Annotated in this window: 38 protein-coding genes, 1 tRNA gene and 2 rRNA genes (2 of these 41 running past the window's edge); 16 read left to right on the forward strand and 25 right to left on the reverse strand. The window is 66.1% G+C overall.

From position 1 onward, the window contains the following. From ShzoTeo12_RS13350 to ShzoTeo12_RS13390, 9 genes are all read right to left on the reverse strand, one after another. On the reverse strand, positions 1 to 690 hold the 5' portion of the coding sequence (locus ShzoTeo12_RS13350; protein ID WP_318910041.1) for a zinc-binding dehydrogenase. It extends 306 nt beyond the left edge of the window; the window shows 690 of its 996 coding nt (coding positions 1-690); it begins with the start codon at positions 688 to 690; its stop codon lies off the left edge, out of view. 1 nt (position 691) lies between these two features. Further along, on the reverse strand, positions 692 to 2,362 hold the full coding sequence (locus ShzoTeo12_RS13355) for a GMC family oxidoreductase (protein WP_318910042.1): 1,671 nt from the start codon (positions 2,360 to 2,362) through the stop codon (positions 692 to 694). Continuing rightward, positions 2,359 to 3,453, reverse strand: coding sequence for an ABC transporter ATP-binding protein (locus ShzoTeo12_RS13360; protein WP_318910043.1), 1,095 nt, complete (start codon positions 3,451 to 3,453; stop codon positions 2,359 to 2,361). The genes ShzoTeo12_RS13355 and ShzoTeo12_RS13360 overlap by 4 nt, the downstream gene beginning before the upstream one ends. Before the next feature lie 3 nt (positions 3,454 to 3,456). After that, positions 3,457 to 4,563 (reverse strand): ABC transporter ATP-binding protein, encoded by a 1,107-nt coding sequence (locus ShzoTeo12_RS13365; RefSeq protein ID WP_119256446.1) that lies wholly within the window; start codon positions 4,561 to 4,563, stop codon positions 3,457 to 3,459. Continuing rightward, complete coding sequence (locus ShzoTeo12_RS13370) at positions 4,563 to 4,805, reverse strand: hypothetical protein (RefSeq protein ID WP_318910044.1); 243 nt, start codon at positions 4,803 to 4,805, stop codon at positions 4,563 to 4,565. The genes ShzoTeo12_RS13365 and ShzoTeo12_RS13370 overlap by 1 nt, the downstream gene beginning before the upstream one ends. 4 nt (positions 4,806 to 4,809) lie before the next feature. Further along, complete coding sequence (locus tag ShzoTeo12_RS13375; protein ID WP_119256444.1) at positions 4,810 to 5,670, reverse strand: carbohydrate ABC transporter permease; 861 nt, start codon at positions 5,668 to 5,670, stop codon at positions 4,810 to 4,812. A 10-nt stretch (positions 5,671 to 5,680) separates the two neighbouring features. Beyond that, on the reverse strand, positions 5,681 to 6,622 hold the full coding sequence (locus ShzoTeo12_RS13380; RefSeq protein ID WP_318910045.1) for a sugar ABC transporter permease: 942 nt from the start codon (positions 6,620 to 6,622) through the stop codon (positions 5,681 to 5,683). A 105-nt stretch (positions 6,623 to 6,727) separates the two neighbouring features. Then, positions 6,728 to 8,083 (reverse strand): ABC transporter substrate-binding protein, encoded by a 1,356-nt coding sequence (locus ShzoTeo12_RS13385; protein WP_318910046.1) that lies wholly within the window; start codon positions 8,081 to 8,083, stop codon positions 6,728 to 6,730. A 52-nt stretch (positions 8,084 to 8,135) separates the two neighbouring features. Continuing rightward, positions 8,136 to 9,215 (reverse strand): Ldh family oxidoreductase, encoded by a 1,080-nt coding sequence (locus ShzoTeo12_RS13390; RefSeq protein ID WP_318910047.1) that lies wholly within the window; start codon positions 9,213 to 9,215, stop codon positions 8,136 to 8,138. Between the two features lie 120 nt (positions 9,216 to 9,335). Here ShzoTeo12_RS13390 and ShzoTeo12_RS13395 point away from each other — a divergent pair, with 120 nt between their 5' ends. From ShzoTeo12_RS13395 to ShzoTeo12_RS13465, 15 genes are all read left to right on the forward strand, one after another. Further along, positions 9,336 to 10,046 carry a GntR family transcriptional regulator gene (locus ShzoTeo12_RS13395; RefSeq protein WP_318910048.1) on the forward strand — a complete coding sequence of 237 codons (711 nt, stop codon included), beginning with the start codon at positions 9,336 to 9,338 and terminating at the stop codon, positions 10,044 to 10,046. Between the two features lie 237 nt (positions 10,047 to 10,283). Next, positions 10,284 to 11,054: an SDR family NAD(P)-dependent oxidoreductase gene (locus ShzoTeo12_RS13400; RefSeq protein WP_318910049.1), complete on the forward strand. Its 771-nt coding sequence runs from the start codon at positions 10,284 to 10,286 to the stop codon at positions 11,052 to 11,054. A gap of 31 nt (positions 11,055 to 11,085) precedes the next feature. Beyond that, positions 11,086 to 12,180, forward strand: coding sequence for a glycerol dehydrogenase (locus ShzoTeo12_RS13405; RefSeq protein ID WP_318910050.1), 1,095 nt, complete (start codon positions 11,086 to 11,088; stop codon positions 12,178 to 12,180). Between the two features lie 13 nt (positions 12,181 to 12,193). Continuing rightward, a complete protein-coding gene (locus tag ShzoTeo12_RS13410; protein WP_318910051.1) occupies positions 12,194 to 12,922 on the forward strand; it encodes an SDR family oxidoreductase in 729 nt (242 codons plus the stop codon). Between the two features lies 1 nt (position 12,923). After that, a complete protein-coding gene (locus tag ShzoTeo12_RS13415) occupies positions 12,924 to 13,688 on the forward strand; it encodes a GolD/DthD family dehydrogenase (protein ID WP_318910052.1) in 765 nt (254 codons plus the stop codon). An 83-nt stretch (positions 13,689 to 13,771) separates the two neighbouring features. Next, entirely contained in the window at positions 13,772 to 14,413 is a 642-nt protein-coding gene (locus ShzoTeo12_RS13420; protein ID WP_318912455.1) for a glucose-6-phosphate isomerase, read from the forward strand. After that, a complete protein-coding gene (eda, locus tag ShzoTeo12_RS13425) occupies positions 14,410 to 15,063 on the forward strand; it encodes a bifunctional 4-hydroxy-2-oxoglutarate aldolase/2-dehydro-3-deoxy-phosphogluconate aldolase (protein WP_318910053.1) in 654 nt (217 codons plus the stop codon). Before ShzoTeo12_RS13420 ends, eda begins: the two co-directional genes overlap by 4 nt. Beyond that, positions 15,060 to 16,013, forward strand: coding sequence for a shikimate dehydrogenase (locus tag ShzoTeo12_RS13430; RefSeq protein WP_318910054.1), 954 nt, complete (start codon positions 15,060 to 15,062; stop codon positions 16,011 to 16,013). Before eda ends, ShzoTeo12_RS13430 begins: the two co-directional genes overlap by 4 nt. Before the next feature lie 4 nt (positions 16,014 to 16,017). After that, positions 16,018 to 16,953, forward strand: a complete 936-nt coding sequence (locus ShzoTeo12_RS13435; RefSeq protein WP_318910055.1) for a phosphoglycerate dehydrogenase — start codon at positions 16,018 to 16,020, stop codon at positions 16,951 to 16,953. Beyond that, complete coding sequence (locus tag ShzoTeo12_RS13440) at positions 16,950 to 17,810, forward strand: MBL fold metallo-hydrolase (protein WP_318910056.1); 861 nt, start codon at positions 16,950 to 16,952, stop codon at positions 17,808 to 17,810. The genes ShzoTeo12_RS13435 and ShzoTeo12_RS13440 overlap by 4 nt, the downstream gene beginning before the upstream one ends. Positions 17,811 to 17,824: 14 nt before the next feature. After that, complete coding sequence (locus ShzoTeo12_RS13445) at positions 17,825 to 18,715, forward strand: SIS domain-containing protein (protein WP_119256431.1); 891 nt, start codon at positions 17,825 to 17,827, stop codon at positions 18,713 to 18,715. A gap of 2 nt (positions 18,716 to 18,717) precedes the next feature. After that, positions 18,718 to 19,461, forward strand: coding sequence for a deoxyribose-phosphate aldolase (gene deoC, locus ShzoTeo12_RS13450; protein WP_318910057.1), 744 nt, complete (start codon positions 18,718 to 18,720; stop codon positions 19,459 to 19,461). Positions 19,462 to 19,465: 4 nt separating this feature from the next. Continuing rightward, a complete protein-coding gene (locus ShzoTeo12_RS13455) occupies positions 19,466 to 21,013 on the forward strand; it encodes an FGGY-family carbohydrate kinase (protein ID WP_318910058.1) in 1,548 nt (515 codons plus the stop codon). Continuing rightward, on the forward strand, positions 21,010 to 22,539 hold the full coding sequence (locus tag ShzoTeo12_RS13460; protein ID WP_318910059.1) for an FGGY-family carbohydrate kinase: 1,530 nt from the start codon (positions 21,010 to 21,012) through the stop codon (positions 22,537 to 22,539). The genes ShzoTeo12_RS13455 and ShzoTeo12_RS13460 overlap by 4 nt, the downstream gene beginning before the upstream one ends. Positions 22,540 to 22,562: 23 nt before the next feature. Continuing rightward, the gene (locus ShzoTeo12_RS13465) at positions 22,563 to 23,321 is read left to right on the forward strand and encodes an SDR family NAD(P)-dependent oxidoreductase (RefSeq protein ID WP_318910060.1); all 759 of its coding nucleotides are present in this window, start codon (positions 22,563 to 22,565) and stop codon (positions 23,319 to 23,321) included. Between the two features lie 72 nt (positions 23,322 to 23,393). Here ShzoTeo12_RS13465 and ShzoTeo12_RS13470 read toward each other — a convergent pair whose 3' ends face one another. The 8 genes from ShzoTeo12_RS13470 to deoC (ShzoTeo12_RS13505) form a co-directional block, all read right to left on the reverse strand. Continuing rightward, positions 23,394 to 24,476, reverse strand: a complete 1,083-nt coding sequence (locus ShzoTeo12_RS13470; protein WP_318910061.1) for a glycerol dehydrogenase — start codon at positions 24,474 to 24,476, stop codon at positions 23,394 to 23,396. Between the two features lie 17 nt (positions 24,477 to 24,493). Continuing rightward, a complete protein-coding gene (locus ShzoTeo12_RS13475; protein WP_318910062.1) occupies positions 24,494 to 25,273 on the reverse strand; it encodes an SDR family NAD(P)-dependent oxidoreductase in 780 nt (259 codons plus the stop codon). Positions 25,274 to 25,290: 17 nt separating this feature from the next. Next, positions 25,291 to 26,283, reverse strand: coding sequence for an ABC transporter permease (locus ShzoTeo12_RS13480; protein ID WP_318910063.1), 993 nt, complete (start codon positions 26,281 to 26,283; stop codon positions 25,291 to 25,293). Beyond that, positions 26,280 to 27,797: a sugar ABC transporter ATP-binding protein gene (locus ShzoTeo12_RS13485; RefSeq protein WP_318910064.1), complete on the reverse strand. Its 1,518-nt coding sequence runs from the start codon at positions 27,795 to 27,797 to the stop codon at positions 26,280 to 26,282. The genes ShzoTeo12_RS13480 and ShzoTeo12_RS13485 overlap by 4 nt, the downstream gene beginning before the upstream one ends. 52 nt (positions 27,798 to 27,849) lie before the next feature. Continuing rightward, complete coding sequence (locus ShzoTeo12_RS13490) at positions 27,850 to 28,815, reverse strand: substrate-binding domain-containing protein (protein WP_318910065.1); 966 nt, start codon at positions 28,813 to 28,815, stop codon at positions 27,850 to 27,852. Between the two features lie 64 nt (positions 28,816 to 28,879). Then, entirely contained in the window at positions 28,880 to 29,650 is a 771-nt protein-coding gene (locus ShzoTeo12_RS13495) for an SDR family NAD(P)-dependent oxidoreductase (protein ID WP_318910066.1), read from the reverse strand. 205 nt (positions 29,651 to 29,855) lie between these two features. Continuing rightward, positions 29,856 to 32,231: an aldehyde dehydrogenase family protein gene (locus ShzoTeo12_RS13500; RefSeq protein ID WP_318910067.1), complete on the reverse strand. Its 2,376-nt coding sequence runs from the start codon at positions 32,229 to 32,231 to the stop codon at positions 29,856 to 29,858. Positions 32,232 to 32,350: 119 nt separating this feature from the next. Then, positions 32,351 to 33,268 (reverse strand): deoxyribose-phosphate aldolase, encoded by a 918-nt coding sequence (gene deoC / locus ShzoTeo12_RS13505; RefSeq protein WP_318912456.1) that lies wholly within the window; start codon positions 33,266 to 33,268, stop codon positions 32,351 to 32,353. A 311-nt stretch (positions 33,269 to 33,579) separates the two neighbouring features. Between deoC (ShzoTeo12_RS13505) and ShzoTeo12_RS13510 the strand changes: the two genes are divergently transcribed. Further along, the gene (locus ShzoTeo12_RS13510) at positions 33,580 to 34,314 is read left to right on the forward strand and encodes a GntR family transcriptional regulator (protein WP_318910068.1); all 735 of its coding nucleotides are present in this window, start codon (positions 33,580 to 33,582) and stop codon (positions 34,312 to 34,314) included. A gap of 6 nt (positions 34,315 to 34,320) precedes the next feature. On the opposite strand, the gene ShzoTeo12_RS13515 is transcribed toward ShzoTeo12_RS13510, so the two are convergent. The 8 genes from ShzoTeo12_RS13515 to ShzoTeo12_RS13550 form a co-directional block, all read right to left on the reverse strand. Next, positions 34,321 to 35,754 carry a xylulokinase gene (locus tag ShzoTeo12_RS13515; protein ID WP_318910069.1) on the reverse strand — a complete coding sequence of 478 codons (1,434 nt, stop codon included), beginning with the start codon at positions 35,752 to 35,754 and terminating at the stop codon, positions 34,321 to 34,323. A gap of 70 nt (positions 35,755 to 35,824) precedes the next feature. Then, complete coding sequence (gene tkt / locus ShzoTeo12_RS13520; RefSeq protein ID WP_318910070.1) at positions 35,825 to 37,819, reverse strand: transketolase; 1,995 nt, start codon at positions 37,817 to 37,819, stop codon at positions 35,825 to 35,827. Between the two features lie 168 nt (positions 37,820 to 37,987). After that, positions 37,988 to 38,770: an ATP-binding cassette domain-containing protein gene (locus ShzoTeo12_RS13525; RefSeq protein ID WP_318910071.1), complete on the reverse strand. Its 783-nt coding sequence runs from the start codon at positions 38,768 to 38,770 to the stop codon at positions 37,988 to 37,990. Next, positions 38,767 to 39,810: an ABC transporter permease gene (locus tag ShzoTeo12_RS13530; RefSeq protein WP_318910072.1), complete on the reverse strand. Its 1,044-nt coding sequence runs from the start codon at positions 39,808 to 39,810 to the stop codon at positions 38,767 to 38,769. The genes ShzoTeo12_RS13525 and ShzoTeo12_RS13530 overlap by 4 nt, the downstream gene beginning before the upstream one ends. A 61-nt stretch (positions 39,811 to 39,871) precedes the next feature. Next, positions 39,872 to 40,897: a substrate-binding domain-containing protein gene (locus ShzoTeo12_RS13535; RefSeq protein WP_119256413.1), complete on the reverse strand. Its 1,026-nt coding sequence runs from the start codon at positions 40,895 to 40,897 to the stop codon at positions 39,872 to 39,874. 512 nt (positions 40,898 to 41,409) lie between these two features. Next, positions 41,410 to 41,486 (reverse strand) — tRNA-Met (locus ShzoTeo12_RS13540). 94 nt (positions 41,487 to 41,580) lie between these two features. Next, positions 41,581 to 41,695, reverse strand: a 5S ribosomal RNA gene (rrf, locus tag ShzoTeo12_RS13545). A 120-nt stretch (positions 41,696 to 41,815) separates the two neighbouring features. Beyond that, positions 41,816 to 44,430: ribosomal RNA gene (locus ShzoTeo12_RS13550) — 23S ribosomal RNA — on the reverse strand (it continues 182 nt past the right edge of the window).

Below are 44,430 nucleotides of genomic sequence, written 5' to 3' on the forward strand. Positions count from 1 at the left end.
GAAGGCGAGCGACTTGCGCGCATCGCCGGGATTGACCACCTCCAGCATGACATCGACGCCATAGCCGCCCTCCGTCTCGCCCCGCACCTTCTGCACGAGATTCGGGTCGCGATAGTCGAGGACCACGTCGGCACCGAAGGTGCGCACGGCATCGAAATGCTCCGGCCGCGTCAGCGCGATGACCTTCGCCCCGGCCTGATGGGCAAGCTGGGTGGCAAAGCCGCCGACGCCGCCATTCGCACCCTGCACGAGAATGGTCTGGCCGGCCTCCAGCCGGGCCTTGCGGAACAGCCCCTGATAGGCGGTGTAGCCCGCGCAGGGCACGGCCGCGGCATCGGTGAAGCGCACGCCGGCCGGCAGGCGCGAGGTGGCGTGGGCCGGCGCGAGGCAATATTCGGCAAAGACGCCGGGCTTCCAGAGATTGTTATGCACGACCACCGGCTCGCCGACGGCCCAGCCCTCCACATCCGGCCCGACCGCATCGATAACGCCCGCGGCATCGAGCCCGAGCACATGCGGATAGGTCCATTCCGGCTTGTGATCGATCGCCAGCTTCCAGTCGACCGGATTGACGGAAACCGCGAGGACCCTGAGGCGCAACTGGCCCGGGCCGGGCTCGGGCACCGGCAGGTCGGCCGGCACCACGTCGTCGAGCCGCGCACCGGGTCCCGGAAGAACGATAGCCTTCATGTCATGCCTCCTGAAATGCGTTGGCCGCCGGCCGCCCCATAGCCGGGGCGATGCCGGCAGGCGGACGGCGCGTGCCGCCGGTGATGAACTCCACCGCCTTGTCGGCGACGACCAGCACGGCGGCATTGGTGTTGCCGGAAATGATGGTGGGGACGGCGGAGGCGTCGATGACGCGCAGGCCCGCAACGCCGCGCACCCGCATGTCGGCCCCGAGCACGCCGCCCGCATCGCCCTCGCGGGCCATGCGGCAGGTGCCGACGGGGTGGTAGACGGTCTTGACGAAGCGCTTCGCATGCTCGGCAAGGTCCGCATCCGACACCTTGTCCGGGCCGGGGAAGATCTCGCGGGCGATCATCGCGCGCAGCGGCTCCTGCTGGAGGATCTCGCGGGCGCGGCGTATGCCGCCGATGGAAAGGCGCAGATCCTCGGGATCGGCGAGATAATTCGGATCGACCAGCGGCTGGTCCTTCGGATCGGCGGAGGCAAGCTGCACGGAACCGCGCGAACGGGGCTTTGCGACGCAGGAATTCAGCGTCAGGCCGTGGCTCGCCTGCTGGTCGGTGTGGTCCTTGTCGAGATAGACCGTCGGCACGCAGAATTGCTGGACCTTCGGAATGCCGGAAAGATCGTCCGGATCGAAGAAGGCGCCGGCCTCAACGCCGTTGGACGTCACCGGGCCGGTGCGGTTGAGGAGATATTCGAGGCCGTTGCGCATCTGCTTCCAGCCCCGGTCATGGCCATAATAGCCGTAGGGGCCGTTGCAGAGGGCGACGACCGGCGTTTCCGTGTGGTCCTGAAGATTGGCCCCGACGCCGGCAAGATCGACGCGGACCGGAATGCCATGCGCCTTCAGGTGATCCGCCGGGCCGATGCCGGAGAGCATCAAAAGCTTCGGCGTCGCGATGGCGCCGGCCGCGAGCAGCACCTCACCGTCGCAGCGGGCTTCCGTCACGGCGCGGCCGTCGCCCTCGGAATACCGGACGCCGACCGCACGGCCGTTCTCGATGATGATCGAATGGACGAGGCAGGAGGTCCTGACGTCGAGCCGGCCGGTCTTCATGGCGGGACGCAGGAAGGCGTCCACCGCAGAGCAGCGCCGGCCGTTGCGGGTCGTCACCTGATAGGCCCCGACGCCGCGCTGGCTGCGGCCGTTGAAATCGCCGTTATGCGGCAGGCCGATGCCCTGCGCGGCCAGCACGAAGGCGCGCGACAGTTCGCACATGTGCTCGAGGTCGGACACCTGCCAGGGCCCGCCGACACCGTGATAGTCGTCGTTCAGCCGCGCGTTGTCCTCCATGGCGGTGAAATAGGGCAGCAGCGCATCGTAGGACCATTGATCGTCGCCGATCTCCTCGGCCCAGCCGTCATAGTCGGCCGGCTGGCCCCGCATGTAGACCATGGCGTTGACCGAGGAGCCGCCGCCGAGCACGCGGCCCTGCGGCACGATGGGCGTGCGCCCGCCGAGGCGGGCCTGCGCGACGGATTTGTAGAACCACATGTATTTCTCGACGCCGAGCAGCTTGACGAAGCCGGCCGGCATGCGGATCAGCGGGTTGCGGTCGTCCGGCCCCGCCTCCAGCACCAGCACGCGCGCGCCGTGCTCGCCGGCGAGCTTGCCGGCGGCAAGGCATCCGGCCGTGCCGCCGCCGACGACGATGTGGTCGTAGCTCATGCGACGATGCTCTCCACCTTGCCGGCCTGCGAGCGCGGGAAGAGGAGAAGGTGCTCCGGGTCGATGGAGACCGGCACCGCCTCGCCGCGCTTCGGCGTGACCGAAGGATGGGCGACGAGCGTGAAGCGCGTGTCGCCGACATCGACGAAGATCAGGTTCTGGTCCTGCAATTCCTCCGTGATGAAGACCTTGCCGTCGACGCGCAGCGGGCTGTCGCCGCCGATGGAGAGGAAATGCGGGCGGATGGCGGCAAGGCCGCCGTCACCGATGCCCTGCGCCGCCGCATGGAGACGCTCCGGCAGCGCCAGCTTGCGCCCCTCGAACTCGATCTGCCAGCCGCCATTGCCGGCCACCACGCGGCAATCGAAGAAGTTGATCGGCGGCTCGCCGACGAAGCCGGCGACGAAGGCGTTCCTCGGGCGGGCATAGACCTCGTCCGGCACCGCCATCTGCTGGATCTCGCCGTCGCTCATCACCATGACCCGGTCGGCCAGCGCCAGCGCTTCCTCCTGGTCGTGGGTGACGTAGATCATCGTGTAGTTGAACTTCTGGTGCAGGCTCTTGATGAAGCGGCGCATGCGGTAGCGCTGGCGCGTGTCGAGATGCGAGATCGGCTCGTCGAGCAGGAACACCGCCGGGTTGCGCACCAGCGCCCGCGCAAGGCCGACACGTTGCGCCTGGCCGGAGGAAAGACCCTTCGGCTTGAGGTTCAGCAGCGCCGTCAGCTCCATCTTCTCCGCGATGTCGCGCACCTGCCGGTCGATCTCCTTGTTGTCGACATTGGCCGAGCGCAGCGGGAAGGCGATGTTCTCGTAGATCGAGATCGTCGGATAGAGCGCGTAGGATTCGAAGGACATCGCGACGTTGCGGTCGCGGGCGCGCACGTCGTTGACGCGCTTGCCGTCGAAATAGATCGAGCCTTCGGTGACCGTCTCCAGCCCGGCGATCATGCGCATCGTCGAAGACTTGCCGCAGCCCGAGGGGCCGAGGATGGCGACGAACTCGCCGTCGGCGATCTCGAAGTCGATGCCGTGCACCGCCTGGAAGGCGCCGTAGCGCTTGACGAGTCGTTCAGCTTTGATGGAGGCCATGGGTCAAACTCCTGCCGAGGGCGTCGCATGCGTGACCGCCCGGGCATTCTGGAACAGGTGGACGGCGTCGCGCGGGAAGGCGATGGCGACCGTCTCGCCGACGCCGAGCGCGGTGCCGGCGGGAACGGAGACGGAGACCTGGTCGCCGCCGATGCCGACGAGGGCGATCTTCATGTAGCCGAGGTTCTCGATGACATCGACGCGGCCGCGAAGGGCGTTGGAATCCCCCTCGCCAGCGATCCGCACCTCGTTGGAGCGGAAGCCGACCTGGATCCTGCCGGCCTCGTTGGTGAGGCCCTGCACGGCGTCGGCGGCGAGCGAGGCGACGGGCATGCCGTCCGCCGTCACGAAATCCACCCTGCCGTCATGCGGGCGCGGCTCGACGGAGATGAAGCTCATCGGCGGATCGCCAACGAAGGAGGCGACGAAGGCGTTCGCCGGGCGGTGATAGAGATCGGCCGGCTTGCCGACCTGCTCCAGCCTGCCGGCATTGAGCACGGCGACCCGGTCGCCGAGCGCCAGCGCCTCGCGCGAGGAGGTGGTGGTGAAGACGACGGTGGCCGACAGGTCCTCGGCGAGCGCCTTCAGCTCGGCACGGATCTTGTGGCGCAGCTTGGCGTCGAGATGGCCGACCGGCTCGTCGAGCAGGTAGATATCGGCCGGGCGGATGATGGCGCGGCCGAGCGCCACGCGCTGGCGCTGGCCGCCGGAAAGGAAGCCGGGGCGCCGTTCCAGCAGGTGGCCGATGCCGAGGATGCCGGAAATGCGCTTGACGCGCTCCTCCACCTCGGCCCGGCCGAGGCCGCGCGCCTTGAGGGGAAACGCAAGGTTCTCGCCGACGGAAAGGTGCGAATAGAGCGCGTAGTTCTCGAAGGCCATGGCGGCGTCGCGCTTTTCCGGCGGCACCTTGAGGATCGACACGCCATTGCGCAGCACGTCGCCGCTGGTCGGCTTGGCGATGCCGGCGAGGATGTTGAGCAGCGTGCTCTTGCCGGCGCCGGCCGGGCCGTAGATGACGAGGAATTCCCGGTCGCGCACGGCAAGGTCGATCTTGCGCAGGGCGACCTTGGCGAGGCCGTAGCGCTTGTGGACGGATTTCAGTTCGTACATCAGACGTCCTCCTGCATGAGGGCGGCGACCTCGGCTTCGGCCGCAAGGCGCTCTGCGATGAAGCGGCCGCGGGCGCGGACCACGAAGGCCGCCGACACCGCGAGCGCGACGATGTTCATGAGGATCACCGACATCGACTGGCTGGCGAAATAGGGCTCGATCAGCCCGAGCCAGACGAAGACGACGCCGACATAGATGAGGATGACGCGGAAGCCGGTATCCCAGCCTTGACTGAAGCTCATGATCCTATCCTCTCACGGCGCCGAAGGTGAGGCCGCGCACCATGTAGCGCTGCATGGCCAGAACGAAGATCAGCATGGGCAGGACGCTGATGGTGGCGGCGGCCGCGACCGGCCCCCAGAGAATGCCCTGCAGGGTGAAGAAGGACTCGACGCCCACCGTGACGGTGCTGGCCGCCTTGCGGGTCAGGATGTAGGCGAAGAGGAACTCGTTCCAGCTGAAGATCAGCGTAAAGACGCCGGTGACCGCGATGCCGGGCGCGGCCAGCGGGCAGACGACCTTGGCGAGCACCTTGAGGCGCGTGAGGCCGTCGAGGCGGGCGGAATGTTCCAGCTCGCGCGGGATGTCCTGGAAGAAGGAGACCAGCAGCCAGATGGCGAAGGGCAGGTTGAACACCGTATAGGAGATGATCAGCGCGCCCGGCTGGTCGAGGCCGATGCCGAGGAAGCTGCCGACGCCCGTCTTGCCAACCTCGCGAAAGATCAGGAAGTAGGGCAGGATCACCGCGATCGCCGGGAACATCTTGGTCGACAGGATGAAGAACAGCAGATGCCCGTCGCCGACATTGTAGCGGGCGAAGCTGTAGGCCGCGAGCGAACCGGTGATGACGACGATGATCGTCGAGGCGACGGAGATGAACAGCGTGTTCTTGATGTAGAACAGGAAGTTCTTGTCGTAGATCGCGTGGACGTAGTTATCCAGCGTCGGGGTGAACAGGAAGCGCGGCGGCGAGACCATGACGGCATCGGCCGGCTTGAACGACGTCAGGATCATCCAGGCGATGGGGAAGACGATGAAGCCGAGCACCAGCACGATCAGGCCGTAGCGCAGGACTTCCTTGGGGAAACTCGATTCACGTTGCAGCATGGTTGCCTCCTCAGCCTTCCGATGCGCGGGATGAGAATTGGGTGAGCAGCGGGCGCAGCGCAAAGAGGCTCGCGACCAGCATGGCGTAGAGGAAGAAGATCGCCATGGTGGAGGCGTAGTCCATCCGGAAGAGCTTCAGGCCCGTGCGGTAGAGGTAGAAGGTCATGGTCTCCGTCACCGTGCCCGGCCCGCCGCGCGTCAGCACCGCCACGGCGTCGTAGAGGCGCACGCTGTCGATGGTGCGCAGCACGAGGACGAGGAAGAGAACCGGCTTCAGCATGGGGAAGGTCAGGGTGCGCAGCACGCGGAAGGTGCTGGCGCCATCGAGTTCGGCCGCCTCGAAGGGCTCCTTCGGCAGGGCCTGCAGGCCGGCGAGCGCGATCAGCGCGACGAAGGGCGTCCATTGCCAGACGTCGAACAGGATGACCGACCACAGCGCGATGGTGTAGTCGCCGAGCCAGTTGGGCTCCGGCAGGCCGATGAGGCCGAGGAAATAGTTGATGAGGCCGAACTGGGGGTCGTAGAGATAGCGCCAGAACAGGCCCGTCACCGCCGCCGAGGTCGCGAGCGGCAGGATCATCAGGCTCCGGATGATGCCCTTGCCGACCGTCGCGCCGTGGATCAGGAAGGCGATGGCGATGCCGAGCACCATTTCGAGGGTGACGGCGGTCACCGTGAACTTGAGCGTGACCCAGACCGAGCTCCAGAACGCGCTGTCGTGCAGCACCGTGCGGTAGTTGTCGAGGCCGACGAAATCCCCGATCCGGCCGCGCGTCAGGTCGGCGAAGCGGAAGGACACGTCCAGCGCATAGGCGAGCGGCAGAAGCGCGAAGACAAGGATGACCAGCATCGCAGGCACGACGAGAAGGAGCGAGAACCAGCGGTCGGACATGGCCGCCGGACCGGCGGTTCCCCTTTCCTGCGGCGCCGGCACGGATAGCGACTGCGACATCAAATTCCTCCAGAAGATCGTTTCGCGCGGGGGTGCCGCGCCTTTCGGGTCAATCCGCATGGCGGGCGCGGGCCCGCCATGCGAAGGTCCAGGCGATGGGTCCGATCACTTGCCGATCGGGCAAGGACCGCCGCAAATCTTCTCGACTTCGGCGGCAAGCTGCTCGGCGGCCTGGCGCGCCGAGATCTGGCCGGCCGCGGCCGACTGCAGCGGGATCTGCATCGTGTTGTAGATCTTCGCGCCGAAGGGCGTGTCGAAGAGGTTCGAGCGGAAGCCCTTCATGGAATCGAAGATCTTCAGCAGCGTCGCGAAGTGGCCGGTCTTCGGCCGGCTTTCCGGCGCGGCGAAGGACGGGTCGGACAGGACGCTCATCAGCGTCGAGGTGCCGCCGGCCTTGGCGAATTCCATCTGCGCGTCATGGCCGCCGACATAGGCGACGAAGTCCATCGCCTCCTTCGGATGGGCGGAGGAAGCTGAGACCGCCAGCAGGAAGCCGCCGATATAGGCCTTCTTTTCCGGTGCCTCGGCAACGCCCATCTTCGCACCCGGCACGGAGGTCTCGGTCGTCACGGCATTCGGCCACTGGTCGAGGAAGAAGGAATAGGTCTGGGCGATCTGCCCGTCCTTCATCTGGTTCATCACGCCGTCATAGGTGACGGTGAGGGCGGCCGGCGGTGCATACTTCATGAGGGCGAGATAGTCGTTCATCGCCTTCTCGACGGCATCGACCGGCACCTTGCCCTCGTCCGTCAGCCAGTCGGCGCCCTGCGACCAGAGCACTCCGGACATCTCGTCCTGGATTTCCGGGAAGGGACCGGCCATCAGGCCGACGCCGTAGAAGTCCTTGGCGAGCTTCTCGCCCTTGAGGTTTTCACCGGCCTTGCGGGTGAAGAACTCGGCGATGTCGCGGTGCTGCGCCCAGGTCTCCGGCACGGCGAGGTCGTAGTTGAAGCGCTTCTTGAAGGCTTCCTTCTCCGTCGGGTCGTCGAAGAGGTCCTGGCGATAGATGTAGCCGGCCGTGTAGGTGTAGTAGGGCAGGCCCCAGACGTCGCCCTTGTACTGGGTGGTGAGGGCAGCGAGCGTCGGCGCCACGTCGTCGAGCTGCGCCTTCTTGTCGGCGAAATATTCGGTCATCGGCAGGATGAAGCCGTTTTCCGCGAACTCCGCCTTTTCCGAGGTTTCGAGCGTCACGACGTCATAGGCGCCGGTCTGGCCGACCATCTCGATGACCTGCTTGTTGTAGAGCTGCGAGTTGTCGATGTTGACGACATTGACCTTCACGCAGTGGCCCTTCTCGAAGCCGGCAACGAGGTCGGCCATCGCGTCGGTGTAGAAGCCGGCGATGGTCGACCAGGTGATCGGCACGCGGTCGGCATCGGCGCATTCCTGCGCCATGGCGGCGGGGGCTACCGAAGCCATCAGCGCTGCGGTCACAAGGCCCGTTTTCAGCATGGATTGCATGTCATTCCTCCCAGTTGACGGCCGGCGGCTCCCTGCCCCGGCACGTGTTGCGCTATGCGACTAAATTCCCCTCGGTGTTTCCGGCCGGTACGGCCGGGTCCCGCGGCAGACCAAGGAAGGCCGCGGTATCGGGATCGATCGGGATGCCCGTCCTTTCGCGCTCGGCCTCGACGCGCCATTCGCGGTCGCCCGGCGCCAGCACCTCGGCGCCCTCCTGCGCCGGTGCGGCCCTGAGGGCGGTGAGATAGGCGGCCATGCCGGCGGCGAAGACGTCGCGGCCGCCGAAGCGGTCCGGATCGATGGCAAGAAGGAAGTGGCCCATCCGGCGCGGCGTCGAATAATCGTCGCCGCCGACCATGGGGATGAAGGCGTGGTCGAGCGTCGTGCCCTGCAGGATCGCCGAAAACAGCGTCGCCACCCCGGCAAGCGCCGCGCCCTTGAAGGAGAAGTCGACCCCGCCGAGCGGCAGGAGCGTGCGCCCCTCCGACGGCTCCGTCGTCGGCCGGCCCGCCTCGTCCACCGCCACCCCTTGCGGCAGCGACACGCCGAGCGACTTGAAGAGCAGCAGGCGGTTCAGCGGAATGGAGGAGGTCGCCATGTCGAGCAGCCAAGGCCGGGCCTCGCCGCTCGGCGCGGCGAAGGCCAGCGGATTGGTGCCGTGAAAGGCCTCCCGCCCCTGGAACGGCGCGACGACCTTGTCGGAATTGGTGGTGGCGAAGCCGATCATGCCCGCCTCGGCGGCGACACGCGCATAGGCCCCGGCCGCGCCGAAATGCGAGGAGCGGACGACGCCGACGGCGCCGATGCCGCTTTCGCGGGCAAGCTCGATCGCCGTGTCCATCGCCACATAGGCCGCGTGGTGGCCGAGCGCATCGTCGCCATCCACCACCGCCGTCGCCGCCGCCGTGCGGCGCACCGCGATGTCCGGCGTGCCTTTGACCCGGCCGCCGCGCAGCACCTTGTCATAGTGAACCACCAGCCGCGCCCCGTGGCTGTCTACCCCGATGCGCGAGGCATGCATCATCGCCCGCACCGCCGCGCCGGCGGACGCCGCGCAGGCACCGGCAGCGCGCAACGCGTTTTCGAGTAGCGCTTCGAGCAAATCGGGGGCAACAAGAGTGGGAACAGACATACCGGGCCAACCTTAGGAGATTGCAGGCAACGAGAATTGGCGTATCATATCTAATATCTCAGTGTAAAGAACAGAAGGCTTCGGCTTGCCTGCGCCGAAACCGCATGGGAGAGAGATTTCATGAGCACACTCGACCGCGGCCCCTCGCTGACCGACCAGGCCGCGCAGGAAATCCGCAACCGCATCGTCCGTGGGCAGTTCCAGCTCGGCGAGCCGTTGTCCGAGATCGCGCTCGCCAATGAGCTCGGCGTCTCCAAGACGCCCGTGCGCGAAGCCCTCATGGTGCTCAAGCGCCAGGGGCTGATCGAGGTCCATCCGCAGCGCGGTTCCTTCGTCTTCGACATGGACGCGAGCCAGGTCCGCAAGCTTTCCGAGCTGCGCGAGGTGCTGGAGCTGGCCGCCATCCGCATGGCGCTCGCCGCCGGCCGCAAGGCCCTCGCCCGGCAATGGGCGGATATCATCAGGAAGATGCGCAAGGCCCTCGATGCCGACGATACGGAGCTTTACCGCACCCTCGACGGCGGCTTCCATCGGGCGCTCTTCGAGCTTGCCGACAATGCCTACCTGCTCGAGGCCTACGAGATGATCGCCTTCCGCGTCCAGGCACTGCGCAACCGGCTCTCCCTTGCCCCCTCGCTCAACGTCACCTCGTTCGAGGAGCATGTGCGCCTTGCCGAGCTGGTGGCCGGCGGTGAGGACGACGCCGCGATCGAGCTGATGGGCCGGCATATCGCCGCCACGCGGGAACATTACCTTGCGGCCATCAAGGCGCGGGGAGAGGAAGTGCCGGCCACGGCGCTCAAGGGACGGCGCCGCACGATCCGTCGCTGACCCTCCGTCCATCGCGCAGTCCGGCCGAAACCGGCAGTGACGCAAAGCGCCCATGCGGCATTCCTCCCGTAGTTAAACTACATTTTATCTGGCTATTTCGCATATATCAGCCTCAACTCCGCTGGATATGCGCCAAATTCCATCCCTGAGACGTAGATTTTCCGATTGACACTCGATTGTCAAGGTAACTAAACTACATTTTTAGAAGCGCTGGGGAAGGCGCTGCCGGGAGGAACCATGTACGCTGAGCTTTTCAGACTGGATGGCCGCGCCGCTCTTGTGACCGGCGGCAGCCGTGGCATCGGGCTTGCCTGTGCCGAGGCGCTTGGAGAAGCTGGCGCGCGCGTGGCGATCTCCGCACGCTCCCGCGAAGAGGGTGCGAAAGCCGTCGACTATCTTAAGCAAAAGGGCATTGAGGCGATCTACCTGCCCGCCGACGTTTCCAGCGAAAGCGCGGCACAGGAGGCCGTGCGGCAGGCGGCCGAGGCGCTCGGCGGGCTCGACATCCTCGTCAACAATGCCGGCATCGCGCGCCATTGCGACAGCCTGAAGCTGACGCCGGAAACCTGGAACGAGGTGATCGACACCAACCTGACCGGCCTCTTCTGGTGCTGCCGCGCGGCCATCGGGATGATGGTCGCCAAAGGAAGCGGCTCGATCGTCAATATCGGCTCGATCTCCGGCTTCATCAGCAACCTGCCGCAGAACCAGGTGGCCTACAATGCCAGCAAGGCGGGCGTGCACATGCTCACCAAGTCGCTCGCCGGCGAGTTCGCGGCGAGCAACATCCGCATCAATGCCGTCGCCCCCGGCTATATCGAGACAGCGATGACGCAGGGCGGGCTGGACGATCCCGAATGGTCGAAGATCTGGCTCGGCATGACGCCGATGGCCCGCGCCGGCAAGGCGAGCGAGGTCGCCGCCGCCGTGCTCTTCCTCGCCTCGGACGCCGCCAGCTACGTCACCGGCTCGGTGCTGACCATCGACGGCGGCTACACCATTCACTGACCTGACTATTCGACAGATACGGGAGCATCGCATGGCAAGGGCATTCGGCGGACCGAACAAATACATCCAGCGCGCGGGCGAGATCGACAGGCTGGCGGCTTACCTCGCGCCGCTCGGCAAGCGTGCCCTCGTGCTGATCGACCGCGCGCTGTTCGATGCGCTGAGCGAACGCATCGCAAAAAGCTGCGGTGAGACCCTCGACATCCGCTTCGAGCGGTTCGGCGGCGAGTGCTGCACGGCGGAGATCGAGCGCGTGCGCAAGATCGCCGTCGAGCACCGCGCCGACATCCTCGTCGGCGTCGGTGGCGGCAAGACGGCCGATACCGCCAAGATCGTCGCCATCGACACAGGTGCGCGCATCGTTATCGCCCCCACGATCGCCTCGACCGACGCGCCCTGCAGCGCCATCGCCGTGCGCTACACGGAGCACGGCGTCTATGAGGAATCGCTCCGTCTGCCGCGCAACCCCGACGCCGTGATCGTCGATTCCGCGCTGGTGGCGGCCGCCCCCGCGCGCTTCCTCGTCGCCGGCATCGGCGATGCGCTCTCGACCTGGTTCGAGGCGCGCTCCAACATCGAATCGCGCACCGACAACTATGTCGCCGGCGGCTTCCCCGCCACCGAGGCCGGCATGGCGATCGCCATGCACTGCCAGGACGTCCTGATGCGCGATGCCGTCAAGGCCAAGGTGGCCGTCGAGGCGGGCCTTCTCACCCAGGCGGTGGAGAACATCATCGAGGCGAACACGCTGCTGTCCGGCCTCGGCTTCGAGAACTGCGGCTGCTCGGCCGCCCACGGCATCCATGACGGCCTGACGGTGCTGGAGGAGGTGCATGGCCTCTTCCACGGCGAGAAGGTCGCCTTCGGCGTGCTCTGCCTCCTCATGCTGGAAAACCGCGAGAGCGAGGAGATCGAGGAGATGATCCGTTTCTGCCGCAGCGTCGGCCTGCCGACGACGCTTGCCGACCTCGGCATCGTCGAGGACGTGCCGGCCAGGATCGGCCGCGTAGCGGAAGCCGCCTGCCGGCCCGGCAACATCATCTATGCGACGCCGGTCCCGATCACCGTGACGGCCGTGCGCGACGCGATCCTGGCGCTCGACGCCTTCTCGCGCAGCATCGATTGAGCGGAGACGGACGATGACCGAGAAGAAGCCGCTCGTCATGATCACCGGCGCCAGCGCTGGCATCGGGCAGGAAACCGCCCGCGTCTTTTCCGCCGCGGGCTACCCGCTGCTGCTGATCGCCCGCCGCCCCGACCTCATCGAGGCGATGGACTTGCCGGACACGCTGGCCGTCGCCGCCGACGTGCGCGACTACAATGCGCTCGCCGACGCCATCCGGCAGGGCGAGGAGAGGTTCGGCCCCGTCGACTGCCTCATCAACAATGCCGGAATTTCGCGCCTCGCACGGCTCGACGAGCAGGACCCGGCGCAGTGGCGTGACCTCGTCGACATCAACTGCCTCGGCGTCCTCAACGGCATGCACGCCGTCGCGCCCGGCATGAAGGAGCGCCGGCACGGCACCATCATCAACGTCTCCTCCATCGCCGGCCGCAAGGTCTATCCGCACCATGACGTCTATGGCGGCACCAAGCATTTCGTGCATGCCGTCAGCGAGGGCATGCGGCAAACCATGTCGGCCTACCGGGTGCGCGTCATGGTCATCTCGCCGGGTGTCGCCAAGTCGGAGATCGACAAGACGATCACCCACCAGAACGCCTACGAATTCTGGGACGGCGGGCGCAAGGCGCTGGACGGCGGGCTCGACGCCAACGACATCGCGCGCACCATGCTCTTCGCCTACCAGCTGCCGCAGAACGTCAACCTCCAGGAAATGACGATCACCCATACAGGCCAGGAATTCTGACATGACGGATATCCCCTCCTTCGACGACCTGCTCGACTTTTCCGGCAAGACCGTGGTCGTCACGGGCGCGGCCACCGGCATCGGCCGCGCCGTCGCCGAAGCCTTCGTGGCGAAGAAGGCGCGCGTGGCGCTGCTCGACCGGGATCCGGCCGTCGCCGGCGTCGCCGCCGCGCTCGGCGCGGACCATATCGGCCATGTGGTCGATGTCACCGACGAGGCGGGCGTCGAGCGCGCCGTCGCCGCCGTGACCGAGGCCTTCGGGCGGATCGACATCCTCGTCAACAATGCCGGCATCGGGCCTCTCGCCCCGGCCGAGAGCTACCCGACGGCCGAATGGGACCGCACGCTCGCCATCAACCTCAAGGGCGCGTTCCTGATGGCGCGGGCCGTCGCGCCCGGCATGCTGGAGCGCAAGGCCGGCCGCATCGTCAACATGGCCTCGCAGGCCGCCATTATCGGCATCGAGGGCCATGTCGCCTATTGCGCCAGCAAGGCGGGCATCGTCGGCATGACCAATTGCATGGCGCTGGAATGGGGCCCGCGCGGCGTCACCGTCAACGCGCTTTCGCCGACCGTGGTGGAGACCGAGCTGGGCCTTACCGGCTGGGCCGGCGAGAAGGGCGAGCGCGCCCGCGCCGCCATCCCGACGCGCCGCTTCGCCAAGCCGTGGGAGATCGCCGCCTCGGTGCTCTACCTCGCCAGCGGCGCGGCCGCGATGGTCAACGGCGCCAACCTGATGATCGACGGCGGTTACACCATCGCCTGATGCCCGGGCAATTCCAGCAAAAGTGTGCAGCGGTTTTGCGTTCGGAAATTGCAATGAACGAAGAGAAAGACGAGGAATTTCCTTTGATACAGCTATTCGAGCCCGTCGGTTGCGCGGTCGACCTTGAAACGGGCGCCATCAGCAACGCAACGGGCGCCTACCAGAAACGCTTCCGCGATCTTGCCGGCCTCTATGCGGACGAGGCCGCCTTTGCCGCCATGCAGGGCGAATGGGACGACACGGTCGTCTACGAGGTCTCGGAATTCCGCCCCAACGAGCGGTCCGGCGACCTGATCTTCGGCGTCACGCGCATGCTGCCGGGTAAGGTAGGCACGGAATATTTCGTCACCCGCGGCCATATCCACAGGCAATCCGACCGGCCGGAAATCTACTACGGCCAGAAGGGCCGCGGCCTGATGCTGATGGAATCGCCCGACGGCGAGGTCCGCATCGTCGAGATCGACGCGCAGACGGTCTGCTACGTGCCACCCTACTGGATCCACCGCTCGGTCAATGTCGGCGACGACGAGCTGGTGATGCTCTTCTGCTACCCGGCCGATTCCGGCCAGGACTACGACTGCATCGCAAAGGCCGGCGGCATGCGCGCGCGCATCGTCGACGACGGCAAGGGCGGCTGGAAACAGATCGACAATCCGAACTGGCGGATGCGCGACCCAGCGACCATCGCCGCCCTCTACGGAGAAAAGAAGGAAGAAACCGCATGACCGCCCCGTTCGAACAGGCAGCAACCCTCGGCGTCGTTCCCGTCATCGCCATCGAGCGCGCCTCCGATGCCGTGGCGCTGGCCGATGCGCTTCTCGAAGGCGGCCTGCCGCTTGCCGAGATCACCTTCCGCACCGAGGCCGCCGCCGAGGTCATCGCCATCATGGCCGACAAGCGGCCGGAACTGCTGGTCGGCGCCGGCACGATCCTGACGCCGCAAGCGCTGGACGCGGCGATCGCCGCCGGCGCGCGCTTCGGCCTCGCCCCCGGCTTCGACGGCGAGATCGTCGCCGCCGCCAAGGCAAAGGGCTTCCCCTTCGCGCCCGGCATCATGACCCCCTCCGACCTGACGGCCGTCGCCCGCAACGGGCTGACGCTCGCAAAATTCTTCCCCGCCAAGGCGGCGGGCGGCCCGGCCATGCTGGAGGCGATCAGCGCGCCCTTCGCCCATCTCGGCACCCGCTTCGTGCCGACCGGCGGCGTCAGCCTCGACAACATGCACGAATGGCTGAAGCTCGGCGTGGTCGCCGCCGTCGGCGGCACCTGGATCGCCACCAAGGCCGACATCAGCGAAGGCCGCTGGTCCGACATCGCGGCGAAGGCCCGCGCGGCGGTCGCCAAGGCAAGGGAAATCCGCGAGGCGGGCAAATGAGCCGCTACCAGCCCGCCACCCAGCCGACCTTCTACTTCATCGGCGTCACCACGGCGAAGAGCTCGATCATGCGGGTCTTCCCCGCCTGGGCGCGCCATCTCGGCCTGAAGGACGCGGTACTGAAGGGCATCGATTTTCCGCTGCATGCCGAGCCTGGCGCCTACCGCGAGGCCGTCGCCTTCATCAAGAACGACCCGCTCTCGCTCGGCGCGCTGGTGACGACCCACAAGATCGACCTCTTCAACGCCGCGCGCGACATGTTCGACGTGATCGACCCGCACGCGCTGCTGATGCACGAGACGAGCTGCCTTTCCAAGCGCGACGGCAAGCTGATCTGCCATGCCAAGGACCCGATCTCCTCGGGCCTCGCCATCGACGGCTTCGTGCCGGAAGGGCATTTCGCCAGGACCGGCGCGGAGGTCCTCTCCATGGGCGCGGGCGGCTCGACCATCGCCATCACCTGGCACCTCATGCAGGAAAAGCGCGGGGCCGACGTACCCTCGCGCATCGTCGTCACCAACCGCTCGCAGCCGCGCCTCGACGAGTTGAAACATATCCACGCGGCCATGGCCCCGCGCGTAAAAATCGACTACGTCCTCGCCGATCGGCCGGAACTGAACGACGCGGCCATGGCCGCGCTGAAGCCCGGCTCGCTGGTGATCAACGCGACCGGCCTCGGCAAGGACGCGCCCGGCTCGCCGATCACCGATGCCGGCATTTTCCCCGAACAAGCCATCGCCTGGGACCTCAATTATCGCGGCGACCTCGTCTTCCTCGACCAGGCGCGGCGGCAGGAAGCGGCACGCGGGCTGCAGGTGGAAGACGGCTGGACCTACTTCCTGCACGGCTGGACGCAGGTGATCGCCGAAGTGTTCGATATCGACATCCCGACCTCGGGACCGTCCTTCGACGAGATCTCGCGCATCGCCATCGAAGCGGCGAAGGGGTGATGCCGTGAGCCGTATCCTCGTCACACCCCGTTCGCTCTCACTCGATCCGCCGCCGGAACTCGAACCGCTGCGGCAGGCCGGCTTCGACCTCGTCTTCCCGACGCCCGGCCGCATGCCGGACGAGGCCGAACTGCTCGACCTCGTGCCGGGCTGCGTCGGCTGGCTGGCCGGCGTCGAGCCCGTCTCCGACAAGGTGATCGACGCCGCCGAAAGCCTGCGCGCCATCAGCCGCAACGGCACCGGCATCGACAACCTGCCGCTGCCGCTGCTCAGGGGCAAGGGCATTCGCGTGCTCAAGGCCGAGGGCGCCAATGCCGTCGGCGTCGCGGAACTGGCGATGGGCCTGATCCTCGCCTCGCTACGCCATATCCCGACCGAAACGGCCGGCATCCGCGCCGGCGGCTGGCCGCGCTCGCGCGGCAAGGAGATCGCCGAGCGCACCGTCGGCGTCGTCGGCTGCGGGGCGATCGGCAAGCGGGTCGCCCGCGCCGTCTCCGCCATGCGGGCGAATGTCGTGGCGCACGATCCCTTCCGCCCGAATGTCGAGGTCTATGGCCCGTTCAAATGGGCGAGCCTCGACGAACTTTTCGCGGAAGCGGATATCGTGACGCTCCACTGCCCGGCCCCCGCCGACGGCAAGCCCATCGTCGATGCGGCCCGGCTCGCGAAGATGGCGCCGCACGCCATCCTCATCAACACCGCCCGCGCCACGCTGGTGGACGAGGATGCCGTGCGCGCCGCGCTCGATGAGGGTCGCCTTCAGACCTACGCCACCGACGTCTTCGTCGACGAGCCGCCGGCACCGGGCTCGCTGGCCAGCCACCCGCGCGTCATCGCCACCAGCCATATCGGCGGCCTGACCGACGAGAGCGTCAGCAAGGCGACGTCCATCGCGGTGGAAAACCTGCTCTCTGCCCTGACGGAGGAGATGCGCCCATGACGTTCTTCTCGCCCGTGCCGTTTTCGGGATCGCTCGCCGTAAGGCTCGCCGCACCGGCGGGCGACGGCGTGCGGCTCTACTGGCTCGGGCAGGCCGGCTTCGTCATCGAGGCCGGCGGGCGGCGTCTCGTCATCGACCCCTATCTCTCCGACAGCCTGGCGGAAAAGTACCGCGGCAAGCGCTACGAGCACGAACGCATGATGCCCGCCCCGGCGACGCCCGCCGAACTCGGCCCCGTCGATCTCGTTCTGGTGACGCACCAGCACACGGACCACATGGACCCGCAGACGCTGATGCCGCTCGCCGCCGCCAACCCGGACTGCCGCTTCGTCGTGCCCCGCGCGGCGCTGGCGGCGGCAGAGGAGCGTATCGGCGTTACGCCGGACCGGCTGGTCGCGGTCAATGCGGGCGAGACGGTGACGCCCCTTCCCGGCATTTCGATCACCGCCATCCGCGCCGCCCACGAGGCACTGGAGCGCTCGCCGGAAGGCTGGCACCGCTTCCTCGGCTATGTGGTGGCGGTGGACGGCGTGTCATTCTACCATTCCGGCGACACGATCCCCTTCGAGGGACTGGCGGAAGAGGTCGCGCCCCATGGGGTGGACCTCGCGCTCCTGCCCGTCAACGGCCGCCGCGCCGAACTGACGGAGGCCGGCATCGCCGGCAACCTGACACTGGACGAAGCGTGCCTTCTGGCCGAACGGATCGGCGCGGCCGACCTGATCGCGCACCATTACGGCCTCTTCGCCTTCAACACGGAAGACCCCGACGTCATCGACGCCAAATCGGCGGCCGCTGATTGCAGGGCAAGGCTCCATCGGGCAAAGCTGTCGGTCGAATACCGACTGTCCAAGTAACCCGGGGGGTTTCCATGTCGACCAGCGCAGCCCAGTCCAAACCGATCGGCGGCAACAACAACATCCTTGAAGTCATCCGCCTGAAGCGCGGGGACCTGCGCAAATCGGACCGCAAGGTGGCCGAACTCGTGCTCGCCGATCCCAAGCGTGTGGTCAACGCGACCATCGCCGAGGCGGCGGAATGGGCCGAGGTGAGCCAGCCGACGGTGATCCGCTTCTGCGCCTCCATCGGCTGCCAAGGCTACCAGGATTTCAAGCTGCGCCTCGCCCAAAGCCTCGCGCTCGGCATGTCGGCCACCCACTCGGTCATCGACGGAAACGACAGCCCGGCCGGGGTCTCGGAAAAGATCTTCGACTACACGATCACCAGCCTCGACTGGGTGCGCAACCATCTCGATCCGGTGGCGGTCGGCCGGGCGGTGGATGCGCTGGCCAAGGCGAACCGCATCGAATTCTTCGGCTTCGGCGCATCGGGCATCGTGGCGCGCGACGCGCAGCAGAAGTTCCCGCTCTTCGGCGTGCCCTGCGGGGCCGAGACCGACGCCCACCAGCAGATCATGGTCGTCTCCAGCCTGAAGCCCGGCGACGTCGTCGTCGTCATCTCCAACACGGGTGCGACGCTGGCGATCATCGAGACCGCGCGGCGGGCCCGCGAGAGCGGCTGTCAGGTCATCGGCATCGTCGGCTCGGACGGGCCGCTCGTCGAGTTCTGCGACATCGTGCTGATGGTCGAGACGCTGGAGAACACCAATATCTACACGCCCACCATCTCCCGCATCGCCGCGCTCACCGTCGTCGACATCCTGTCGACCAGCGTGGCGCTGCGCCGGGGTGACGAGCATGTGGAAATCTTCACGCGCATGAAGCGCAACCTCCGCTACCTACGAATGAGCAACGAGACCTAGAGATGAACGACACCCGCCACCGCTCCCCGCCGGCCTTTCTCGCCCCCCGCGATCTCGCCGCCCTGATCGACATCAGCGCCGTCCAGACCTTCCATACGGAAGCGGACGTGCGGGAGCTGGCGGAAATTGCGGTCGCGGAAGGCTTCATCGCCGCCCATGCCCTGCCGAACTTCGTGCCGCTGCTGCGCAGCCTCGTGCCGATGGGCGGCGTGACGCTGGTGGGCGGCCCGGTCGGCTTTCCCTCCGGCGGGCACACGACGCGCACCAAGGTGGCGGAAGCCGCGGAGCTTGCGGAGAACGGCGCGCAGGAGCTCGACATGATGATGAATGTCGGCCGCCTGAAATCCGGCGACCTCGATTATGTGCGCCGGGAGATCCGCGCCGTCGTAGAGGCCATCGCCCCCGTCCCCCTCAAGGTCATCCTCGAATTGGCCCATCTGACGGACGCGGAAATCCGCACCGCCTCCGCCCTCGTCGCCGAAAGCGGCGCGGCGTTCGTGAAGACCGGCACCGGCTGGACGCCGAGCGCCACCACGCTCGAGAAGCTGCAGATCATCGTCGAGACGGTGGAGGGTGCGGTGGAGGTGAAGGCGTCGGGCGGCATCCGCTCTCTGGACGCCATCGCCGACATGGTGCGGCTCGGCGTCACCCGCTTCGGCATCAACACGAAGGTCGCCGTCGACCTCGTGCGCCAGTGCGCCGCCCTGCCCGGCGGCCGTCTCGAAATCACCGGCAAGGCGGACTGACATCATGACCGATACCGTTGCGGCTTTCGACCTCGGCACCGGGGGCGTCAAGGCGGCGATCTTCCGCCCGGACGGCGTCTGCCTTGCGGAGGAAGTTGTCTCCTACAAGACCTTCTACCCGTCCTCCTCCTTCCACGAGCAGCGCCCCGCGGACTGGTGGGACGCGGTCTGCGCCAGCCTGAAGACGCTGACGGCGCATCCGGCCGTCGATGCCGGCGCGATCCGTGCCATTGCCATTTCCGGCCACAGCCTCGGGTGCCTGCCGCTCGATACGGACGGCAACCTCTTGCAGGAATTCGTGCCGATCTGGTCCGACGGGCGCGCCGTCGCGGAGGCGGAGGACTTCTTCACCCGCGTCGATCCGGCCCTCTGGTACAGGACGACCGGCAACGGTTTCCCCGCCCCGCTCTACACCGTCTTCAAGGCGATGTGGCTGCGCCGCAACGTGCCCGACGTCTTCGCGCGCACGAAGACCATCATCGGCACGAAGGACTATATCAACCTCAGGCTCACCGGCCGCATCGCCACCGACCCGTCCTACGCCTCCGGCACCGGCATCTACGATCTCAAGGCCGGCCGCTATACGCCCGACCTCATCGCGGCGGCGGGCCTCGACCCAAGCCTCTTCGCCCCCATCGTCGCCTCGACGGATATCATCGGCGAGGTGCTGCCGGAGATCGCCGAGGCGCTCGGGTTGTCGCAGGGCGTGAAGGTCGTCGCCGGCGGCGTCGACAACAGTTGCATGGCGCTCGGCGGGCGCACCTTCCTCGACGGCGACGCCTATGCCTCCATGGGTTCGTCGAGCTGGATCACCGTCTCCTCCGCCGAGCCCCTGCTCGACGACCGGGTGCGCCCCTTCGTCTTCGCCCATGTCGCGCCCGGCATGTTCATCTCCGCGACCTCGATCTTCTCCTCCGGCACCAGCGTCAACTGGGTCGCCGATACGCTTCTGCCGGACGTGAGACGCGAGGCGGAAGCCGCCGGCCGCAACGTGCATGACGACCTCTTCCACCTCGCCGGGCAATCGCCCGCCGGCGCGCGCGGCCTCCTCTTCGTGCCGACCCTCGGCGGCGGCACCAGCTTCGAGGGCGGGCCGGCGGTGCGCGGCGGCTTCCTTGGCCTCGACCTCCAGCACGGCCGCGCCGACATTTTTCGCGCGGCGCTGGAGGGGGTGGCGCTGGGCCTGCGGGTCGCGCTCGACGAATTGCGCCGCATGACGACGCTCGGCCCGGAAATGATCATCGTCGGCGGCGGGGCGCGCAACGCGCTGTGGCGGCAGATCTTCGCCGACGTCTTCGACTGCGCCGTCGTCAAGACGCGGATCGACCAGCAGGCCGCCGCGCTCGGCGCGGCCGCGCTCGCCTTCGTCGGCATGGGCCTGTGGCGGGATTTCGCCCCCATCCGCGACCTCCACGCCACCGAGAGCCGCAGCGAGCCGTCGCCGGAGACCCGCAAGGTCTATGGCGCGGCGCTCGCCGCCTATCGCCAGGCGGCCGTGCAGCAGCAGGAATTGTCGGGCGCGCTCGCCGCCCTGCGGGAGGCCGCGCCATGACCGAACTCTTCCTCGCCATCGATGTCGGCACCGGCAGCGTCCGCGCCGCGCTGATCGACACCAGGGGCCGGATCGTCGAGATCGCCGCCCGCGAGCACGACCAGATCGTGCCGCAGTTCGGCTGGGCGGAACAGCGCCCGCTCGACTGGTGGGACGGCGCCTGCGCCGCCGTGCGCACCGTGCTCGACAAGGCGGAAGGCGCGCGCGAGCGCATCTCCATGATTGCCATCTGCGGCCAGATGCACGGCCTCGTGCTGCTGGACGATGCCGGGAACCTCACCCGCGATACCGCCCCCCTCTGGAACGACAAGCGCACGCTGAACCTCGTGCGCAGGTTCGAGGCGGACAACGTGCCGGAAAGCTACCTCGCCGAGAGCGGCAACACGCCGACGCCCGCCTGGCCGGGCTTCAAGCTGCAATGGGTGCGCGACGCGGATCCGGAGGCCTACCGCCGCAGCGCCGTCGCCATCATGCCGAAGGACTACATCAACTTCCGGCTGACCGGCGAGATCGCCATGGACACCGGCGACGCCTCCTGCAGCTTCCTGATGAACCCGGCGACGCTTGCCTGGTCGCCCGCCATGATCGAGCGCATGGGCCTCGACGCGCGCCTGCTGCCGCCGATCCGCAATCCGCTCGACATCATCGGCCATGTCACGGAGGATGCGGCCCGCGCCACCGGGCTTCGCGCCGGCACGCCCGTCATGGTCGGCGGGGCGGATTATCCGATGGCGCTGCTCGGCTCCGGCGCCTGCCGGCCGGGCCTTGGCTCGGACAGCACCGGCACCGGCGCGATCGTCACCATGATCGCTGAAAAACCGCTGCTCGACCCGGAAATCTCCAATGTCGCGACGATCGAGGGCAACTGGGCGCCCTTCGTGCTGCTGGAAACGGGCGGCGACGGCATGCGCTGGGCGCGCCGCGCCTTCCACGAGGGCAAGCTGAGCTACGGCGATATCGTCGAGCGCGCGGAAAAGGCCCCGCCCGGCTCCGATGCCCTCCTCTTCCTGCCGTTCCTCACCGGCGAGCGCCTCGGCCAGCACCGCAATTCGCGGGCGCAGTTCTTCGGCCTCGGCGCCGGCCATGGCGTGGAGCACCTGCACCGCGCCATCCTCGAAGGCATCGCCTTCGCCATGGCCCGGCATATCCGCATCATGGAGGCGAGCTCCGGCAAGCGCCTGGAACGGATGATCGCCGCCGGCGGCGGGGCGCGGACCAAACTGTGGCTGAAGATCAAGGCGAGCGTCTTCGACACGCCCGTCCTCGTGCCGCAGGAGCCGGAATGCGGCCTCGTCGGCTGCGCCGCCATGGCCGCGACCGCCACCGGCCGCTTCTCGCGCACCGAGGACGCGGCGGAAGCCTATGTCCGCTACGACGAGGAGATCGCGCCCGACCCGGCATGGGCCGAGATCTACAGCCATGTCCAGCCGGTCTTCGACCGGCTCTACCATCACAGCAAGGCGCTCTACGACGACATGGACGCGCTTGCCAGCCTGATCCGCGACCGGCAATCGGCCGCGCGCTAACCGTCAAAAACGAGGAGGATTTCATGAAAGAGATTATCGACACGTTCCGGTCCGACCTGTTCGCCGGCAAGGACATCCTTGTCACCGGCGGCTCGTCCGGCATCGGCCTTGCCATCGCGCAGGGCTTCGCCCGGCTCGGCGGCTCCGTCGTCGCGCTCGGCAGCTCTGAGGCCAAGCTGAAGGCCGCCGCCGCGGACCCGGAGAACAAGGGCATCCGCTTCGAGCGCGTCGACGTGCGCGACCCCGAGGCCATCAAGGCCTTCGCCGGGACGCTGAAGAAGCTCGACGTGCTCATCAACGGCGCGGGCATCGCCCGGCCGGAGGCCGAGTTCGAGGATGCCACCTACATGGAGGTGATGGACGTAAACCTGAACAGCCAGATGCGCTTTTCCATGGCTGTCCTGCCGCTGCTGAAGGCATCGCGCGGCGTCATCATCAACACGGCCTCGATGCTGAGCTATGTCACCGACCCGGTCGTGCCGGCCTATGGCGCCAGCAAGACGGGCGTGCTCGGCCTCACCCGCCACCTCGCCCATGCCTTCGGCCCGGACGGCATCCGCGTCAACGCCATCTCCCCCGGCTACCACAAGACGGACATGACCAAGGGCCTGTGGACCGATCCGGTCCCGGCGGAAAAGATCGCCCAGCGCTCGGCGCTGAAGCGCTGGGGCACGGTGGACGACCTCGTCGGCACCGCCCTCTTCCTCGCTTCCCCCGCCGCCGTCTTCATCACCGGCGCGGACCTGCCGGTCGACGGCGGCTTCGTGAACGGCAGCTTCTGAGTCCTCCAGCCTGCCCAAAAAGAAACCCCCGGTCTTTCGGCCGGGGGTTTTGTCTTGCAGGGACGGAAAGGATCAGGCCCCGCGCCCGAGGGCATCGGCGGCGAGGATCGCGGCCTCGATGTCCTCCACGGTCACCGGGGCGCGGGTGGCGTGGGTGATGTTGCCCCTGACGGCGGCTTCCGCGACCTTGCGCACCTTGGCGGCGACATCGTCCTTGATGTTGAGGTCCGCCAGCGTCGTCGGCAGGCCGAGGACGCGGCAGAAGCGCAGCGTCTCGTCGATCTCGGCCTGCGGGCGGTTTTCCAGCACGAGCAGGCAGAGCACGCCGAAGGCGACCTTCTCGCCATGCAGCAGGCCGTGGATTTCCGGCAGCACGGTCAGCGCGTCATGGATGCCGTGGGCGGCGGAGACGCCGCAATTCTCGAAGCCGAGGCCGGAGAGCAGCGTGTTGGCCTCGATGATATCCTCGAGCGCCTGCGTGACGACGCCAGCCTCGGCCGCAAGCTTGGCCTTCAGCGCCTGCTCCATGATGACCGCATGGCATTCGCGGGCGATGGCGACGGCGGCGCGGGTCGCGGGGAAGCCGCCGGAAATGTAGTTCATCGTGCCCGCCTCGATATTGGCGCGCGCCTCGTACCAGGTGGAGAGCGCATCGCCCATGCCGGCAACGAGGAAGCGCACCGGCGCGGCGACGATGACCTCGGGATCGACGAGGACGAGATCGGGATTGCGCGGCAGGTTGTGCGCCTCCTGCAACACGCCGGCATCGCTGTAGACGACCACGACGGCGCTGGTCGGCGCATCGGTGGAGGCGATGGTGGGCACGGCCAGCATGCGCGCATTGGTGCGGTGCGCCGCCATCTTGGCGGTGTCCAGCGTCTTGCCGCCGCCGATACCGACGACGACATCCGCGCCGAATTCCGCTGCCGCAGCCGTCACCCGGTCGATCTCGCGGTCGGAGCATTCGCCGCCGAATTTCTCGAAGCGGCTTTCGGCCTTCACGCTCTCGCCGAGGCTGGCCGCATAGCGGTCATGCAGGAAGGCGTCGATGAGGAAGAGCGGCTTTTTGCCGAGTGAGGCCAGATGCTCGCCGAGGCGGGCGATCTCGCCGCGCTGCTGGATATAGCGGCCGGGGCTGCCGAAGGAACGGGACATGGTTTTCTTCTCCAGTATCAGCGAATGGTGTTGCCGCAGACATAACCGCCGTCGACCGGCAGGTCGGCGCCGGTGACGAAGGAGGCGGCGGGGCTTGCGAGGAAGACGGCGGTGCCGACGAGGTCATCGACCGAGCCCCAGCGCTTCAGCGCCGAATGGTCGGCGATGAGGTCGTGGCTCTTCGGCTGGGTCCACAGGCCCTTCGTCATGTCGGTCTTGTGGTAGCCGGGCGAGATGGCGTTGACGCGCACGCCGTCCGGCCCGTAGGCATGGGCGAGCGCGCGGGTGAGGCCGAGGATGCCGGTCTTGCTGGCGGTGTAGGCGGGCACTTCCGGCTCCACCAGATAGCTCAGCATCGAGGCGATATTGACGATGGCGCCGCGCGTTTTCGCCAGCAACGGGCGGAAGGCCGTGCTGAGGCGCATCACGCTGTTGAGGTTCACCTCGATGACGTCGAGGAACACCGCCTCCTGATGCTCCGCCTCGCCCCGGCCGATGCCCTGCGCGTTGACGAGCACGTCGAGCCGGTCGAAGCCCTTGGCGAAGGCGCTGACGGCGGCGGTGTCGCGCACATCGAGCACGGCGAAGCGAAGCCGTTCCCCAGCTTCGGCCTGCCCCGCCTCGACCTTTGCCGCATTGCTGCCCGTCGCCACCACATCCGCGCCGAGCGCGGCGAAGCCCCGGGCGATGGCAAGGCCGATGCCGCTGGTGCCACCCGAGACCAGCACGCGCTTGCCGGCAAAGAGGTCCGGCAGGTAGGTCGCTGCGATCCCGGACTTTTCCGTCTTGTCGTTCATGTCGGTTTCCTTGAGGTTCAGCGGCGCGAGCGGGCGGTGACGAACTGGATGAGCATCGCCAGGATGATGATCAGCCCGAGATAGACGTTCTGGTGGTAGCCCGGCACGCCGGCAAGGTTCATGATATTAGTGATGATGCCGAGGATCAGCGCGCCGAGCAGCGTGTTGAACATGCCGCCGCGCCCGCCCATCAGGCTTGCCCCGCCGATGACCACGGCCGCGATGACGTCGAGCTCCGCGCCCACGCCGACCTGCGGCGTGCCGATGCCGGTGCGCCCGGCCGCGACGATACCCGCGACGGCGGCGAGCGCCCCGCTGATGACATAGACCGACAGCACGTAGCGCTCGACAGGAACGCCCGAGAGCCGCACGGCCTCCTCGTTGGAGCCGATGGCGGTGACGAGACGGCCGAAGCTCGTATAGGTCAGCACCACGCCGCCGATGGCGTAGATGATCAGCATGAGGATGGCGGGCTGTGGAATGCCGAAGAGGAAGCCGCTGCCGAAATCGACCAGCGAGGCGCCGGGCGGACCCATGGTGATCGGCCGGCCGGCGCTGATGATCAGCGAGAGGCCGCGGGCGATCGCCATCATGGCGAGCGAGATGACGAAGGACGGCAGGCGCATATAGGCGACGAAGAAGCCGGTGACGACGCCGCAGGCCGCCCCCGTGAGAATGACGAGCAGGATCGCCATCGGCACGCCGTAGCCCTGCGCCGCGATGAGATGGGCGCAGAGCACGGAGCCGACGGCCGCGATGGAGCCGACCGACAGGTCGATGCCGCGCGTCAGCACGACGAAGAGCATGCCGACGGCCATGATGCCCGCGCCGGAAGCGACCTGGCGCACCACGTTCATCAGGTTGCGCTCCGTCAGGAACGCATCGGACCAGAGCGAGGCGACGACGACCAGGACGATGAAAATACCGAGGGTGCCGTATTGGCGCACGGCCTCCAGCAGACGCGGGGTGAACGACGACGGCGCGGCGGCGCTTGCGGATTGCGTATTCATTGGCTTGCCTCATCCCTTGTCTCTGATCTGGCTCTGGCCGTCTGGGTCATCGCCAGCGTCAGCAATTGCTGCTCGGTGAACGCCGCCTCGGTAAGTTCCCCGACGATGGCGCCTTCCGCCATGACGAGAATGCGGTCGCAGATGCCGAACAGCTCCTGATGCTCGGACGAAATGACGAGAACCGCCTTCCCGGCCTTGGCCAGATCGTTGATCAAATTGTAGATTTCACTCTTGGCCCCGACATCGACGCCGCGCGTCGGCTCATCAAGGATGAGAAGGTCGCAATCCGCGTGAAACCACTTGGCGAGCGCCACCTTCTGCTGGTTGCCGCCCGAAAGGCTGGAGACCGGCGCATCGACGCTGGAAGCCTTGAGGCGCATGTCCTTGCCGAGGGCTGTCGCGACCTTGCGCTCCTTGCTGACATCGAGGAAGCCGAAGCGGGTGACGCTGCGGATCTTGGCGAGCGTGGTGTTGATGCGGATCGGCGCGTCGAGGATGACGCCCTGCTCCTTGCGGTCCTCGGGAACGAGGCCGATATGGGCATGCACCGCCTGGCGCGGCGAGGAAAGATGCAGCGGCTTGCCCTTCAGTTCCACGGTGCCGGAATCCATGCGGTCCGCGCCGAAGACGAGGCGCGCGACCTCCGTGCGGCCCGAGCCGACCAGGCCGCCGAGGCCGACGACCTCGCCGGCGCGCACGGTGAAGCTGACATCGCGCACCTTGCGGCCGCGGGTGAGGTTGCGCGCGTCGACCACCACCTCGCCCGGCGCGCGGCCGTCCTTCGGCGGGAAGAGCGCGGCCATCTGCCGGCCGACCATGCGGGCGATCACGGCGTCCACGTCGGTCGCGGACGTCGCCAGAGTCTCGACGTGAGAACCGTCCTTCATGACGGTGATGCGGTCGGAAAGGTCGAAGACCTCGTTCAGGCGATGCGAAATATAGACGACGCCCGTGCCGTTGGCGCGCAATTCGCGGATGATGGCGAGCAGCCGTTCGGCGTCGCTGTTGGCGAGAACGGCGGTCGGCTCGTCGAAGACGATGATGCGCGCCTTGTTGGAAAGCGCCTTGGCGATCTCGACGACCTGCTGGTGGGCGACCGTCAGCCGCCCGGCCTGCACGGCGGGATCGATGGAAAAGCCGAGCCGGTCGAGAATCTCGCGCGCGGCCTTGCGCAGCGCGGCATGATTCACGAAGCCCGGCAGGCGGCCGAGGAAGATGTTCTCGGCGACCGTCAGGTCCGGCGCGAGCGCCAGTTCCTGGTGGATCACCGAGATGCCGCGGCCGGTCGCATCGCGCGGGCCGGAAAGCTGCACGGCCTCGCCATTGAGGCTGACGGTGCCCGATGTCGGTGCGATCTCGCCGGCGAGCACCCGCATCAGCGTGGATTTGCCGGCGCCGTTCTCGCCGACCAGCGCATGTACCTCGCCGGCCTTGAGGTCGAAGTCGACGCCCTTGAGGGCCTGCACCCCCGCGAAATTCTTCCGGATGCCGGATAGGCGAACAAGTTCGGTCATGGGATCCTCAAAGGATGCACCGGAGGCCCGGTGCATCCCGCTCTTCTGTCGCTCAGAAAACGGACTCGGGATTGTAGTACTTGTCCACGTTGTCCTTGGAGATTACGTCGGCGGGCGTGAAATATTCCTTCGGGAAGTCCGCCGGCAGCTCGCCCTTGAACGCCTTGTAGGCGACGTCGAAGGCGGTGCGGCCGACGAGGTCCGGGTCGTTGAGGCCCGTCGCGCCGTAGCTGCCGTCCTTGATCATCGCCAGCGCCTCGCGCTGCCCGTCGGCGGCGGCGGCGAAGAGGATGTTGTCGAGGCCCGCGGCCTTGGCCGCCTGCACCGCGCCGAGCACCATGGAATCGTTCTCGCCGACGACGAGGTTGGCGTCCGGATGGGCCTGCAACAGGTCTTCCGCCGCCTTCAGGCCGCCGTCCGTCGCCCAGTCGCCCCAGCCCTGGCCGAGGATCTGGAGATTGACCGCGCCCTCGTTGACCAGCTGCGCCTCGACGATGCCCTTGACGACGCCCATGCGGCGCTCGAGCCCGCCCGGATTGCCCTGGTTGCCGGAGATGAGGAGCATCTTGATCGGCGTGCCCTTCATCTTCTTGGCGATCCAGTCGCCGACGAGGCGGCCGTTCTCATCGCTGGAAGAGCGGACCAGCGAGATGAAATTGGCCTTTGCGTTGAGCGTCGAGTCCATCGCCACGACCTTGACGCCGGCAGCGGTCGCCGCGTTGACGGCCGGCACCAGTGCCTCCTGGTCGCGCGGGTTGATGATGAGGATGTTGATGCCCTTGGCCACCATATCCTCGACGTCGTTGATCTGCTTGGAGAAATCGCTCTGGCTGTCCGCTGTCGTGATTTCGCAGCCCGCATCCTTCGCGGCCTTCTCGACGGCAGCGACCTGCGCGGCGAAATAGGGCGCATTGAGCGAGGGCATGGTGAGGCCCACCTTGCAATCCTCGGCCATGGCGGCAGAGGTCAGGCAGAACAGGGCCACCGACCCTGCCAGAAGCGTCTTGATGCTGGTCATGTTAACTCCTCCTAGTGATTGTTGCATGCTGACACGGGCGGCGTGGCATCCGGCACGGATGGCCTCACCAGAGCGTGTATCCTCCATCCACAAGCACGATCGATCCGGTCATCAGGCTCGCAGCCTGAGAGGACAGGAAGAGGATCACGCTTGCGACCTCGTGGTCCTTGCCCATGCGCGCCATCGGCGTGGAATCGATCCAGCGGTCGAGCATGGGCCGGTTGTTCTCGACGAGCGCGTTGAGCGGCGTTTCGATATAGGTGGGAGCCACCGCATTGACCCTGACGCCGCGCGTCGCCCATTCGGCGGCGAGCGACTTGGTCAGGTGGTGCACGGCGGCCTTCGAGGCGTTGTAATGCGCCTGCGGCTGCGGCCGGTTGACGATGAAGCCGGACATGGAGCCGACATTGACGATGGAGCCCCGGCCGGCCTTCAGCATGTGGCGGCCGAAGGCGCGGGCGCACCAGTAGGTGCCGTTGAGATTGACGTCGATGACCTTCAGCCAGCGCTCGTCCTCCATGTCCTCGGCGGGGATGTCGCTGAGCGCGATGCCGGCATTGTTGACGAGGATGGACGCACCGCCCGTCGCCGCCAACTCGTCGGCGATGGCCTGCATGCGCGCGGCATCGGTGACGTCGCCCTCATGCACCGAGACGTCGTAGCCCTTGGCCTGCAATGCCGCGCGGGCCTCTTCCAGCAGCGCCGGATCGCGCTCGATGAGGGCAAGCCGGGCGCCGGCCTCGCCAAGCGCATCGGCGGTCGCAAGCCCAATGCCGCGCCCTCCGCCGGTAATGACCGCACGTTCCCCGTCGAGCCTGAAGCGTTCGAGATACACCTGTTTCCTCCGTCCCTATTGATGCTGTTGCGCAGGCGCCCCTCATCCGGCCTGCCGGCCACCTTCTCCCCGTAAACGGGGCGAAGGGGATATGCCGCGCCGGTTTCCCCAACCAATGCCCGTTCGTGCGGCAAGTCCCCTCTCCCCGCTTGCGGGGAGAGGGTTAGGGTGAGGGGCCAACATGCACTGTGCTTTTTGCCGTGCCCTACTCCCCGTAGGGCACCCAGATATTCTTGACCTGCGTGGCGCGGCCGAGGAACTCCCTTCCCTCGCCCTGCCGGGCATCGAACCAGTCGCGCTGCGCCGTCTCGGCCCAGACCTGCTTGAGATTGCCGGCCGAGGCCTTCTCGATGGCGCCGGTCGTTGCGGCGTTGCCGAAGTACCAGATCCCGTCCACCTCCTCGTGCTTGGCGAGTTCCAGCGCCAGCGCATGGCGGTCGCCCGTCACGATGTTGACGACGCCGCCCGGCACGTCCGAGGTCTCCAGCACCTGGTAAAAGTCGGTCGCGGCGAGCGCCTGGCTGGCCGAGGGGATGACGACGACCCGGTTGCCGAGCGCGATGGCCGGCGCGAAGGTGGAGACGAAACCGAGCAGGCCCGGCTCCTCCGGGCAGACGATGCCCAGCGTGCCGACCGGCTCGTTCATGGCGAGCGCCACGCCGCGCATCGGCGGCTTGTGCACCGCGCCCTCGTATTTGTCGGCCCAGGCGCCATAGGCGAAGAGGCGCGAGACGCTGGCGGAAACTTCGCGCACCGTGTCCTGCCGGCGGCGGCCGGTCATGGCCGCGAGGCGTTCGGCGAATTCGCCGGCGCGGGCGTCGAGGTTTTCCGCGATGTAGTAGAGGATCTGCGCGCGGTTGTGCTCGCTCGCGGTGCCCCAGGATGCCGCCTTGCGCGCCGCTTCCACGGCGTTGCGGATGTCCTTGCGGTTGCCCTCGCCGACTTCCCCGACGAGCGCGCCGGAGGGCGAGACGACCGGGCGCGAATAGCCGCCGTCGGGCCGCGCCTGCTTGCCGCCGACATAGAATTTCGCCGTGCGGTCGACGAAAGCGGTGGAGAGCACGTCGCCGGTCGGCTGGGCGGACGGCTTCTCGGCGATGGGCTTGGCTTTCGCCAACCATTTCGGCCGGCTGTAGGCCGAAAGCCCTTCGCGGCCACCCTCACGGCCGAAGCCGGATTCCTTGTAGCCGCCGAAGCCGACGCCGGCATCGAACATGTTGGTGCCGTTGACCCAGACGACGCCGCATTTCAGCTTGGGCGCTATATCGAGGGCGAGCGACAGGGTCTCGCTCCAGACGGAGGCGGCAAGGCCGTATTCGGTGTTGTTGGCAAGCTCCACCGCCTCGGCGGGCGTGCGGAACGTGGTGGCGACCACGACCGGGCCGAAGATTTCGACGCGCGAGACGGTGGCGGCCGGATGCACGCCCGTCAGCAGCGTCGGCGGGTAGAAGCAGCCCTTGGCTGGCACGCCGGCCTTCGGCTGATGCAGGCTCGCGCCTTCCTTCACGCCCGTTTCGACGAGCGAGCGGATGCGCTCGAGCTGCACCGGATGGACGATGGCGCCGATATCGACGACCTTGTCGAGCGGATCGCCGACGCGCAGCGTTTCCATGCGGGCCTTCAGCCTGGCGATGAAGCGGTCATGGACGCTTTCCTGCACGAGGAGGCGGGAACCGGCGCAGCAGACCTCCCCCTGGTTGAACCAGATGGCGTCGACCACGCCTTCCACGGCCGCGTCGAGATCGGCGTCGTCGAAGACGATGAAGGGCGACTTGCCGCCGAGTTCCAGCGTCAGGCTCTTGCCGGTGCCGGCGGTCGCCTCGCGAATGCGGCGGCCGACTTCCGTCGAGCCGGTGAAGGCGATCTTGGCGATGCCCGGATGCTTGACGATCTCCTCGCCCGTCGCCCCATCGCCGGTGACGATGTTGACGACGCCTTCCGGCAGGCCGGCCTTCTGGCACATCTCGGCGAAGAGCAGCGCGGTGAGCGAGGTATATTCGGCCGGCTTCAGCACGACCGTGTTGCCGAGCGCGATGGCCGGCGCGATCTTCCAGGCGAGCATCAGCAGCGGGAAGTTCCACGGGATGATCTGGCCGCAGACGCCAAGCGCCTCGCGGTCGGCAAGCTCACCGTCCATGAGCTGCGCCCAGCCGGCATGATGGTAGAAGTGGCGGGCGACGAGCGGGATGTCGATGTCGCGCGTCTCGCGGATCGGCTTGCCGTTGTCGAGCGTCTCCACCACCGAGAAGAGGCGGCTGTGGCGCTGGATGAGGCGGGCGAGCGCATAGAGGTAGCGGGCGCGCTGGTGGCCGGCAAGCGCCGCCCATGCGGGCTGCGCCTTGGCGGCGGCCTTGACGGCGGCGTCGACATCGGCCGCACCCGCCTGCGCGATGCGCGTCAGCACCTCGCCGGAACCGGGCGCGATGGTCTCGAAGCTCTCGCCGGTCTTCGCCTTCTTCCAGGCGCCGCCGATGAAGAGTTTCGTCTCCCCGCCCAGGCCCTTGATCCAGGCGCGGGCTTCCTTGTCGCTTTCGGGGGCCGGGCCGTAGCTCATCGTCTCAAGAATCTCTGCAATGGACATCGTGTTCTCCCCAGAGCCTTTGCGCGTTCTCCGAACCGCGAAAACGCTCTGTTCCTTTGTTTTGCGCGCTTCCGAACGGAAAACCGGTATCCACTTTTCCTGGAAACGCTCCAGCCCGACTAGGCCATGGCGTGGTGGCTGAAGGCCGCGTAGCGACCGGTGACATAGTGCTCGAGCTGCCGCTCGATATCGGAAAGCAGCGAGGAGGCGCCGAAGCGGAAAAGGTTCGGCTGGAGCCAGTCGTTGCCGAGCTCCTCCTTCATCAGCGCGAGATAGGCCATCGCGTCCTTGGCGGTGGAGATGCCGCCGGCCGGCTTGTAGCCGACGACATGGCCGGTCATCTCCCGGTAGTCGCGGATGGCGCGCAGCATGATCAGCGTCACCGGCAGCGTGGCGTTGACGCCTTCCTTGCCCGTCGAGGTCTTGATGAAATCGGAACCCGCCATCATCGCCACCCAGGAAGCGCGCGAGACATTGCGCAGCGTCTGAAGGTCACCGGTGGCGAGGATGGTCTTCATATGCGCCGGGCCGCAGGCTTCCTTGCAGGCCTTCACCTCGTCGTAGAGCGCCTGCCAGTTGCCGCGCAGCACATGCTCGCGCGTGATGACGATATCGATCTCCTCCGCCCCGTCGGCGACCGAGGCCTCGATCTCCTTGAGCCGCGTTTCCATCGGCGACAGGCCGGCCGGGAAGCCGGTGGAGACGGCCGCAACCGGAATATCGCTGCCATCAAGCGCATCGACGGCGGTGGCGACGAAACGGTGGTAGACGCAGACCGCGCCCGTGGTGACGCGGCGATCCGCAAGGCCGAGGGCGGCCTGCAGGTCCTCGCGCAGCGGCTGGCGGGCCTTGGCGCAGAGACGGCGCACACGGCCCTCCGTGTCGTCGCCGTTCAGCGTCGTGAGGTCGATGCATTCGATGGCGCGCACCAGCCAGGCCGCCTGCCATTCCTTCTTGACCGTGCGGCGCCCGCCCAGCGAGGCCGTGCGGCGCTCGGCGGCCGACAGGTTGACTCGCACCGCCTCGATGGGATCCATGGAGAAGGCGACGCCGGGATTGGACGGATGCGGCCCGGAATTGCGGACCTTGGCGGCGGCGCGCACGGCCGGCGCCCCCCCGATGACAGCTTCACTCACATCCACCACGCAGCTCCCGGATTTGATATGAATGGCAGGATGCGCCATATCATTATGACATTTTGTAATGTTGTACGGACAACATAATCAAACTACATTCCGAGTGTCAATAGCTGGTGAATACAGCCTTTTCAGTTTGTGATGTCCGCTTGTCATGTCACGCTAACAACAGCAAAGTGCCTGCAACCGCCCCGCGAGGAAGAGAGATTCGCATGAGCATCGAACGCAATTCCCCCATCCCTCTCTATTTCCAGCTCGCCGAAACGCTGAGGGGCGCGATCGAATCCGGCGCCTATCCGCCTGGCAGCAAGCTGCCGACCGAAGGCGAGCTTTGCGAGACCTACGATGTTTCGCGCAGCGTCGTACGGCAAGCGCTGCAATCGCTCGCGCATGACAACCTGATCGAGACCGAGCGCGGCCGCGGCGCCTTCGTGCTGGAGCGCAAGGTGCCCATCGCCCTCGTCCAGCAGCTCGATCCGCTGCTCGAAAGCATGGCCAAGGCCGGCTTCAAGCTGACGACCCGGGTGCTGAAACAGGAGCGCATCCGTCCGCCCGCCCATGTGGCCGAAGAGATCGGCGAGAACGACGCCATCTTTCTGGAGCGCATGCGCTATGCCGACGGCGTGGTCTTCCTGGTCGTGCGCAACTACCTGCCCTATTCGCGCTTTCCCGAGCTGCTGCACTCGAACGAGCTGGAGAACGTCTCGCTCTACCAGTACCTCGCCAAGCGTTACAATGCCGTGGCGACCACCGGCAAGCGACAGGTGGAGCTCGCCCGCATCGACGAGGAAGCCATCGCCAGCCAGTTGCAGGTGGAGATGAACAGCTACGTCCTGTTCAACCGCGAAGTGACCTACGACCAGAACAAGCAGGTGCTCGAATATTACGAATCCTGGCACCATCCCGACCGCACGCGGCTGACCATCGACCTGCACCGGACCTATTGAGGACTGTCAGGCCTGCTTCAGGCCGCGATAGGTCGCGCGGAACAGGGCCAGAAGCTCGTCCAGCCCCTTGAAGGGCCGCGGCTCGACGGTCTCGCCGAGCTGATCGGGGAAGGGAATGTCCTCGACGCCCTGCCAATGGCCGGCGGCGATGCCGCCGAGATAGGCGGCGCCGATGGTCGCATTGCCGAGTTCGTGCGCCGGCACCAGCGGCATCTGCAGGATGTCCGCCAGCAATTGCCGCCAGCGCGGATCCGTGCTGCCGCCGCCGGTGAGCAGTATCCGGTCGGCGGAAACGCCGACGCCGCGCATGGCATCCCAGCTATCGCGGACGGCAAGGGCGACGCCCTCGAAGACCGAGCGGATGAGCTGGCCGCGCGTGCAGCCGAGGCGCATATAGGCCCAGGCCGCCGCCGCGTTCGGATCGAGCAGCGGCGCGCGCTCGCCAGCCGCATAGGGCAGGAAGACGATGCCGCCATTGCCCTCGTTCTCGTCGAAGCCGGCGCGGTACATTTCCGCCCAAGAGGCGCCGAGCACGGTGCGGGCCCATTCGAAGACCGTGCCGCCGTTTTGTAGCGCCGCCATGGAATAGAGGCTGCGGCCGATGCCGCGGTAGCTGTTGTAGAAGGGCTGGACGCGCGGCTCGATACTCTCGACCACCGACATGATCTGGATGCCCGAACCGACCTGGAGAATGGTGGAACCGGGCCTGGTCTGCCCCATGCCGAAGAGGCAGGAGGCGGTATCGGAAAGACCGGCGGCGACCGGCGTGCCGGCGGGAAGGCCGAGCTCCGCCGCCGCGGCAGTCGTCAGCCGGCCGGCGACCGACTGCGATTCCACGACGGGGGCGAGGACGGCTGGATCGAGCGACAGGGCGTTCAGGAAATCCGTCGCCCAGCGGTCGCCGTCGATCTCGTAGAGCAGCGTCATCGACGCGTCGGAGGGTTCCGTCGCAACCTCGCCGGTCAGCACCAGCCGCAGCCAGTCCTTCGGCGAGAGGATGCGGCGGATGGCGGCATAGGTGGCGGGCTCGTTGTGCCGAAGCCACAGCAGCGAAAGGCCGGCCATGCCGCTGACGACGGGATTGGCGAGCGGGCGGCGCACCGCCTCCGGCAAGGCGAGCACCGCGTCCATTTCCGCCGTGGCGCGCTGGTCGGCCCACAGGATGGCGGGGCGCAGGGGCTTTTCCGCGTCGTCGAGCACGACGAGCCCATGCGCTTGGCCCGACAGGCCGATGCCGCGCACCGCCGCGCCGCGCCCGGCGCAGCAGGCGCGCACGGCCGCGACCGTTCCGGCCCACCAGTCGGCCGGCGCGGTCTCGGCATGGCCCGGCACGGGCGAGGAAACGGCATAGGCCTGCGAGGCCTCCGCGACGGTCCTGCCGTCGTCATCGATCAGAAGTGCCTTGACCGAGCCGGTGCCGAGATCGATGCCGAGATACATGCCTGCCTGTCCCCATATGCGTCATGAAAAAGCAGCAGAGATGCTTTCCATCCCTGCTGCAACCGTTTTCTCAGGCCAGAAGCTGGGCGGCCTCGGAGACGACGCGCTCGGCCGTCAGGTTCATGGCGCGGTAGATTTCCGGGCCCGGGGCCGATTCCCCGAAGCGATCGACCCCGACCACCACGCCCGGCCCCTTGAGGAACTGGTACCAGTAGAGGGGCGAAGCCGCCTCGACGAAGACCGCCGGCGTGCCGAAGGAAAGCACGCTGTCCTGATAGGCGCGATCCTGCCGGGCGAAGAGGTTGCCGTTGGGAATGGAGACGACGCGGACCGCCCGGCCCTCGCCTTCCAGGACCTTCGCGGCCTCCAGAACGAGGCCGAGTTCCGAGCCCGTCGCGGCCAGCACGACATCCGGCTTGCCGGCGGCGTCCTTGAGGATATAGCCGCCCTTGCGGATGCCTTCGAGATCGCCCGCCTTGTGCGCGAACACGGCGCCGTCCTGCCGCGCGGCGACGATGACGCTCGGCCCCTCGCGCTTCATCGCGCTCTCCCAGGCGACGAGCGCTTCCAGCTCGCTGCCCGGCCGCCACAGCGACATGGTGGGGATGGCGCGCAGCGCCACGAGCTGCTCGCAGGGCTGGTGCGTCGGCCCGTCCTCGCCGACCCCGATGGAATCGTGCGTGTAGAGGAAGACCGCCTTGAGTCCCATCAGGGCGGAAAGGCGCACCGCGTTGCGGCTGTAGTCGCTGAAGACGAGGTAGCAGGCGCCATAGGGAATGAGCCCGCCATGGGCCGCCATGCCGTTCATCATCGCCGACATGCCGAATTCCCGCACGCCGTAATGCACGAAATTGCCGGAGAAATCCTCAGGCGTGATCGAGCGGGCCTCGCCGGTCCAGGCGAGCGTCGAGAGGGAAACGTCGGCCGAGCCGCCGATCACCTCCGGCAGGCCCTTCAGGAGATTGCCGAGCACGCGGTTGGACGCCTTGCGCACCGGCTGCTTGACCGGCTCGCCACCGAGGATGCGCTCGACTTCGGCAGAAACGGCCGTGTCGAAACCCTCCGGCAGGCGGCCGGCGGTGCGGCGCTCCAGCTCGGCGGCCAGCGCCGGATGCTGCGCCCTGTAGGCCGCGAACAGCGCGTTCCACTCGGCTTCCGCCTTTTCCCCGCGCGGGCGGGCATCCCAGGCCTGCATGATGGCATCCGGCACGACGAAGGCCTCGTGCGGCCAGCCGAGATGCTCGCGGGTCAGGGTGACCTCGTCCACGCCGAGCGGCGCGCCGTGCACCTCTTCCTTGCCCTGCTTGTTCGGCGAGCCGTAGCCGATGATCGTCTTGCAGCAGATCATCGTCGGCTTGTCCGGCGAGCGGCGAGCGGCGGTGAAGGCGGCGGCGATGGCGTCGAAGTCGTGGCCGTCGACATCGGCGATGACGTTCCAGCCGAGCGCGCGGAAGCGGGCCGGCGTGTCGTCGGCGAACCAGCCGGGCGTTTCGCCGTCGATGGAAATCTTGTTGTCATCATAGACGGCAATGAGCTTGTTCAGCTTCAGCGTGCCGGCGAGCGAAGCCGCCTCCTGCGCCACGCCTTCCATCAGGCATCCGTCACCGACGAAGACATAGGTGAAGTGATCGACGACGGGAAAGCCCTCGCGGTTGAACTCCTGCGCAAGCTTCCGTTCGGCAAGCGCCATGCCGACGGCATTGGCGAAGCCCTGCCCGAGCGGGCCGGTCGTCGTCTCGACGCCCGCGGTGATGCCGTATTCCGGGTGCCCCGGGGTCTTGGAATGCAGCTTGCGGTGATCCTTGAGGTCCTGCACCGTCAGCCCATAGCCGGAAAGGTGCAGCAGCGAATAGGTCAGCATGGAGCCGTGGCCGTTCGACTGCACGAAGCGGTCACGGTTGAGCCATTTCGGGTTCGCGGGGTTGTGCCGAAGGAAATCGTTCCACAGAACCTCGGCGATATCGGCCATGCCCATGGCCGTGCCGGGATGGCCGGAATTGGCTTTTTGCACGACATCGACGGTCAGGAAACGAATGGCGTTCGCCAGGTCGCGGCGGTCAGACATAGGGGTGCCTCCAGATATGCTTTTCGCATCCTATAATGTTATACGTACAACATGACAAGATGCTTTGATTGAGGAAATGACCTCCGCCGCCCGAAAGCGCAAAGGCCGCAAGGGACCCGGCGCCCCGCCGAAGCCCGCACTTGAAAAGGGAAGCCGGTGAGGCTGGCTTCAGGCCTGAACGGGCTCGGGCTCCAGCCGCTTCGCCCCCGTCATGATGGCGACGGCGTCGGACATCGAGATCGACTTCGGATCGACGACACAGGCCCGCGAGCCGAGGCGGTGGATATGGATCCGGTCCGCGATCTCGAAGACATGCGGCATGTTGTGGCTGATCAGCACGATCGAGATGCCCTTGCGCCGCACGTCGGCGATGAGGTCGAGCACCTTGCGCGATTCCTTCACGCCGAGGGCTGCGGTCGGCTCGTCCATGAAGATCACCCGGCTGCTGAAGGCCGCGGCCCGCGCGATGGCGATGCCCTGGCGCTGGCCGCCCGAAAGCGTCTCCACCCGCTGGTTGATGTCCTGGATCGTCGCCAGCCCCAGCCCCGACAGGGCCGCCCGCGCCTCGCGGCGCATGGTGCGCATGTCGAGGTTCTGGAAGATCCGGCCGAACATGCCCTTCGTGCGGCGCTCGCGCCCGAGGAACATGTTGTCGGCGATCGTCATGGAGGGCGCCAGCGCCAGCGACTGGAACACCGTCTCGATGCCGGCCCGCCGCGCATCGAGCGGCGAGCGGAAGGAGACCGGCTCGCCGGCAAGGGAGATCTCGCCGGCCTCCGGGGTGATCGCGCCGCACAGCGCCTTGATCAGCGTCGACTTGCCGGCCCCGTTGTCGCCGATGACGGCAAGCACTTCCCCCGGCATCAGATCGAAATCGGCATGATCGAGGGCGACGATGCGCCCGTAGCGCTTGACCAGCCCGCGCGCCTTGAGAATGGGTTCCACGCTCATGCCGACACCTTTCTCAGCCAGTTGTCGAGCGCCACGGCCGAGAGGATGAGCAGGCCGATGGATGCCTCCTGCCAGACCGCATCCGCACCGGCGAGCGCGATGCCGTTGCGGAAGGTGCAGACGATGAGCGCGCCAAACAGGGTGCCGATGATCGAGCCGCGCCCGCCGAAGAGGCTGGTGCCGCCGATCACAACCGCGGTGATGGAATCGAGGTTGACGGTCGCGCCGGACAGCGAGCTGACCGAGCCCGTGCGGCCGATCAGCACCCAGCCCGCAAGCGCGCAGATGATGCCGGCCAGCACATAGACCGCCGTCAGCGTACGGCGGATGTTGATGCCGGCAAGCTGCGCGGCCTCCGCGTCGTCGCCGATGGCATAGACGTGCTTGCCGAAGGGCGTGCGGTTCAGCACATACCAGGTCACCGCCACGAGCAGCAGCAGGAGGATCGAGCCATAGGTGAGCGTCGCCCCGAAGAAGGAGAAGGATTGCCCCGTCCACTGGAGGAACGGCGCGGCATCGGCGATCTCCTGCGAGCGGATGGTCTCGCTGCGCGAATAGCCGATATTGATCGCCCCGAAGACGCTCCAGGTGCCGAGCGTGGTGATGAAGGGCGGCAGCTTGAAGCGGCAGATCAGGACGCCGTTGGCAAAGCCGCAGGCCGCGCCCGCCGCAAGGCCGGCGAGGAAGGCGAGCTCGACGGGCACGCCCGACAGAACCGCGAGCCGCCCCATGACCAGCGACGCCATGATCATGATCGCGCCGACGGAAAGGTCGATGCCGGCCGTCAGGATGATCAGCGTCTGCGCCGTGCCGACGATACCGATGATCGTCGCCTGCTGCAGGATCAGGGAGAAGTTGAACGGATGCAGGAAGCGCGATCCGACGATGAGGCTGAAGAGAAGGCAGCTCAGGATGAGGATCGCGGCCGGGACGACCGTGAAGTTGTTGTGCAGAAAGCGGTGCAGTGTGCGGCCCACCGACGACCGCTGGTCCTCGAATGCGGCCTCGGCCGTCGAGAGTGCCTGATTGTCCGACGACATGGAGCAAGCCCTTTTTCGTTATGGAAGGGCGGCGCGGCCTTGGCCGCGCCGGTCCGGATCATCAGCCCCAGCAGAGCTTGAGGGCTTCTTCCGACGTAATGGAATCGATGCCGGGAACGGGCTTGTCCGTCACGAGCTTGACGCCGGTATTGTAGAAGTCGAGGCCCTCGCTGTTGGTGGGCTTGGCGCCGGTCTTGACGTAGTTGACGATCGCCTCGACGCCCATCGTTGCCATCAGCAGCGGATATTGCTGCGAGGTGGCGCCGATGACGCCGGCCGCGACATTCTTCACACCCGGGCAACCGCCATCGACGGAGACGATCAACACGTCCTTCTCGCGCTTGACCGCCTTCAGCGCTTCATAGGCGCCGGCCGCCGTCGGCTCGTTGATCGTGTAGACGAGGTTGATTTCCGGCTCGCGCTGAAGAAGCTGCTCCATGCCGGTGCGGCCGCCGTCCTCGGCGCCCGCGCCCCACTGGTGGCCGACGATGCGCGGATCGTCTTCCTCGCCGTAGCGGTTCGGTTCCTTGATGTCGATGCCGAAGCCCTTCATGAAGCCCTGGTCGCGCTGCCAGTCGACGGTCGGCTGGTTCTCGACCGCGTCGATGAAGGCGATCTTGGCGTCCTTCGCCTTGTCGCCCATCGTGGCCGCGGCCCACTTGCCGATCAGCTCGCCGGCCAGCTTGTTGTCCGTCTCGAAGGTCGCGTCGGCCGCCGTGATCGGGTCGGTCTCGGTATCGAGCGCGACAACGAAGATGCCGGCCTTGCGCGCCTTCTCGAGCGTCGAGACGATGCCCTTCGGATCGCTCGGCGTGATCATGATGCCCTTGGCGCCCGCCGAAATCAGCGTCTCGATGGCGGCGACCTGGGAATCGCTGTCGCCGTCGATCTTGCCGGCGAAGCTTTGCAGCTCGACGCCGAGCTCCTTCGCCTTCATCTCGGCGCCTTCCTTCATCTTGGCATAGAAGGGATTGCCGTTCGTCTTGGTGACGAGACCGATGAGAATCTTGTCTTCAGCGCCGGCCGACGCCGAGAGAGCGAATGTCAGGGCAGCCGCCCCGAACAGGACCTTCTTGAAATTCAGCACGATTTTCCTCCGTTTACGTGACACGCCAATGCCGAAGGCGGGCAAGCTCCCAACCCGACGCCACCGCTATCCTCCACAGAAACGCACAGCGTCACTCAACATTGTAATGTTGTACGTACAACACTTCATTATAATACGTCAATGACCTTCTGAGGCGTTGGCATCGTATCTACGGCTCGTTTGACGCGCCGGGCGCTCAGACACCACGCCGTTCATTACACAGGAGGCCATCCGGAATAAGTTTAGGCATTACTTAAATCCTGAAGAGGCGGGGAAGCGGCCAGAGGACGGCCAATGTCTGCTGCAGTCAAGGGCAACTAAGTCGGCGACTTCATCGGCCCGCCTCTTCTGCTCCACCCCAACCTCGCCAGATATTGCCACAAGGAGATCACTTCACACCCGGCTTGGTCATGAGGAGACGTGCGGCCAGGCGGTACAAATGCTGAGGATCCTTGAAACGGAGCAGGAACGCCAAAAGCCCCGAGACATTTCTGTCATCGGGGCTTTTGATTTGGTTGCGGGGGCAGGATTTGAACCTGCGGCCTTCAGGTTATGAGCCTGACGAGCTACCGGGCTGCTCCACCCCGCGTTATGTTTTTGCATGCAAAAGGGCCGCTTTGAGGGCGGCCCGATTTCGGCTTGGGCCGAGGATTGTTTTGAGAAGATTTGATTGCCTTTAGCAGACCTGGCAGCGACCTACTCTCCCGCGTCTTAAGACGAAGTACCATTGGCGCTGGGGCGTTTCACGGCCGTGTTCGGAATGGGAACGGGTGCAGCCACCCCGCCATAACCACCAGGTCGGCTAAGGGCAATCTTTTGAGAAGCTGGTAGAAGGCTTAGCCTTCGTTTGTCTTATTTTTGTGAACACGTCTGGCTTCATCGCCCTTTTTAAAGGGCCGATGAGCATGAACAATGAGAACGATCAAGCCAATCGAGCTATTAGTACCGGTAAGCTTCACACATTGCTGCGCTTCCACACCCGGCCTATCAACGTGGTCGTCTTCCACGGCTCTCAAGGGAATACTCGTTTTCAGGTTGGTTTCCCGCTTAGATGCCTTCAGCGGTTATCCATTCCATATATAGCTACCCTGCTATGCCCTTGGCAGGACAACAGGTCCACCAGAGATATGTCCATCCCGGTCCTCTCGTACTAGGGACAGATCCTGTCAATATTCCTACACCCACGGCAGATAGGGACCGAACTGTCTCACGACGTTCTGAACCCAGCTCACGTACCGCTTTAATTGGCGAACAGCCAAACCCTTGGGACCTGCTCCAGCCCCAGGATGCGATGAGCCGACATCGAGGTGCCAAACAACCCCGTCGATATGGACTCTTGGGGGTCATCAGCCTGTTATCCCCGGCGTACCTTTTATCCGTTGAGCGATGGCCCTTCCACGCGGGACCACCGGATCACTATGACCGACTTTCGTCTCTGCTCGACTTGTCAGTCTCGCAGTCAGGCGGGCTTATGCCATTGCACTCGACGACCGATTTCCGACCGGTCTGAGCCCACCATCGCGCGCCTCCGTTACTCTTTCGGAGGCGACCGCCCCAGTCAAACTACCCACCATACACGGTCCCGGATCCGGATAACGGACCGCGGTTAGACATCCATGACGATAAGGGTGGTATTTCAAGGATGGCTCCACAGAAACTGGCGTCCCTGCTTCAAAGCCTACCACCTATCCTACACATGCCGACACGAATGCCAGTGTAAAGCTATAGTAAAGGTGCACGGGGTCTTTCCGTCTAACCGCAGGAACCCCGCATCTTCACGGGGAATTCAATTTCACTGAGTCTCTGCTGGAGACAGCGGGGAAGTCGTTACGCCATTCGTGCAGGTCGGAACTTACCCGACAAGGAATTTCGCTACCTTAGGACCGTTATAGTTACGGCCGCCGTTTACTGGGGCTTCGATTCAAAGCTTGCACCTCTCCTCTTAACCTTCCAGCACCGGGCAGGCGTCAGACCCTATACGTCGTCTTGCGACTTCGCAGAGCCCTGTGTTTTTGATAAACAGTCGCTACCCCCTGGTCTGTGCCACCCTTCTACGGTTGCCCGCAAAAGGGTCACGCTTCTTCCGAAGTTACGCGTGCAATTTGCCGAGTTCCTTCAGCAGAGTTCTCTCAAGCGCCTTGGTATTCTCTACCTGACCACCTGTGTCGGTTTCGGGTACGGTCTATACGGTGGAGCTATTTCCTGGAACCGCTTCCCTGCACACCCAATCCAATAAGAATGTACAAGTTACGCAATCCGTCACTACCACCAGGCCCACGAATATTAACGTGGTTCCCATCGACTACGCGTGTCCGCCTCGTCTTAGGGGCCGGCTAACCCTGCTCAGATTAACTTTAAGCAGGAACCCTTGGTCTTTCGGCGAGGGAGTCTCTCACTCCCTTTATCGTTACTCATGTCAACATTCGCACTTCCGATACCTCCAGAGGCCCTCACGGGTCCTCCTTCGCAGGCTTACGGAACGCTCCGCTACCACTGGACTTGCGTCCAATCCTCAGCTTCGGTGCATGGCTTTAGCCCCGTTACATTTTCGGCGCAAAACCCCTTAATTAGACCAGTGAGCTGTTACGCTTTCTTTAAATGATGGCTGCTTCTAAGCCAACATCCTGGTTGTTTTGGGAGTCTCACATCCTTTCCCACTTAGCCATGACTTGGGGACCTTAGCTGGAGGTCAGGGTTGTTGCCCTTTTCACGACGGACGTTAGCACCCGCCGTGTGTCTGCCGACTAGTACTCCTCGGTATTCGGAGTTTGGTTAGGATCAGTAAGACGGTGAGTCCCCATAGCCCATCCAGTGCTCTACCCCCGAGGGTATTCGGTCGACGCTCTACCTAAATAGATTTCGCGGAGAACCAGCTATCTCCGAGTTTGATTGGCCTTTCACCCCTAGCCACAAGTCATCCCAATCTATTGCAACAGATGCGGGTTCGGTCCTCCAGTTGGTGTTACCCAACCTTCAACCTGCTCATGGCTAGATCACTCGGTTTCGGGTCTAATGCGTCGAACTGAACGCCCTGTTCAGACTCGCTTTCGCTGCGCCTACACCTACCGGCTTAAGCTTGCTCGACACACTAAGTCGTTGACCCATTATACAAAAGGTACGCCGTCAGCCTTGCGGCCTCCGACTGCTTGTAGGCAACCGGTTTCAGGTTCTATTTCACTCCCCTTGTCGGGGTGCTTTTCACCTTTCCCTCACGGTACTTGTTCGCTATCGGTCATGCACGAGTACTTAGGCTTGGAGAGTGGTCTCCCCATGTTCAGACAGGATTTCACGTGTCCCGCCCTACTCAAGGACAATGCCTGTTCTACGTGTACGGGGCTATCACCCGCTAAGGCCGGACTTTCCATTCCGTTCCACTTTATTCAGCATTGCCACTGGCCTGGTCCGCGTTCGCTCGCCACTACTTGCGGAGTCTCGGTTGATGTCCTTTCCTGCAGGTACTTAGATGTTTCAGTTCCCTGCGTTCGCTTCTTACCCCTATGTATTCGAAAGTAAGATACCTTATTTCAATGCTT

Origin of the sequence: Shinella zoogloeoides (assembly GCF_033705735.1) — a bacterium.
GTDB classification, from domain to species: Bacteria; Pseudomonadota; Alphaproteobacteria; order Rhizobiales; family Rhizobiaceae; genus Shinella; species Shinella zoogloeoides_A.

What these genes read in the sequence shown, in the direction of transcription:
- ShzoTeo12_RS13355 (WP_318910042.1), bottom strand. Translation starts at nt 2,362, where the DNA reads ATGAGCTACGACCACATCGTCGTCGGCGGCGGCACGGCCGGATGCCTT.
- ShzoTeo12_RS13360 (WP_318910043.1), bottom strand. Translation starts at nt 3,453, where the DNA reads ATGGCCTCCATCAAAGCTGAACGACTCGTCAAGCGCTACGGCGCCTTC.
- ShzoTeo12_RS13365 (WP_119256446.1), bottom strand. Translation starts at nt 4,563, where the DNA reads ATGTACGAACTGAAATCCGTCCACAAGCGCTACGGCCTCGCCAAGGTC.
- ShzoTeo12_RS13370 (WP_318910044.1), bottom strand. Translation starts at nt 4,805, where the DNA reads ATGAGCTTCAGTCAAGGCTGGGATACCGGCTTCCGCGTCATCCTCATC.
- ShzoTeo12_RS13375 (WP_119256444.1), bottom strand. Translation starts at nt 5,670, where the DNA reads ATGCTGCAACGTGAATCGAGTTTCCCCAAGGAAGTCCTGCGCTACGGC.
- ShzoTeo12_RS13380 (WP_318910045.1), bottom strand. Translation starts at nt 6,622, where the DNA reads ATGTCGCAGTCGCTATCCGTGCCGGCGCCGCAGGAAAGGGGAACCGCC.
- ShzoTeo12_RS13385 (WP_318910046.1), bottom strand. Translation starts at nt 8,083, where the DNA reads ATGCAATCCATGCTGAAAACGGGCCTTGTGACCGCAGCGCTGATGGCT.
- ShzoTeo12_RS13390 (WP_318910047.1), bottom strand. Translation starts at nt 9,215, where the DNA reads ATGTCTGTTCCCACTCTTGTTGCCCCCGATTTGCTCGAAGCGCTACTC.
- ShzoTeo12_RS13395 (WP_318910048.1), top strand. Translation starts at nt 9,336, where the DNA reads ATGAGCACACTCGACCGCGGCCCCTCGCTGACCGACCAGGCCGCGCAG.
- ShzoTeo12_RS13400 (WP_318910049.1), top strand. Translation starts at nt 10,284, where the DNA reads ATGTACGCTGAGCTTTTCAGACTGGATGGCCGCGCCGCTCTTGTGACC.
- ShzoTeo12_RS13405 (WP_318910050.1), top strand. Translation starts at nt 11,086, where the DNA reads ATGGCAAGGGCATTCGGCGGACCGAACAAATACATCCAGCGCGCGGGC.
- ShzoTeo12_RS13410 (WP_318910051.1), top strand. Translation starts at nt 12,194, where the DNA reads ATGACCGAGAAGAAGCCGCTCGTCATGATCACCGGCGCCAGCGCTGGC.
- ShzoTeo12_RS13415 (WP_318910052.1), top strand. Translation starts at nt 12,924, where the DNA reads ATGACGGATATCCCCTCCTTCGACGACCTGCTCGACTTTTCCGGCAAG.
- eda (WP_318910053.1), top strand. Translation starts at nt 14,410, where the DNA reads ATGACCGCCCCGTTCGAACAGGCAGCAACCCTCGGCGTCGTTCCCGTC.
- ShzoTeo12_RS13430 (WP_318910054.1), top strand. Translation starts at nt 15,060, where the DNA reads ATGAGCCGCTACCAGCCCGCCACCCAGCCGACCTTCTACTTCATCGGC.
- ShzoTeo12_RS13440 (WP_318910056.1), top strand. Translation starts at nt 16,950, where the DNA reads ATGACGTTCTTCTCGCCCGTGCCGTTTTCGGGATCGCTCGCCGTAAGG.
- ShzoTeo12_RS13445 (WP_119256431.1), top strand. Translation starts at nt 17,825, where the DNA reads ATGTCGACCAGCGCAGCCCAGTCCAAACCGATCGGCGGCAACAACAAC.
- deoC (WP_318910057.1), top strand. Translation starts at nt 18,718, where the DNA reads ATGAACGACACCCGCCACCGCTCCCCGCCGGCCTTTCTCGCCCCCCGC.
- ShzoTeo12_RS13455 (WP_318910058.1), top strand. Translation starts at nt 19,466, where the DNA reads ATGACCGATACCGTTGCGGCTTTCGACCTCGGCACCGGGGGCGTCAAG.
- ShzoTeo12_RS13460 (WP_318910059.1), top strand. Translation starts at nt 21,010, where the DNA reads ATGACCGAACTCTTCCTCGCCATCGATGTCGGCACCGGCAGCGTCCGC.
- ShzoTeo12_RS13465 (WP_318910060.1), top strand. Translation starts at nt 22,563, where the DNA reads ATGAAAGAGATTATCGACACGTTCCGGTCCGACCTGTTCGCCGGCAAG.
- ShzoTeo12_RS13470 (WP_318910061.1), bottom strand. Translation starts at nt 24,476, where the DNA reads ATGTCCCGTTCCTTCGGCAGCCCCGGCCGCTATATCCAGCAGCGCGGC.
- ShzoTeo12_RS13475 (WP_318910062.1), bottom strand. Translation starts at nt 25,273, where the DNA reads ATGAACGACAAGACGGAAAAGTCCGGGATCGCAGCGACCTACCTGCCG.
- ShzoTeo12_RS13480 (WP_318910063.1), bottom strand. Translation starts at nt 26,283, where the DNA reads ATGAATACGCAATCCGCAAGCGCCGCCGCGCCGTCGTCGTTCACCCCG.
- ShzoTeo12_RS13485 (WP_318910064.1), bottom strand. Translation starts at nt 27,797, where the DNA reads ATGACCGAACTTGTTCGCCTATCCGGCATCCGGAAGAATTTCGCGGGG.
- ShzoTeo12_RS13490 (WP_318910065.1), bottom strand. Translation starts at nt 28,815, where the DNA reads ATGACCAGCATCAAGACGCTTCTGGCAGGGTCGGTGGCCCTGTTCTGC.
- ShzoTeo12_RS13500 (WP_318910067.1), bottom strand. Translation starts at nt 32,231, where the DNA reads ATGTCCATTGCAGAGATTCTTGAGACGATGAGCTACGGCCCGGCCCCC.
- deoC (WP_318912456.1), bottom strand. Translation starts at nt 33,268, where the DNA reads ATGGATCCCATCGAGGCGGTGCGAGTCAACCTGTCGGCCGCCGAGCGC.
- ShzoTeo12_RS13510 (WP_318910068.1), top strand. Translation starts at nt 33,580, where the DNA reads ATGAGCATCGAACGCAATTCCCCCATCCCTCTCTATTTCCAGCTCGCC.
- ShzoTeo12_RS13515 (WP_318910069.1), bottom strand. Translation starts at nt 35,754, where the DNA reads ATGTATCTCGGCATCGATCTCGGCACCGGCTCGGTCAAGGCACTTCTG.
- tkt (WP_318910070.1), bottom strand. Translation starts at nt 37,819, where the DNA reads ATGTCTGACCGCCGCGACCTGGCGAACGCCATTCGTTTCCTGACCGTC.
- ShzoTeo12_RS13525 (WP_318910071.1), bottom strand. Translation starts at nt 38,770, where the DNA reads ATGAGCGTGGAACCCATTCTCAAGGCGCGCGGGCTGGTCAAGCGCTAC.
- ShzoTeo12_RS13530 (WP_318910072.1), bottom strand. Translation starts at nt 39,810, where the DNA reads ATGTCGTCGGACAATCAGGCACTCTCGACGGCCGAGGCCGCATTCGAG.